Raw genomic sequence first — 54581 nt, 5'->3', positions numbered from 1 at the left:
GCGAACCGACGGCGTCCCCCGCGAGGTGCGCATCGAGTGCCGGGAGTTGTTCACGCGCGCGGCGTTCGTCTGGTACCGCACCGGGCAGGACGTCGACCGGATACAGGTCACGCCCGAACTGCGCCACCGTCGGTTCGGGATGGGGTACTGAGAAGCGCCGACGGCCTCGTCGCGACCCGCTCAGACGCGGTTGATGAACGTCACCGCCGCCGACCCGCAGGACTCACAGTGCGGGTCCCGGGTCCCACCTTCGACTTCGAACACCGCGTCGCAGTCGTCACAGCGGTACTTGTCGACCGAATCCGATGCGAACAGGTCGGTGATGTTGTCGAGGACGCCCATGTCTCTTCCCTCCGTGTCCCAGTTCGTGTGAACACCTAACAAATACTATGGATAGTTCACGCTTACCCCCCGAAACGGCCCTGAGAGGCTATTTAAACACGGCACGGTAGACAGTGCCACACCGGCGAGAGCGGGAGACAGTACGGCGATACATCGTCCGCCACAACAAGCTTTATATAGAATCACATTCAATCATCGTCTGACTATGGCTCAACAGCAGATGGGCAATCAGCCCATGATCGTACTCTCCGAGGAGTCCCAGCGAACCTCCGGGAAGGACGCACAGTCCATGAACATCACGGCCGGGACGGCCGTGGCGGAGGCCGTTCGGACCACACTCGGTCCGAAGGGCATGGACAAGATGCTCGTCGACAACTCCGGGTCGGTCGTCGTCACGAACGACGGCGTCACCATCTTAGACGAGATGGACATCGAGCACCCGGCGGCCAACATGATCGTCGAAGTCGCCCAGACCCAGGAGGACGAGGTCGGGGACGGCACGACGACGGCCGTCGTCATCGCCGGTGAACTGCTGTCGAAGGCCGAGGAACTCCTCGACCAGGACATCCACGCCACCATCCTGGCTCAGGGGTACCGTCAGGCCGCCGAGAAGGCCAAAGAGATTCTCGAAGAGAACGCCATCGACGTCGAGGCCGACGACACCGAGACTCTCGAGAAGGTCGCCGGCACCGCGATGACCGGCAAGGGCGCCGAGTCCTCGAAGGACGTCCTCGCCGAACTCGTCGTCCGCGCGGTCCAGTCCGTCGCCGACGACGACGGCACGGTCGACACCGACAACATCCAGATCGAGACGGTCGTGGGTGGCTCCACCGACGAGTCCGAACTCGTCGAAGGCGTCATCGTCGACAAGGAGCGCGTCCACGACAACATGCCCTTCGCCGTCGAGGACGCCGACGTCGCGCTCCTCGATACGGCCATCGAGGTCCCCGAGACGGAACTGGACACCGAGGTCAACGTCACCGACCCCGACCAGCTCCAGCAGTTCCTCGACCAGGAAGAGAAACAGCTCAAGGAGATGGTCGACAAGCTGAAAGAAGCCGGCGCCGACGTCGTCTTCTGCCAGAAGGGCATCGACGACATGGCCCAGCACTACCTCGCTCAGGAGGGCATCCTCGCGGTCCGACGCGCGAAGAAGTCCGACATCGAGGCCCTCTCGCGCTCGACGGGCGCCCGCATCGTCTCGAACATCGACGACATCGAGGCCGACGACCTCGGCTTCGCCGGCTCCGTCGCCCAGAAGGACATCGCCGGCGACGAGCGCATCTTCGTCGAGGACGTCGAGGACGCCAAAGCGGTCACGATGATCCTCCGCGGCGGCACCGAACACGTCGTCGACGAAGTCGAGCGCGCCATCGAGGACTCGCTCGGCGTCGTCGCCGCCACGCTGGAGGACGGCAAGGTCCTGCCCGGCGGCGGTGCCCCCGAGACGCAGCTCGCGCTGGGTCTGCGTGACTACGCCGACTCCGTCGGTGGGCGCGAACAGCTCGCCGTCGAGGCGTTCGCCGACGCCATCGACGTCATCCCGCGCACCCTCGCCGAGAACGCGGGTCACGACCCCATCGACTCGCTCGTGGACCTCCGCAGCAAGCACGACGGCGGTGCCGTCACCTCCGGCCTCGACGCCTACTCCGGCGAAGTCGTCGACATGGAGGAAGACGGTGTCGTCGAACCGCTCCGCGTCAAGACCCAGGCCATCGAGTCCGCCACCGAGGCGGCCGTGATGATCCTGCGCATCGACGACGTCATCGCCGCTGGCGACCTCAAGGGTGGCCAGGGCGACGACGACGACGAGGAAGGCGGGCCCGGCGGCCCCGGTGGCGCCCCCGGCGGTATGGGCGGCGGCATGGGCGGCATGGGCGGCGGCATGGGCGGCATGATGTGAAGTCGGCCTAAGGCCACTCACACCACCCACTCCGTCTAACGCACCGTTCGCGAACCGAATCTTCTCTCATCTCTCCGCGACGCCGTAGCCGGTGGCTCGTCGGACGGCGACCCGCCACGGACCGCGCCGTCAGACTCGCTCGACGAGCGTCGCGATACCCTGTCCAAAGCCGATACACATCGTACACAGGCCGTAGCGGCCGTCACAGTCGGCCAGTTGGTACGGCAGTTTCCCCAGTAGTGCGGCTCCCGTCGCCCCCAGCGGATGGCCGTGAGCGATGGCGCCGCCCCAGACGTTCGTCTTCGACCAGTCGGCGCCCGTCTCTTCGAGCCACGCCGCGACGACGGGGGCGAAGGCCTCGTTGACTTCGAAGCGGTCGACGTCGTCGATAGCGAGGTCGTTGCGAGCGAGTAGCTGCTCGGTGGCCGGAATCGGCCCGGTGAGCATCGTCGTCGGGTCGACGCCGACGACGACGCTGTCGACGACGCGGGCGAGCGGGTCCCAGCCGTACGACTCGCAGGCCGCGCCCGAGGCGACCAACGTCGCGGCGGCACCGTCGACGATGCCCGACGCGTTGCCGGGGTGGACGACGCCCTCGCCTTCCTCGCGGAAGGCCAGCGGCAGGCCCGCGAGCGTCTCGACGTCCGTCCCGGGGCGGGGGTGTTCGTCCTCCGTGACTTCGATTGCCTCGCCGTCGAGCGTCGTCTCGACGGGGACGACCTGTTCGGCGTATCTGTCCTCGGCGACGGCCTCGCCCCACCGGCGCTGGGAGTCGACGGCGAGTTCGTCGAGTTCCGTCCGCGAGAACCGCCACTGCTCGGCGATTCGTTCCGCCCCCTCGCCCTGTGTGGTCAGTTCGTCGAAGTGCTCGAAGTAGGTATCCGTCACGCCGCCCGGGTCGGCGTAGCTGTGACCCTCGCCCGGCGTGTCGCTACCCATCGGGACGCGAGTCATGTGTTCGACGCCGCCGGCGACCAGCAGATCCGCCATCCGGCCGCGGACCTGCCCGGCGGCGAAGGTCACCGCCTGCTGACCGGAGCCACACATTCGGTTGAGTTGGACGCCGGGAACGGAGTCGCCCCACCCGGCGACCATCGGCGCGATGCGCCCGACGTTCAGCCCCTGTTCGCCGACGGGGACGACACAGCCGTAGACGACGTCCTCGATAGCAGGTCCGTCGAAGCCGTTGCGGGCTTCGAGCGCCGCGAGCGGTTCGGCCGCGAGGTCCTGTGGGTGCGTATCACGGAACGACCCCTCGCGCGCGCCGAAGGGCGTCCGGACCGCGTCGACGACGTAGGCTTCCTGCATGCCACCAGTGAGTCCGGCGAGGAACATCACTGTTCGGCCGGCGAACGGCAGTGTGACGGGACGCGACACAGCGCCACACGGTAGTCTCGTGTGTCGAGATGGTGACTAGACCTGACGCATCGACGCGTTGTCAGCAGCTACGTCGTACGTACTCAGAATACAGATATAATAGAAAAACAGCTAACAGAACTATAGTCAACTATCAGTTAGTAATAAAATATCTATAGCTGGCCAGCAACGGTGAGCGACCGGTACATACAGTTTTTTGTCCGGGCTGGTTGGCTCCGCCATGGTCGGGTCAACAGTCGCCGAGGGACGGAGCGAAACACGATGTCGGTGGTGAAGTGGGTCAAACGAGCGTTGCACGGTGCACAGTCCTGTATCCTGTACGAGTGTCGCATCTGCGGGGTGACGATGGACCAGCGACTCGACGCCTGTCGGCAGTGTGGGTCGCGGGAGATAGCACGGTACGAACTCTGCTGAGGGGTGGCGGCGCGAAGTCGAAAGGGTTCTTGGCGTCGCTCCGAGAGTGGAAGCGTGTCACTGCTGGGCATCTTCGCGTCCGCTATCCTCCCGGTCGTCGGCGTCGCGGCCGTCGGCTTCCTGCTGGGCCGCTACGAGGGCGTCGAGGCAGACGCGCTCACCACGGTCACGGTGTACGTCCTCGCGCCGGCGCTCGTGGTCCACAGTCTGACCACCTCCGAACTGTCCGGTGGAACCATCGTACAGGTGGTCGTCGCCGTCCTCGGGTTCACCGCGGCGATGCTGGTCGTCGCCGAACTCGTCGGCCGCCTCTCGGGCCACACCGAACCGCTGTTGGGGGCGTTCGTCCTCGTCACCGTCTTCCCGAACACGGGTAACTACGGCATCCCGCTCGCGGACTTCGCGTTCGGCGCGACGGGGCGGAGCGTGGCGGTGCTGGTGACGGCGTTACAGGGCGTCATGCTGTACACGCTCGGCATCTACGTCGCCGCACGGGGGAGCGAGAGCAACCCGCTGTCGGACATGCGCCGGGTGTTCGGCGTCCCGCTGGTGTACGCCGTCGTCGTCGCGCTGGCGGTCCGCTGGCTGGGCGTCGTCCCGCCCGAGTCGTCGACGCTGATGGCGACGCTGGAACTGCTCGGGAACGCCTCCATCCCCGTGATGTTGCTCATCCTCGGTATCCAGCTCTCGAACGTCGACGGGACCGACACGCTCCGCCCGGTCGGGACGGCGAGCGGCCTGCGACTCCTGCTCGCCCCCGTCGTCGGCACCGGCGTCGTCCTGCTGGTCGGCTTCGCGAACCCGACCGTCGCCCGCGTCGTCGTCCTCCTGCTGGCGACACCGACCAGCGTCACGTCGCTCATCCTCGTCGGCGCGTTCAGCCGCGACGGGGACGGCGTCGCCTCCGGCGAGTTCACCAGCGCGACGGTGCTGGTGACGACGCTCGCGAGCGTCCTGACCGTGACGCTACTGGTCGCGGCGTTGCAGTCGGGTCTCGTCCTGTGAGCGGCCGAGTTACTCCGCTTCGTCGTCCTCGTCCATCTCTTCGTCCGCCTCGTCCGTCTCGTCGCCCTCGAACTCGACTTCGGCTTCCAGTTCGATCTCCACGCCGTCGGCGTCGAGTGCCGCCTCGAACTCGGTGGCGTCCTCGACTTCGGCTTCCAGTTCCTCGGTGTCTATCTCCACTTCGACTTCGACGTCGACGGTGACGTTCTCGGAGTCCATGTGGGTGGGTTACACCGTCGGCGGTAACTCAGTTGCGGACCGTTCCCGACACGGTTATCCCCGACACGCTCCGACGGGCCGGACATGACCGACGACGTGCGGGTGACCGTCGAACACGACGACGACGCCGAGGTCGTCGAGGTCCGCGACGGGACCGGCGAGGTCGAGGCCGGCGACGCGACCGTACAGTTCGAGTTCGGCACGTCCGACACAGACGACCGGGCGGAGCGCGAAGCCGGGACGACCGACGCGGCCGACGACGACGAGCCACGGCGCATCGTCGATTTGGACGCGGTCCCGCGCGATAGCACGCTCCGGTTCCGGGCCGTCGACGGGCGGCGGAGCGTCGACTGCATCCTCCACCGCTCGGGCGACGCCGTCGTCGCGTGGCGGAACTCCTGTCCACATCGCCCCGAAGTGCCGCTTGACACGGGCACGGGTGCTATCGTCTCGGGCGACCAGCTAGTGTGTCACAAGCACGGGGCGCGGTTCGAGCGCGACGAGGGTATCTGTACCGCGGGCCCGTGTGCCGGCGACGCACTCGACAGCGTCTCGGTGACGGTGCGTGACGGAGCGGTGTACCTCGTCGACGAGCGCTTCGAGCGAGCCCAGCGGTAGGCGACTCAGCCGAGTGTCTGTACGAGCCGCCAGCAGTCGCGGCGCACCGCCGCGGCCGTCTCGTAGCGTGTGAGTTTGTCCTTCGCCGTCGCCTTCGCGACGACGTCGTCGACGGCGTCCGGGAGTCGCGGGTTCACCTCGGTCGGGGCCGGCGGTCGCTCCTCGAGGACGCCGCGGCGAATCTCGTCGTAGTCACCCGCGAACGGCGGGTGACCGGTCAGCAGGCGGTAACACACCGTCCCCAGCGCGTAGACGTCCGTGGCGGCGTCGATGCTCCCGTACTCCCGCGAGAAGTACTCCGGGGCGGCGTAGCGGGGGTCGAGGTACGACGACGGCTCGAAGTGGGCGCGCACGGCGTCCATCAGGCCGACGTTGTCCAGCCGCGGGGCCGGCAACCCCTCCAGCGACGACGTGGGGTAGACGACGGCCTCGGGGTCGATACCACCGTGGACGAGGCCGTTGCGGTGGCAGGTCGCGAGCGCACCGGCGAGGTGCGCTATCTCGCGGAGCGCGCGTTCCGCGCTCGGGCGGCCACGGTCGGCCAGCGACCCGTCGAGGTACGGCGTCGCCACCCACGGCCGCGGGTGGTCGCCCCAGTCGTGGACGGTCACCAGTCCGTCGTGGTCGGCGACGCCGTCCCAGCGAGCCAGCGACTCGGCGACGCTGGCCGCGAACTCGGTGCGGGCGTCGGCCTCGTCGGGCAGGTCGAACAGACGCAGGGCGACGCCGCGCTCCTCGCCGTCGAGGGTCGCGCGCGTCCGCAGGACGGAGCCGTACCGGACCGCCTGCTCGGGTTCGACGACGGTGAGGTCGTCGAACTCGCCGAACAGGCTGATGGCCCGGAACGCGCGGGACTGTTCGGCGCGGGCCAGTCGGTCGCGTCGGTCCACGGCCGCCGGGTCCCCGCGGTGTTCCCGTTCGGCCGCGCGGTCCGGGTCGGCGGCCGGACCGTCGTCGGTGCCCCCGCGCTGTGCGACGCCCGGTCCGGGGTCCCGCGTGTCGTCGGTCTCGACGACCTGCCGAACCGCCTCGGTGACGCTGCCGCCGTCGGCCCGCTGGGCGAACGACCAGCCCTCGGTCGCCTCGACGGCGGTCCGAAGGCGACGGGTCGCACCGGCGTCGGCCAGCGCCGTCTCGACCGCGTCGCCGTGGTCCGCGGCGAGCGTCGCCAGCGTCCGGAGGAAGGGGCGGCGGTCGTCGGCGTCCGCGAGGTGGTCGAGGAGCCGCGTCGCGAGCGGCCGCGAGAGCGACTCGTCGGCGTCGGCGAGCAGACAGAGCGCGCAGGCGGCCTCGCGCGGGGCGTCGCCGTCGAGCGCCGCGAACAGGGGGCGACCGAACACCGCGAGCAGTCGCTCGCCGTCCCCCGCCCCCGACTGCGCGCCGGTACTCATTGGTACGCGGTTGTCGGTACACCCCCATCAACGTACGTCAGACGGCCGTCACACGGCCGGACGCGTCAGTCGTCGGCGATAGCGGCACCCTCGGTCCGTGGGTCGGCCTCGCGCCACGTCCCGCGGAGGAACCACGCGACGGCGATGCCGGCCGCCAGCACGTTCGAGACGCCGAAGGCCAGCCAGATGCCCCGCTCGGCCAGCGAGAACGCGAAGAGGTCGACCACCGTCGGGCCGAGCCACGCCGGCACCGCCACCGGTCGGGAGGCGACCCACGCGACGGGCAGGCGGATGACGCCGAGCATCGTCACCGCGAGCGCCGCCGAAGTGAGCGTCTTCCCCGACCCGCGGAACCCGCCGGAGTACGAGCGGACGATGCCGATGAAGCCGAACGTGGGCGCGACCCACTGGAGGAACTCCGCGCCGATACGGACCACGTCCGGGTCGTCGCTGAACACGCTGACCACCGTGGGCGCGGCGAAGATGGTGACCGCCCCGAGCGCCGTGAGGACGACGAAGGAGAACTTCGCGGCGAAGTGGTTGGCCTTCGCGGCGCGGTCGGGTCGCTCGGCGCCGAGGTTCTGGCCGGTCATCGTCTCGACGCCGCGGTCCATCGCGATGGCGGGCATGAACACGAGCGAGAACACGCGGATGCCGACGCCGAAGGCGGCGACGACGGTGACCGAGAACGTCCCGACGATGAACAGCATGGCGTTGACCGACAGCGCCCGTCCGGTCCCCTCGACGGAGGCCGGGATACCGAGTTCCAGCAGTTTGCGGAGGTAGGAGAGGTCGGGCACCATGTCGCGGGGGTTGACGCGGATGCCGCGGTTCCCGCGGAGCATGATGGCGACGCCGACGGCGAACGCGAGTCCACGAGAGAAGACGGTGGCGACGGCCGCCCCGACGACGCCCAGTTCCGGGAACAGCCAGACCCCGAAGATGAGGAAGGGGTCCAGTACGATGTTGAGGACGACGGTGCCGAACATCACGAGCATCGGGGTGACGGTGTCGCCGGCCCCCCGCATCAGCGAGATGAACACGAAGAAGCCGAACATCGTCGAGAGGCCCAGCGAGACGACCTGCAGGTAGCCGGTCGCACCCGGCAAGACCTGCTGTGAGGCCCCGAGCAACGAGAGGAAGTCCTCGACGAAGAAGAAGCCGACGGCACCGAGGACGACGGAGGCACCGACGGCGAAGGTGAGCGTCTGCGAGGCGGCGTACTCGGCTTCCTCGGGTTCCTCAGCGCCGGTGTGCTGGGCGACGAGGACGCTCCCGGCCACCGAGAGGCCCATCCCCAGCGAGATGAGCAGGAATATCATCGGGAACGCGAAGGAGATGGCCGCCAGCGCCGTCGTGGAGTACTGCCCCAGCCAGAACGTGTCCGCGAGGTTGTACGCCACCTGCAGGAGGTTCGTGACGACGATGGGAAAGGAGAGGAACAGCAGGGGCTTGCCGATGGGGCCGCTGGTGAGGTTCAGGTCCTCCTGTCCTTTGAACAGGCCGCCCAGTCGCTCGCCGAGGGCGGTCACCCGGTCACGGACCGTCACGCCTCGACCTCCCGGTCGGCCGCCAGCACGTGGGTCTCGACGTACTCGGCGAGCATCCGCCGCGTACACTCGACGGACTGCCCGGCCGTGACCCGTTCGGTGGCGGCACCGGTCAGCACCGTCACGAGGAAGCGCGCGGTGTCGTCGGGGTCCATCTCCGGGTCGAAGGTGCCGTCCGCGACGCCGGCTTCGAGGATGTCCGTCAGTTCGTCCGCGAGGTACTCGTCGAACCGCGTCAGCCGTTCACGGAAGCGGGGTTCGTAGGGTGCCTGCGCGCGTATCTCGAGGATGGCCGTCCCGAACTCCTCGCTGTCGTCGTCGGGCTTGTCCAGCACCGCGTCGACGAGTGCGAGGAGCGTCTCGTGGGGGGCCTCGCCCTCGACGTCGGACGTCCGCTCGACGAACCCGTCGTAGAGGTAGTCGAGAAACGCACACAGGAGGTCGTGCTTGCTGTCGTAGTGGTAGTGGAGGGCTGCTTTGCTCTTCTCTGACTCGTCTGCGATGTCCTGCATCGTCAGGTCGGCGTACCCGTGGGCACACAGCGCGCGGTACGTCGCGCCCATGATTTCTTCGGAGGTGTCGCCGTCGCTCATTACCTGTAACTAACTGACCAGTCAGTCAAGAACCCATCGGTCCCCGCGGCTCCCCGGGGAGAACGAACGGCAGAAGCGGTTACTCGTGGAGGTCCAGTTCGAACTGCTCGTGTTCGGTCGCGGTGTTGAGCACGACCGACGTGTTGGACTCGTTGATTTCGGGGTCGGTGAGCAGTTCCTTTATCTGGGCGTTCATCCCGTCGGTGTCCATGAACTTCCCGACGGCGATGATGTCGTAGTCGCCGGTGACCTCGTACACCGATATCATCTGCTTGTGCTCTTTGAGGCTCTCGGTTACGTCGGGGAGCGAGGACCCCTCTACCTTGAGTTGGATGATGGCCGTGACGTCGTAGCCAAGCGCGTCGTAGTCGACTTTCGGTGTGTAGCCGTTGATGATGCCGTCCTCTTCGAGCGCGGAGAGGTGGTTCGAGACGGTCGTCACCGAGACGTCGAGGTCCTCACCGAGACTTCGAAGACTCGCCCGTCCGTCCCCCAGAAGCGCATTCACCAACTTGCGGTCGAGATTTTCGTACGTCATTACACCCACACACGTCCTCCGGGGATTAGAATTTTACGAATGTCCAACTGCGAGCGGTACCCTCGGAATCCTTGCGTAAAACGGCAGTATTTTAGTGGTAGCAATGTTCCTACCCGGTGTCCAAAGATGACAAGCGAACTCTCGGCTGAGGCACAGGAGGTACTCGACGAAATCGAAGAAGAGAACGTCGACTTCCTGCGACTTCAGTTCACAGACATCCTCGGTACCGTCAAGAACGTCTCCATCACGGCCGACCAGGCCGAGAAAGCCTTCACGGAGGGCATCTACTTCGACGGGTCGTCCATCGACGGCTTCGTCCGCATCCAGGAGTCCGACATGCGTCTGGACCCCGACCCGTCGACCTTCTCGGTCCTGCCGTGGCGCGAGAGCGTCGAGGGCGGCTCCAGCGCTCGACTCATCTGTGACGTTATCAACACGTCGACCGGCGAGCCCTTCTCGGGTGACCCGCGTGGTGTCCTGAAGGACGCCATCAAGCGCGCCAGCGACCTCGGCTTCGAAGTCAACGCCGCCCCCGAACCGGAGTTCTTCCTGTTCGAGGAAGACGAAGACGGTCGCGCGACGACGAAGACCAACGACGCCGGTGGCTACTTCGACCTCGCGCCGAAGGACCTCGCGTCCGACGTCCGTCGTGACATCATCTACGGCCTCGAGGACATGGGCTTCAACATCGAAGCGTCCCACCACGAGGTCGCACAGGGCCAGCACGAGATCAACTTCACGTACGACGACGCCCTGACCACGGCCGACAACGTCGCCACGTTCCGGTCCGTCGTTCGCGCCATCGCGGCCGAACACGACCTGCACGCGACGTTCATGCCCAAGCCCATCCCGAAGATCAACGGCTCCGGGATGCACACCCACATCTCGCTGTTCACCGAGGACGGCGAGAACGCGTTCCACGACGAGGACGACGAGTTCAACCTCAGCGACACGGCCAAGAGCTTCGTCGCCGGTATCCTCGAGCACGCACCCGCGCTCGCGGCGGTCACGAACCCGACCGTGAACTCCTACAAGCGACTCGTCCCCGGCTACGAGGCACCCGTCTACGTCGCGTGGTCCGACCGCAACCGCTCGGCACTCATCCGCAAGCCGGCCGCCCGCACGCCGGCCGCCTCGCGTATCGAGGCCCGCTTCCCCGACCCGTCGTGTAACCCGTACCTCGCCTTTGCCGCGCTCATCCACGCCGGTCTCGACGGCATCGAGAAGGACCTCGAGTGCGACGACCCCGTCCGCGAGAACATCTACGAGTTCGACGAGGAGAAGCGCGAGGAGTACGGCATCACCACGCTGCCGGAGAACCTCGGCGAGGCCGTCGACGCCCTCGAAGAGGACGAAGTCGTCAGCGACGCGCTGGGCGAGCACGTCTTCGAGAACTTCGTCGAAGCCAAGCGTCAGGAACACAAGGAGTACCTCGTCGACGTCTCCCAGTGGGAACTCGACCGGTACCTCGAGAAGTTCTAAGCCGGACCCGACCTCAGATTTTTTCCGCGACGCGCTCGCCGACCAGCGGCAGCGCCAGCGTCAGCGCCATCCCGGTCCCCGCGAGCAGTCCGACCACCGGCGGCATCGACTCGGCGGCACCGATACCGACCGCGAGGACCGCTATCGAGAGCGCCCCCAGCACGACCGTCACCGTCGCGCCCCGCCGGGTCGGTTCGGGGACGGTCGGCAGGAGCGGCCACGCGAGCGCCCCGCCCGCCGCGAGTCCGAGGCCGGCCGCCACGTCACGGGTCAGTCCGCCGGCCGCGACGCCGACGAGCGCGGCCGCCGCGGCGAGCGCGAACACCCGTTCGGGGCGACGGAGGCGGGTCAGCGCCACCCACAGAACCGTCAGGGCGATAGCGGCGCCGGCCACCACGTCCACCAGATAGTGGACGCCGATGACGAGACGCGAGAGGGCTATCAGCGTCGCGACGGTGGCGGCCACGGCGTAGCGAGCGCGGCGGGTGCCGACCCGGAGCGTCGCGGCGAACCCGCCCCAGACCAGCACGCCCGTCGTCGCGTGGCCGCTCGGGAAGCCGTAGCCGTCGCCGGTGGCCATCGCCTCGTAGACCCCGCGGAGGGCGGTCGGGACGAGTTGGGCGTTCGGCGCCGTTCCCGCGCCCGGCGGTCGGGGGAGGGCGAACACCAGTTTCAGTCCGACGGCGAGCGCGACGGCACAGGAGAGCAGTCCGAGGAGGCGTGCCGCTCGGTCCCGGGTCAACCCCCGCCCGAGGCGCGGCGTCTGCGCGCCGACCCAGTAGGCGAGCAGACAGGCCGAGGCGACGAACCAGAAGTCCCCGAGTTGCGTGACCAGCGCGAAGGCGACGACGACCACGCCCGGGAGCGCCGAGAGGAGGTCCGTGAGGCCGACAGCGCGGCTCATTTGCGCCAGTCGCGGACCTTGTCGATGGCGACGCCCGGCAGTCCGGTCACGCGGAACGTGACGCCGACCAGCAACATGAGGACGTACAGGCCGAGCGTCGAGAGCCAGACGACGAGCATCGCCGCCACGGCCCACATCGCCTGGTCCTGCAGGTAGTAGAACGCGCCGAGCGTCATGAGCGTCCCGTAGAGGAGGACGACGTAGGGGCCCCACCCGCGGGCGTGGCCCCGTCGCATCCGCCGGCGGACGTACCGCTGCAGGTCGTCCTTGACCTCGTCGCGGTGGAGCGTTCGGTCCTCGACGTCGTCGCGGAACGACTCGAACTCCTCGCGCAACTGTTCGAGTTCCTCGTCGGTCAGGTCGTCGCCGGCACCGGTAGCGTCCGGCGGGGGCGTCTCACCCGACGGCCTGTCGGCGTCCTCACTCATCGCTTTGCTGGACCGTCGGAGCGGTTCCTGTTGTAGTTGCCGGTCCATATCGCCCAGCAGGACCTTGTTGAACGCCGCCCCGACCAGCAGAATCTGGCCGGCGAAGTAGAACCACGTCACGAGCAGGAGCGCCCCGCCGATGACGCCGTACAACTGGAAGTTCCCGGCCTGTGAGGCGTAGATGCTGAACGCCGTCCCGAACACCGTCCACGCGACGGCGGCGAGCAACGCCCCGGGCAGGGCCTCCCGGAGCGAGAGGTCGGCGTCCGGGAAGAGGTAGTACAGCGGGAGGAAGGCGACGGTGAGGACGGGGACCAGCGCCAGTCCGCCGAGGGCGACCTCGACGCCGAAGAACGCGCCGAGCGACCCGAGGGCGAACAGGCCCGCGAGCGCCAGTCCGATGCCGGCCAGCGCCGCCACCGCGTCGACGACGGTGTCGAGGAACGAGTCCACGTCGGTGGTACCGTAGATACTGGAGAAGGCCATGTCGATGCCGCGGAACACCTTCAGTGCGCCCCAGAGAGTCACGGCGAGGCCGAGTATCGTCGCGCCGCTTCGGCCGGTCGCACTCGTCAAGGCGTCCTCGAGGAGGTCGGCGGCGGCGGGCGACAGCGCCGACCCGACGGCCCCGACGACGCTGTTCGCGAAGGCCTCGCCGCCGAGTATCGATCCGACGACCAGCGCCAACAAGAGGAGCGGGAAGACGGAGACGAACAGGTAGTAGGCGATGCTGGCCGCCAGAAACGATATCTGGTCCTCGCGGACGGTCGTGACGAGTTCGCGGACGACGGCGACGACGCGATTGCGGTCCACGTCGATGTCTCGGGCGGCCGGTACAAATATGTCCGCGCCCCGCACGCGGCGGCCCGCTAGTCGTCCAGCGCGGCGTCGGGCCGGTAGGACCGACTCACCACCCGCCACGTCCCGGAGTCGAACCGGTAGTACGTGATGGCGGCGGGGACGGCCGTCTCGACGAGCAGGGAGGCGTACAGCGCGAACACGCCGATAGCCGGGACGAGCACACCCACGTAGGCGACGGGGAGCGCGAACAGGTACATCCCGGCGAGTTGGGAGTACAGCGGCCACCGGGTGTCGCCGCTGGCCCGGAGCGGCCCCGTCGCGCCGCCGTCGACGCCACGGAAGACGACGCTGACGCAGGCGACGGCGACGAACACCGTCACCACGCCCAGCGCGGCCGGTTCGTCGACGAACAGGCGGCTAATCTGTCGGGAGAGAGGAGTGAGCGCGGCGGCGACGAGCAGATAGACGGCGATGCCGAGGCGGAGGACGGTCCGTGCCCACTCGGTGGCCTCGCGTTCGTCGTCCTCGCCGAGTGCCTGCCCGACGAGGCTACTGGAGGCCAGACTCAGGCCCCAGTTCGGCGTGTCGAGCAGCATCCGGACCCGCAGGGCGACGACGTACGCCGAGACGACGGTCGGCCCGAACAGGCCGACGATGAACAGGCGGGGAAACTGCGCGCCCGTGCGAGCGAGGTTCGTCCCGACCAGCGGCGCCCCCATCTCGGCGAGGTCACGGGCCAGCGACGCGTCGAGGAACGGTCGCGAGAGCGGAATCTGGACCGGAAAGTCGACGCCGGGGAGGCCGCCACGGGCGAGGCCGACGGCGAACGCGGCGGTGACGAGGACGTTCGCGACGACGGTGCCGATGGCGGCCCCGACGACGCCCATCCCGAGGCCGAAGATGAGGACGGCGTTGAGGACGACGTTGATTACGGCCCCGCCGCCACGGACGAGCATGGGCGCGTAGGCGTCGTCGGCCCCGACGAGGGTGCGACTGCCGACGAGGTTCAGCGCGGCGAACGGAACGCCGATGGAGACGACCTCGAGATAGCGCTCGCCGTACCCCACAGGAACCGCCCCGGAGCCGACGAGGTCCACCAGAAACCCGGGATAGAGCCAGTAGGCCGCCGCCACCGGGAGCGTGATGGCGAGGACGACGGCGGCGCTCGTCGTGACCGTCAGTCCCAGTTCCTCGTGGGCGTCGGCGCCGAAGCGCTGGGACACCATCCCGATGGTTCCGCCGGCGACGCCGCCGCCGAGCGCGAACGCCAGCCCCCAGAACGGCGAGGCGAACCCGACGCCGGCGATGGCCGTCGGCCCGATCGCCAGCCCCACCATCGCCACGTCGGCCGTCGACTTCGACATCCGGGCCAGTCCCGTGACGATACGGGGCCAGGAGAGGTCCGTCGCCCGTGCGATTCGCTCACGGTCGACGAGGCCGGCGCGAGCGAGGAGGCCGCCGACCAACAGCAGGACGGCACGGACGGGATTGTAGCGGGACGACACGCACACGCCCTTGTCGGTGCCCCCTCAAATGGGTTACCACCCGACCGGCGCGCACAGGGTTTATAGCCGGCCCGAGCGAGCACCGAGACATGGAGACGGAGATGGCAATCCGGTCGGCGACGATGCAGGTGACGGTGCTGTTGCTCGTCGCGGCCGGCCTGTTGCTCGCGCTGGGGGTGGCCGGCGTCCCGGCCTCACTGCCGCTGGTCGTCGTGTTGCTCGCGCTGGGCGGTGGCCTGTACCTCACGCGCCCCGACGAGGGCGAGGTCGGGTTCGTCCTCGGCGTCGACGCCGACAGCCTGCTGGACTCGCTGTGGCTGGCGCCGGTCCTCGCCGCCGCCCCCCTCGTCCTCGAACTCGGCGCGACCCCCGAGGAAGTGCAGGCGCTGGGTGGGTTGCTCGGACTGGCCGGGATGTTGAACTACTTCCTGCGACCGGTGTACCTGCTGGCGTACGGCCTCGTTCGGTCGGTCGGTGGCGGGAACAAGCAGGTCAACGGCCGATAGGCCGGCGGCGCTACTCCGCCGTCGCGTCCCGAATCTCGACCACGTCGGCGTCAGTCTTGAACGTCGTTCCGCCGTAGTGCGAGCGAGAGGCCTCGTAGCCCGCGTCCCGGAGTTTCTCGATGAAGGTGTCCATCGCCTCGGCACCGCGACCCCACCGCTTGCAGAGGCGGTGCTGGTCGTAGTGGGTCGGCGTGTCGAGTTCGGCCCCGAGTGTCGCCAGCAGTTCCGCCGCTTTCTCGGCGGTGCCCATGTCCTCGGTGAGGTGGTCGGCGACGGACGCGGCGAACTCGGGGTCGCAGGTCTGGCCCAGCCAGATGGGGCCGGCGGTCTGGAGGTGTTCCTCGCAGACCGGACAGGCGTCGGGCGCGTCGGCGATGAGGCCGTAGTCGTGCGTTCGCCAGAGGCAGTGCTGGCAGTGGTGGACGTAGCCCAGTTCGTCGATGCAGTCGTTTGCGACGCGGGCACCGTGCTCGAAGTCGAGGTACGTACGGGCGTAGTGTTTGGTGGCGTGGCTCAGGATGGGACGGGCCGCGATGTCGTAGCGGGCGGCGGTCCGCACCATCGCCGAGAGGAGCACGCGCATCCCCATCTCGGCGTGGAACTCGGTGTTGCGCGGGACGGCCCCGTAACTCCGGACGCCGCTCTCGAAGTGAGCGCCACACAGCGGTGCGGTGTCGGTGGCGGTGACACAGAGCAGGTGTTTGGTCCCCTGCACGGCGGCGTCGGCGAAGGGGATGGGCGTGCCGAACGGGTCGACGTCGACCACGTCGAAGGCCTCCGAGTGCATGAGGACGTTGGCGTTCTGGTGGCGGACCTCGGCCGCGAGGTCGTTCCGTTCCAGATTCGCCTCACAGAGCGCTACGGCGTCGTCGTCGACGTCACACAGCGTCGTCTCCCACCCGTCGGCGGCCGCCCGGACCCCGCGGATGCCGCTGGCGGCGGTGGCGTCCAGATAGCTCTCGACGCGGTCGTCACGCTCCCGGTAGGCCCGCAGCGCCGCCACGGTGAGGTCTCGGTTCAGTTCCTGCACGGGGTTGAAGAACACGTCCGCTCCCTTGCCGGCGTCCGGTTGTTCGGGGACCGAGACGGTGACCTGCCCCTCGCTGACGCGCATACCCGACTCTCCGTGCGGGCGCCGTTAAGTCGTTCGAAGGTGGGTCAGGCCGCCGCGGGGTCGCTGGCGACGGCGCGGTCGCGTGGGAGTCGGACCGTCACCGTCGTCCCGTCGCTCGTGTCGAAGTCGAGGTCCCCCTCCAGCGTCTGCACCGCCCAGTGGACCAGCCACAGGCCGATACCGCTCCCGTGGTCCAGGTCCGTCTCTCGGCCGCGGGCCAGCACCGACAGTTCGTGGTCGGGGACGCCCGGTCCGTCGTCGGCGACCGTGAGCACCACGTCGTCGCCGTCGGCGTGGGCCGAGACGGAGACGGCGGCGCCGGGGACGTGTTGGAGTGCGTTCTCGACGAGGTTGGTCACGACGACGCCGAGCAGGACCGGCTGGGTCCGGAGTGTGAGGGCGGCCGGAACGTCGACGTCGACGGTCCCCCCGTACTCCTCGGCGAGCGCCGACGTGACGTCCGCGACGCGTTCGCGAAGGTCGACCGGTTCGACGTCGTCGGCGTCGACGCTGGCCTCCGAGAGGGTGCGGGCCTTGTCGCCGGACTCCACGAGTCGGTCGACGGCCCGCTCGATAGTCGCGGCGTGGTCTGCCTCGTCGCCGTCGAGTTCGGCGGCCAGCAACTCCGCGCGGGCCTGAATGACGACGCTCTCGTTGCGGACGTTGTGCCGCAGGAAGCGGTTGAGCACCTCCAACCGACGTTCGCGCTGTATCTCGTCGGTGATGTCCTGAAAGACCACGGTGTACCCCAGATGGGTGTCGCTCTCGTCGCGCAACTCCGTCTGCTGGACCTTGTAGACGTCCCGCCGGCCGCCGTTCTCCACGGCGAACCGGTCGTAGGCCTCGCCGACGGCGAACGCCTCGCCGACCAGGAGGCCGTCCAGCGGGTCGGTCAGCACCGACCGCTTCTCGACGGCCAGCATCCGCTCGGCGGCCGGGTTGAGGTTCACGATGCGGCCGTCGACGTCGACGATGGCCACCGGCGTCGCGATGTCGTCGATGGCCGCTCGCTCGCCCGCCCGCCGGGTCGCCGGATGGAACTCGAACATGTCGCTCCGGACGAAGGCGTAGGCGTCCAGCGCGATGTGCGGGAGGAACGCCAGCGTCGTCAGGTTCGCCGTCGGGCCGATGCCCAGCGCCCACACCAGCACCGCGAGGCCGGGCGGGACCGGGCTCAGCCCGACGGCGATGGCCTCGCGGCGGTACAGCGGGCCGTAGCTGATGACGGTGTCGAACACCAGCACCGTCCCGAACACGACGAACAGCATGGCGACGAAGACGACGACGTACCCCAGCGGCTGGAACGTGTACTGGACGAGCGAGGCCCCGTCGACCGTCGTCAGGCGGACGCCGTCCCACAGCAACGCGTGCAGCGGGTTCGTCAACGCCAGCAGGGATGCCACGGCCGGGACGGCCGCCAGCCCGCGGAACAGCCGACTCTCCAGTATCGTCGTCCGACCGGTGTACCCCAGCGCGAACGCGAGGAAGAAGAACCCTATCCACACCAGACACACCCACGTCACCGCCTCCAGTCCCCGGCGGACGAGCGGCGTCGAGACGAGCACGGCGACGCCGTAGGTCCCACACCAGACCGTGATGGTCGCGATGGTGGCGACGAACCACTTCGCGCCGGGCTTGTCCCAGTGGTCGCGGAGTTGGGCCAACAGGTACAGCGACCCCACCCCCGAGGCGAACGACCCCAGCGCGAGCCAGGGGACAGCGCCGACCATGACGTGTCGTGGGCCCGCTCCCTGTTTATGGTTCCGGGGCGCTCGCCGACCGAGAGAGACGACGCTGTTTTGTCACACCTCTGCCTAGCCATCGTGTGACCGCCGTCGACGAGTGGGTGTCGCTGCTGGAATCGGAGGGGGGACTCACCCCCGAGGCAGTGACAGCTATCGTCGACGCCCACGGCGACCGGGGCCAGCGCGCCATCGAGGCCGTCGGCGAGAGTCGCGTGAAAGGCTATCGCGACTTCACCGTCGTCGTCGGCTACGAGGACGAGTACATCGTCGAGGACGGCGGCTGTCACTGCGCCGACGCCGAGTACAACCTCGACAGCGACGACCCCGACGACCTGTGCTGGCACGCCATCGCCGTCCGTATCGCCGAGGCCATCGACGCCGTCGACGACCACGACATGTGGTACTCGGACGTCCGGGACTTCCTGTAGTACCTTTTTGCTTCGGCGGGTGTCCTCGCGCCGCTACGCGGCGCTGTGGGCACCCACCTCGCAAAAATCTACGCTAAAAAAGCCGGAATCGCCCACGGCGATTCCGGTGAAACCGCGCCTCCGGCGCGGTATGCTTTCGGTGGTGTTCCTGCCCTCCCCCGTCGTCGCGCGACGGAGCGCGCTCCCGGCCACCGCGACCGTACGCGACCCGCTACCGCTGGTCGACGCAGTAGTCGACGTAGTTCCGCAGGATACGCAGGCCCGTCTCGCCCGACTTCTCCGGGTGGAACTGGGTGCCGAAGACGTTGCCGGCCTCGTTGGCGACGATGGAGGCGAAGTCGACGCCGTAGTCGGTGGTGGCGACGACGCTCTCCTCGTCGTCGGGGACGGCGTAGTACGAGTGGACGAAGTAGGCGTGTTCGCCGTCGACGCCCTCGACGAGGGGGTGGTCGCGTTCGACGTGCAGTTCGTTCCAGCCCATGTGGGGCACCGTCTGGTCGCGGCTGAAGCGGACGTTCTTCCCGGGGACGAGGTCCAGTCCCTCGGCGTCGCCCTGCCCGGCGTGGTCGGCCTCTTCGCTGGTGGTCAGGAGCATCTGCATCCCGAGACAGATACCGAACAGCGGTTTGCCCGCCTCGGCCTGTTCGACGAGTGCGTCGCGGAACGGCCCGGCGTTGTCCATGCCCTCCGAGAAGGCCCCGACGCCGGGGAGGACGATGCCGTCGGCGGCGTCGAAGTCGGCCGGGTCCTCCGAGAGCGTGACGCTCGCGCCGGCACGTTCGAGGCCGCGCGTGACGCTCCGGAGGTTCCCCAACCCGTAGTCGACGACGACCACGTCGGCGGCCGTCTGTCTCACGTTCATGTGCGCGAGTAGGCCGAGGCGGGCTAAGTGCGTTCCCCTTCGGACAGGTTTCGCCGGCGGGTGCAAAGCGATGTCACCGAACCCGTCCGACGCGCGGCGTCCCTAGAAGTCCCCGAGCCGTCGCTGTCCGCTCTCGCCGTCCGTGAAGTCGGCCGCCTTCGCTAACGTCGACGCGAACGTCTCCTTCTGACTCGGGTCGTACAGCGTCGCCGCCGGGTGGACACAGACCATCACGCGCCGGGGCTGGCCCTCGATAGCCACGTCGACCACGTCGCCGGCCTCGCCGGTGACAGCGACGTCCCGGCCCAGTAGGTGCTCGGCAGGGACTTTCCCGAGCGTAATCACGAGTTCCGGGTCGACGCGGTCGATTTCGGTCTCCAGATACTCGCGGCAGTTCGCCAGTTCTCCCTTCCTCGGGTCGCGGTTCTCCGGCGGGCGACAGCGCACGCAGTTGGTGATGCGTACGTCGCCGCGGTCCAGCCCCACCTCGCGCAGGCCGTCGTCCAACACGTCGCCGCTGCGGCCGACGAACGGTTCGCCCCGTTCGTCCTCGTTGGCGCCCGGCGCCTCGCCGACGAACAGGAGGTCCGCGTCGGCCGGGCCGACGCCGTTGACGATGCGCGACCGGGACGCACAGAGCTCTTCGCAGCGCTCGCAGGCGACCACGTCCAGCCCGTCCATCTGCTCCATACCCGTCGTTCGGCCCGGGTCGTATCAAGGCCGGCGGTCGCCGCTCACTCCCTGTCGACCAGTCCCCGGGCGGCGAGTCTGGCGACCCGGAGCGGTTCCGGGCGGCCGCCCTCGGGCGTGAACGCGCGGACCACGTCGGCGGCCGCGTCGTCCTCGATACCGACCGCGCGGACGTACACCGTCTCGTCGTTGACCGTGACCGGGCGGCGGTCTGGCTGGGCGCGGTATGTGTCGAGGCGGCCCCTGACAATGTCGGGGTCGTCGAACGCCTCGCGGATGGCCCCCTCGAGCCCCGGCGAGGACTCGAACGTGACCGAGATAGTCGGCAGTCCCGTCCAGTCGTGTATCGCGTGCAAATCGAGGACGTTGAACCACGCGGGAGCGATGCCGGCGAGCAAGAGATAGCGGACGTCCTCGCGGTCCAGTCGGTCGACCATCGCACAGACAGTCTCGGTGGCGTCGCGCCCGCCGACGGTACAGGTGTCGAAGACGAACCCGTCGACGACGCGGCTGGCACGGACGACAGTTCCCGCGAGGTGACTAGTCGACTCGCGATACGATTCGGCGACGCCGAGCGCGCGAACGCCGGCTTTCACGTGTTCTGGCTCTCGTCCTCCTTGATGTCTTTCAGCCGGTCGAGTAGTTCGTCGTTCGACGCGGTGAACTCGTATTCGACGTCACCCTCGTGGGCGTTCTCCTCGGCGTCGAGTCCATCCTCGTCGTCGAACTCTGTGTCGTACTCCTGATTGTCTTGTTCCGACTCGTCGTAGCTCCCGAACCCCATGGTACGTGTACAACTATGCAGTTCACAGTGAAAAATCACTCGCCGGTCCCACCCCGCTCTGTTCCGCTTCATGCGCGTGGGCGCGTGAACCGGCCGTTTACGACCAGTTGACGAGGACGGATTACAGCGACTCGCGCGCGTCGACGTTCCGGTTGCCGGCGTGAGCGTCGGCCCCCTCGTTCGGCGTGGCCCACCGGACGGCGTTGTCCAGTACCTGCTGGACGTCCTCGCGGTGGTAGATGGGGTACGTCTCGTGGCCCGGCCGGAAGTAGAAGATGTTCCCGCGACCCCGGTGGTAACAACACCCGCTTCGGAACACCTCGCCGCCCTCGAACCACGAGGTGAACACGAGCCTGTCGGGCTCCGGGACGCCGAACGGTTCGCCGTACATCTCGGCCTCCTCGATGACCAGCGAGTCGTCCAGTCCGTCGGTGATGGGGTGGCCGGGGTCGACGACCCAGCACCGTTCGCGCTCGCCGACCTCGCGCCACGTCAGGTCACAGGGTGTCCCGAGCAGTCGCTTGAACGGCTTGGAGGCGTGTGCCGAGTGGAGGACGAGCAGCCCCATCCCGTCGTAGACGCGGTCGGCGACTCGCTCGACCACGTCGTCGTCGACCTCGTCGTGGGCGACGTGGCCCCACCACAGCAACACGTCCGTCTCGTCGAGTACCGACTCGGTGAGGCCGTGCTCCGGCTCGTCGAGCGTCGCCGTCCGAGTGTCGTGACCGCGTTCGGAGAGCGCGTCTGCGATAGCCGTGTGGATGCCGTCGGGGTACACCTCGGCGGCGTCCCCGCCCTCGCGTTCGTGGACGTACTCGTTCCAGACCGTAACGGATGCCATGTGCAGGACCTCCGCCGCTCGACGTATAGCTTCGGCGACTGACACGGACAGACGCGACGCCACCGCCTCGTCAGTACACTCAAGCGAGTAGCGCCACACGACACGGACATGGAGGTCCACAACGTCACCGCCGACGCCGAGACGTTCACCTGTAACGCCTACCTCGCCATCGGCGAGCGGACCACGCTCGTCGACGCGGGCGCGATGGAGGGCGTGGTCGACGTGATTCGCGAGCACACCGACACGCTGGACGCCGTCGTCCTGACCCACCAGCACGGCGACCACGTCGAGCGACTGGACGCGGTGCTCGACGCGTTCGACGCGCCGCTGTACGCCTACGGCGACCACGCACGCCGGGACAACGCGCTCGTGGACGGCGAGGAGATACTGGTCGGCGACGAGGCCTGCGACGTGGTGTACACGCCCGGCCACGCCGAGGACCACGTCTCGCTGGTCTCGGCGAACTCGCTGTTCTCGGGCGACGTGGTGGTCCACGACGACGGCGCGTTCGACGACGGGTCGTTCGGCCGCACGGACTACCCCGGTCAGTCCCGCGAGCGACTCATCGAGAGCATCAGGACGCTGTTAGAACGGATGCCCGACGGCGTCGAACACATGTACTCGGGCCACGGGAGCGTCTTCCACGGCGACGTGCGCGCGGTGGTCGAGCGAGCGCTCGAACGGGCCGAGCGCCGCGAACCGAAGTACCCCGACGAGTGAGACCGACACGATAGCCGCCGCTGGTCGACTCGCGGCGAGTGCCGACCCGAGACGGGCGGCGAGTGAGAAGTGAGACTGTCTCAGGCGCTGCGCGTCTCCTTCGCCTTCGGGCGAAGGTTGCCGTAGCCGCACTTCCGGCACTGCTGTGCGCGCTGGGGGTTGCGAGCGTTACAGCGCATGCAAATCTGCTTGTTCAGGATTCGGTCTGACGCTTCCTCGAAGCTAGCCATGCGAGTCGGTTGCCAGTGTGGCCGTTTAAGCTTTGAGTTTCCGACCGGCGCGGTTTTGAGGCCGGCGCCCGACGTCGGGGTATGTACGACCGGGTCGCGGACCTCCCGCTACACGTCGAGGACTGTGCGTTCGAGTCGCGCGAGCGAGCCACCTCCAGCGGCTTCGACCGGGCGACGACCACGGTCGCGCTGTCCGGCGGCGGCGAGACGGGACGGGGCGAAGACGTCACCTACACCAACGAGGCCCACTACGCACTGGCCGACCACGCGGTCGACCTCGCCGGCGAGTACACCGTCGAGTCGTTCTCGACGGCGCTCGACGACGCCGACCTCTGGCCGGCCCCGCCCGACGAGGACCGGTTCTACCACTACCGCCGCTGGGCGTTCGAGAGCGCGGCGCTCGATTTGGCGCTGAAGCAGGCCGACACCAGCCTCGGGGCCGCGCTCGGCCGCGAGTACGACCCCGTCTCGTTCGTCGTCTCGACGCGCCTCGCCGGGGCGGACGACGAGGACCCGCCGACGACCGACCGACTAGACGCGCTCTTAGACGTTCACGACGACCTCGCGTTCAAACTCGACCCGACGCCCGACTGGAGCGACGACCTGCTCACGGCGCTGGCGGACTACGACGTGCGCGTCCTCGACCTGAAGGGACTGTACGAGACGGAGGGCGTCGAGGTGACCGTCGACGCCGGCTTCTACCGCCGCGTGGTCGACGCCCTGCCCGACGCGCTAATCGAGGACCCGAACCTGACCGACGAGACGCGCCCCGTCTTCGACGGCCGGGAAGAGCGGGTGACGTGGGACGTGCCCATCACCGGTGTCGAGAGCATCGAGAACCTGCCGTTCGAACCCGAGTGGCTCAACATGAAACCGTCGCGGTGTGGCACCGTCGAGTCTGTGCTGGAGACCATCGCGTACTGCGAGGCCCACGACGTCCGCCTGTACGGCGGCGGCCAGTTCGAACTCGGCGTCGGCCGCGACCACGTGCAGGCGCTGGCCTCGCTGTGTTACCCCGACGCCCCGAACGACGTGGCGCCGGGCGGCTACAACGACCCGGACCCGTCGCCGGACGTGCCGGCCAGCCCACTCGCCCCGCCGTCTGACCCGTCGGGCATCGGCGTCGGGTTCGGCGACCCTGATAACTGATGGTCAAACTACAAGACGCGTGGCGTGGTAGCTATACACATGCGCTGTCCGAACTGCGGCGAACGAATCACCGACGTCGTCGAAGCAGAGGTCCGCAAGACGTGTCCGCACTGCGACGCGTCGCTTCGCGACCCGGTCATCAGTTGACTCACTCCGCGGCCAGATAGTCGTCCTGCACGGCGACGACGTCGCTCGAGTCCTCGCAGTCCGCGTACCGCCGGAGCGGTTCCTCGTTCAGTTCGAGGAACGTGTGGCCCCACGAGAACTTCGAGAGAATCTCCTCGGCGTGGTCGCGTTCGCCGAGGATACACAGTGCGCCGGCGAAGGCCTCGACGGTGTTCAACTGGAAGGCCGTCCCGTAGTTGACGGGGTTGCCGGCGACCAGAAAGGGGAGCGAGCGGTGGACGCCCTGTAGGTCGAAGGCCTCGCGTTCGGCCGTCTCCCACGAGCAGTCCAGCGCGACCAGTCGCTCGTGACGGGCGCCGTCGCCGACCGTCGGGGCGTCGGCGGGCGAGAGCGCTTGCTCGGCGAAGGGGTTGAGGACGATGCCCGGCGGCGTCGACCGCGTCGCCCGGTGCAACTCGGCGAGGTCGAAGCGCGCGAGTTTCCGGGCGCTACACTTGTCGGGGTCGTCGTCGCCCTCGTAGCGAACGTGCAGTTCCACACCGTCAGTTCCACCTCAGCCGTCAAAAACGGCTCGCTCGGCGGGCCGATGTCAATCACCCTTAAGTATCGGTAGGTATAGATGCAACTGTGATTGGGGAGGGGACGGTGGCGCCGACGTTCGAGTTACCGGCGCTCGTCGACGGCGAGCGCAGGCGAGTCGCCCTCGATGAGTACGTCGGCGACGACGTCGTCATCCTCGCGTTCTACCCGGCCGATTTCAATCAGGCCTGCGACGAGGCGTCGTGTGACCTCGACGAACTCGACCTCTTCACCATGCAGAAGGACGTCACCATCCTCGGTATCAGTCCGGACTCGGTGTACAGCCACCGGGCGTTCGCCGACCGGTACGACCTGAAGGTGCCGTTGCTCGCCGACACCGCCGGCGACGTCGCCGAGCAGTACGACCTGACGATGGTCGACGACATCGGTCAGCGACTGGTCGAACGGGCCGTCGCCGTCGTCGACCACGACGGCGTCGTCCGGTACGCGTGGCACACCGACGACCCGACGGAACTCCCTCGCGTCGACGAACTCAAAGACGCCATCGCCGACACCGGCGGCGACGACACCGCCTTCGCCCGCTACCGCATCGGCCACGCTCACTACACCGAGGGACGACGGGCGTTCACCGCGGCGATGAACGAGTTCGGCGACTCCGAGTGGATGCTGGCCCAGTCGGACTTCCAGCGCGCCCGCGAGGAGTTCGAGGAAGCGGAAGCCCAGTTCGACACTGCGGTCCGGTTCGGCGACGACGCGTCGCTGGCCCCCATCTACGACGGGGCGCGGACGAAGGCCAGTTCGCTGTGGCAGGCCGCCGACTGGCTGACACAGGCCGCGAGCGCCTACTCCAGCGGGAGCGGTGCGGAGGGGCAGGACCTGCGGGACGACGCCGAGCGACCGCTCGAGACCGCTCGCGGCTACGAGGAACCGCCGGACCCGGACGGCGAGTGGCCGCCGGCGGAGGACGATTTGGAGAAGGCGCCGGACGAACTGTCGACCATCCTCCCGACGGACCCGGACCCCGACGACGTGGCACTGGGCGTGGACATCGACGACGAGATGGCCGAGGCGGACGACACGGAGGCCGAAACCACGGCGTCCGCGGACACCACCGACGACGCCACGGCGACGAGCGACCCCGGTACGGCGGCGTCTGCGGACGGTGACGACGAGGGCGACGACGAAATCGGCGACGACGAACTGGCCGAGATACAGGCCGAACTGGCGGCGAGTAACCCCGATACCGAACCGCCGACGGAGGCGGTGACCGAAGAACCGACCACGATGGTCGAGACACTGCCGGGAGAGGCCGAGGCCGAGGCCGACGCCGAGGACGGAGAGGACGCGCCGGGCGACGACGCCGCGGCCGTCGACGGGGACCTGGACCTGACCGACCCCGTGGCCGGCGAGCGAGAGGCCGACGGTGACGACGATGACTGACGCCGACGAGACGCCGGCCGACCACGCCCGCGCGTACTACCTGGCGCTGGACGAGGGCGACTACGACCTGTTGACGCGACTGCTCGCGCCGGAGTTCGTCCACGACCGGCCCGACCGGACCATCGAGGGTCGCGAGCGGTTCGTCCGGTTCATGCGCGAGGAGCGGCCCCAGACGGACACGAGCCACCCCATCGACGGCCTCTTCCGACGGCCGGACGGCGACGGCGTGGCGGTGCGCGGGCGGTTGCTCGACGCCGACGGCGACCCCATCGCCCGCTTCGTCGACGTGTTCCAGTTCGACGACGGACGTATCGAGCGTATCGAGACGTACACGGGCTGAGCGGTCGACGCCGTGATCGCGTGCCACGGCGACGGCGCCCGAACTGGGGTCGACCGCCAGTACCCGGTGGCCTCGGGCCTCGTGAGAAGTGGCGCCTTTCCGATGTTTGCCACCAGTTAACGAGTATCTATATCCCAGTACGAGCGCTACACTGTCGTCCGTCGAAGCCACCGTGCGGTCCGACGCGCGAGGGATTAGGAGGTGTTTATTTATGCCCCTCAGACCGGTTTACGTAACGCATGGCAGGACGGTCGAGTCCCCGACTGGAACCAGAGACGGCCCTGCGGGCCGGCCCCTTCCGCCTCAGAGACGGGGCGAAGGGGCTGGTGACGTCGGCGTCGAAGGTGCTGCTGGTCAGAGAGCGCCACGCGGACGGCACGCCGTTCTGGACCCTCCCCGGCGGCGGCGTCCACCGGAGCGAGTGTCCGACGGAGGGACTACGCCGCGAACTGGCCGAGGAACTCAACTGTCGGGCCCACATCGGCCGGCCCGTGACGACGTTCTGGTACGCCCACGACAGCCTCGACGACACCGTCTCGGCGTACACGGTGTTCGACTGCGCGTTGCTCTCGGAACCGGACGCCGACCAGCGAGAGGGCGTCTTCGAGTGTCGCTGGGTCGACCCCGAGACGCTCCCGGCGTCGACGCTCCCGCAGGTCCGTCACGTCTGTCGGCACGTCGCCGACCTGTCGTCGCCGTCGGCGGCGTCCGACGACTGACCGTTACTCCTTCTCGCCGGCGCCGAGGGCGCTCTCGCCAACCGGTTCGGAGCCCTCGATGACTTCCTGCCCACCCATGTACGGCCGGAGCGGTTCGGGCACGGTGACGGTGCCGTCCTCGTTCTGGTAGTACTCGAGGATGGCGACCATCACGCGCGGCACCGCGAGGCCAGAGCCGTTGAGCGTGTGGAGGTAGTCGGCGGACTCGTGGCGCTCGGGCCGGTAGCGCAGGCCGGCACGCCGGGCCTGGAAGTCCTCGAAGTTCGAGACGGAGGAGACCTCCAGCCAGCGGCCGCCGATATCGGGGCCGTCCTCCATGTCGTCGCCGGGCGACCACACCTCGATGTCGTACTTCTTGGCCTGCGTAAAGCCCATGTCGCCGGTGCACATGTCCAGCACGCGGTAGGGGAGTTCGAGGCGGTCGAGCACCTCGGCGGCCTCCTCCAGCAGGGCTTCGAGGCGGTCGTAGCTGTCCTCCGGGCGGACGAAGTTGACGAGTTCGACCTTGTGGAACTGGTGGACGCGGACGTACCCACGCGTCTCAGTGCCGTGTTCGCCGGCCTCCCGCCGGAAGTTCGGCGAGAACGCCTGATGCTTGACCGGCAGGTCGTCGTCGAGCAGAATCTCGTCGCGGTACATGTTGGTGACCGGCACCTCCGCCGTGGGCAGGAGCCACAGGTCGTCCTCGTCGTAGTCGTCGCCCTGTCGCGCGCCGACGCGGTAGGCGTCGTCGTCGAACTTCGGCAACTGGCCGGTGCCCTCCATCGACGCGGAGTTGACCGGAATCGGTGGGAGGATGTCCGAGTACCCCTGCTCGCGGTGGACCTCCAGCATGAACTGGATGAGCGCGTGTTCGAGGCGCGCGCCCTCGCCCTTGACGAACTGGTAGCCGCCGCCGGTGACCTTCGCGCCCCGCTCGAAGTCTAAGATGTCCAGTTCCTCGCCGAGGTCGTAGTGGGGAATCACCTCCTCGGGGAGGTCACGCAGGTCGTCGAACCCCTCGCGGTAGGCCTCGACGTTGTCGCTCTCGTCCTCCCCGGTCGGCACCGACTCGTGGGGGACGTTCGGCAGTTCCAGCAGGGCCGCCTCTAACTGGGACTCCAGTTCGTCGGCGCGGTCCTCGACGTCCTGCAGTTCGTCTTTCAACTCCTGCGAGCGCTCGATGGCCTCCTGAGCTTTCTCCTCCTCGCCCGCCTGCTTGTACTCGCCTATCTTGCTGGATATCTCGTTGCGCTCCTGTCGCAGGCCGTCGCCTCTCGCCTTCAGTTCGCGCCACTCCTCGTCGATAGCCAGAATCTCGTCGAGGTCGACGCCCGTGACGCCCTTGCGTTCGATGGCGTCCCGGACCGTCTCGGGGTTCTCCCGGACGAACTGTCTCGATAACATGGGCGACGGTTCTCGACGGCGGAAATTAGGCGTGTCGGTCCTAGCAGGAGTGAGGCCCCGCGTAGGTGACGTCGCTGGGCCCGGCCAGAACGACCGGAGAGCCCCGGCGGGCGACGCTCCCGCGGCAACCGAGCGGCCCGGAGCGTTCCCGCCGTTCGGCGTCGTGTCGTCGGGACGGTGACTGGAGCCACCCGTTCCCAGCGAACACAACCGTTTTGCCGCCACCAGTCGCCAGCCTACCTATGGCAATCGGTGACGTGTACGAGGCCGAGAGGTGCGAGGACGTCTACTACGTCGATACGGGCGCGTACGCCGTCCCGGAGTACGGGACGGTGTACGTCGTCGACAGCGAGCGCCCGGCGCTGGTCGACGCCGGACTCGGCACCAACCACGAACGCGTCCTCGACGCGATGGCCGAGGCCGGCGTCGAACCAGAGGACCTCGAAGTAATCGCGCTCACGCACATCCATCTGGACCACGCGGGCGGCACGGGACTGCTGGTCGACGCGTGTCCGAACGCGACGGTGTACGTCCACGAGATGGGGTCGCGCCACCTCGTCGACCCCGAGCGAATCTGGGAGGGGACGAAGGGCGCCGTCGGCGACCAGATACGGCACTACACCGAACCGAAACCGGTGCCCGAGGAGCGCATCGTCGAGGTAACCGACGGCGACGAGATCGACCTCGGCGACCACACCTTCGAGGTGGTCCACGCGCCCGGTCACGCCCCGCATCAGGTGGTCTTCTACGACCCGACGATAGACGGCGTGTTCACGGCCGACGCCGCGGGTATCTACACCCCCTCGACCGACGAGATGCACGTCACGACGCCGCCGGTGAACTTCGACCTCGAACAGGCGCTTGCGGACGTCGAGACCATCGCCGAACTGGACCCCGAGACGCTGTTGTTCGGCCACTTCGGCCCGGCACCGACCGGCGACAAACTCGACGTCTACGCCGAGATACTCACCGACTGGGTGGCCGCCGTCGACGAGAAGCGGTCGGAACTGGGCGACGACGACGCGGTGATCGACCACTTCGTCGAGACGGTCGAGACGCCCGACGTCTGGGGCGAGAGCAAGGCCAGCGCGGAAGTAGCGATGAACGTCCGCGGGGTCCTCGTCGCACTGGACCGAGACGAGTAGCGTTTCGGGTGACAATTCGGGCAGCAGTTATTTGTGATATGTTACTAAACGGCATATAATGCCAGACCAAGGGGTAGAAACGTACGGGGAAATCGGGAACCAAACACTGGGTGAACTGTTCGAGTCGACCGTCGAGACACACGGCGACCGGCCCGCACAGCGGTACAAGGGTGGGGTGTACGACCGCTCGCTCGCGGGGGTCGCCGTAGACCCGGCGCCGGACGGCGACTTCGCCGTGCTGTCCTACGACGAGATGGCGGGCGTCGTCCGCAGACTCGCCGCGGGGTTCCGCGACATCGGTATCGGTCCGGACGACCGGGTCGGGTTGTTCGCCGACACTCGCATGGAGTGGGCGCAGTGTGACTTCGCCCTGCTGGCGGCCGGGGCCGTCGTCACCACCGTCTACGAGAGTTCCTCGCCGGAGCAGGCACGACACCTGCTCGCCGACCCAGAGGCGACGGCCGTCGTCGTCGAGAACGACGACCTGCTAGAGCGGGTGTTCGCCGTCGAGGACGACGTCCCCGTCGAGCAGTACGTCGTGATGGACGAGACCGAGAGCGACCGCGAGGACGTCTACGGCCTCGCGGAGGTGTACGAGCGCGGCGACGAGGTGTTCGACGAGCCCCGGTATCGGACGTGGATAGCCGAGCGCGACCCCGACGACCTCGCGAGTCTCGTCTACACGTCGGGGACCACCGGGAAGCCGAAGGGCGTCCAGTTGACCCACCGGAACTTCGCCGCCAACGCCGCCCAGTGCGAGGCGGGGTACGGCCCGTCGGCCGACCTCCCGCCGGGCGAGCCACGAATCGACGCCAGCACGCAGACGGTGTCGTACCTCCCATTGGCACACGTCTTCGAGCGATTGACCGGCCACTTCTTCATCTTCTCGCTCGGGGGCTGTGTCGCCTACGCCGAGAGCGTCGACACGCTCAAAGAGGACTTCCAGTCGGTCGAGCCGACCGTGGCCACGAGCGTCCCGCGGGTGTACGAGAAGATATACGACGCTATCCGCGAGGACGCCGAGGAGTCCGCCGTCGGCGAGCGGGTCTTCGAGTGGGCGGTGGACGTCGGCCGGCGCTATCACCGCGAGGAGTTGCCCGGCGTCCCACTGCGAGCGAAGTACGCCGTCGCCGACCGACTGGTGTTCTCGAAGGTCCGGAACGCGCTCGGGGGCAACGTCGAGATGCTGGTCAGCGGCGGCGGCACGCTCTCGAAGGAACTGGCGGAACTGTACCACGGGATGGGACTGCCTATCTACGAGGGCTACGGGTTGACCGAGGCCGCGCCGGTGGTCACGACGAACCCGATCGAGCAGCCGAAAGTGGGCACCATCGGCACGCCAGTCCCACACATCGACTTCGAACTGGACACCCACGTCCTCCCCGAGGAGAACCTCGGCGGCGTGATGGGGGAGACGGGCGAACTGCTCGTGAAGGGACCGAACGTCACGGACGGCTACTGGGACATGCCACAGGCCACAGCGGACGCGTTCACCGACGACGGCTACTTCCGGACCGGCGACATCGTCACCCAGCGTCCGGACGGCTACGTCGTCTTCCGCGAACGGGCAAAACAGTTGCTCGTCCTCTCGACGGGGAAGAACGTCGCCCCCCAGCACGTAGAGGAGGCGATGGAGAACCGACCCGAGATAGACCAGGCGATGGCGCTCGGCGACGGCGAGAAGTTCGTCGGGGCGCTGGTCGTCCCCGACGTCGACAGACTGGCCGAGCGAGCGGCCGACGAGGGCGTGTCGATACCCGGCGACCCCGAGCGTCTCGCGGCCGACGACACCGCACACGGCCTCGTCGAGCAGGCGGTCGAGCGAGCCAACGAGTCGCTGGAGTCCCACGAGACGGTCAAGCGGTTCGAACTCCTCGCCGAGGGGTTCACCGAGGACAACGACCTGCTGACGCCGACGATGAAGAAGGTGCGCCCGGCCATCAAGGAGCGGTACGCCGACCGCATCGGCCGTATCTACGACGAGCAAGCGTTCGTCGGCGAGGGGCGGGTCGGCGGACAGACCGCCGACGACGACTGACCGCCACCGGCGGCGTGTCGGCCTGCTCAGGATAACCAGACGGCGGCACGCCCGTCTGGAGTGAGTGCGTTTATACAGGGGGGTACCGTTGTGCGGGCTAGATGGAGGACAGCAGTGGCTGGTAGCTCGACACTCCTGATTCCGTTGGTCGCCGGTATCATCGGACTGGGTGTTCTCGCACAGGTACTCGCCGCCCGGTTGCAGGTCCCGAGTATCATCTTCTACCTGCTGGTCGGTGTCGTCATCGGCCAACCGGGACTCGGCCTCGTCGGGAGCGAGACGTTCGGTGGGGCGCTGTCGGCTATCGTCGGCCTCGCCGTCGCCATCATCGTCTTCGAGGGGGCGTACCACCTCCGGTTCGAGCGCATCCGCGAAGCGCCGACAGCGACGTTCCGACTGGTGACGCTGGGGGCCGCCATCGCGCTGGTCGGGACGGCCGTCGCCGTGAAGTTCGCGTTCGCCGACGAGGCCGTCTCGTGGAACCTCGCGTTCCTCGTCGGGGCCTTGCTGGTCGCGACGGGGCCGACGGTCATCACGCCCATCCTGAACGTCGTGCCGGTCCGGGACCGGGTCGCGACGGCGCTGGAGACGGAGGGCATCGTCAACGACGTGACGGCGGCCATCATCGCCGTCGTCGTCTTCGAGACGGTCAACCCCGGCGCGAGCAGTAACGGCCTGTTGCAGGCGTTCGCGCTCCGACTCGGCACCGGCCTGCTCGTCGGCCTCGTCGTCGCCGGCCTGCTGTACTACCTCCTGCAGTACATCGACCTCTCGCCGGGCGACGCCCCGCGGAACTCCCGCCTGCTGGTGCTCGCCGGCGCGCTGGTGGCGTACGCCGCCGCCAACACCATCGCGACGGAGGCGGGCGTCGCCGCCGTCGCCACCGCCGGGATAGCGCTGGGCAACGTCGACCACCCCTACGAGGAGGACATCGAGGCGTTCAAGGGCGACATCACGCTGCTCGTCCTCTCGTTCGTCTTCATCGCACTGGCGGCCCAACTGAGCCTCGGCGCGCTCATCGACGTGGGACTGGCCGGTATCGTCGTGGTGCTGGCCGTCGCACTGGTCATCCGGCCGCTACTGGTGTTCATCTCGACGGTCGGCGACCGCTTCACGCGCGCCGAGAAGTTGTTCGTCAGTTTCGTCGGCCCGCGCGGCATCATCCCGGCCTCCGTCGCGACGCTCTTTGCGGTGGAACTGAACAGCGTCGCCGAAGAACTGCGGACGGAGGCGGCCGAGGTGAGCGGACAGGAGGCGACCGAACTGCTGGCGCAGGCGGACCTGCTGACCACGCAGGCCGAGATTCTGCTCGGCACGGTGTTTCTGGTCATCTTCGCGACGGCCCTGCTGGAAGGCGGGTCGGCGCGATACATCGCGGAAAAACTGGACGTGATACCAATGCGAGTCATCATCGTCGGCGGCGGACAGGTGGGCCGAGCGCTCGCCAAGCGCCTCGAAGACCGGGGCGAGAACGTCGTCATCATCGAGGAGGACGAACAGATAGTCGAACGAGGGCGCAACGAGGGGTACACCGTCGAAATCGGCGACGGGACCGACACGGACGTGTTGCGCTCTGCAGGCGCGGACAACGCCAAAACCGTCGTCGCCGCGACCGGGGACGACGACGCGAACCTGCTGGTCTCACAGCTAGCGAGTTCGAAGTTCGACATCGACCACGTCATCGCCCGGGCGAACAACCCGGACAACGTCGAGGCGTTCGAGGACCTCGGGGTCCGCACCATCTCCTCGGCGATGGCGACGGCGTGGGCCATCGACAACCAGATAGAGCGGCCGGCCATCGCCCACTGGATGACCGACGTGGGCCGGACCGGCGACGTACAAGAGGTCGAAGTGCGCAACCCCGAACTCGTCGGCAAAGCGGTGCGTGACGTCGGGCCGATGCTCCCGGAGGCCTGTCTCATCGCCCTCGTCAGCGGCGGCGAACACACGGAGTCGCAGGTGCCGACCGCCGACTACGTCCTGCGAGAGGGCGACATGGTGACGCTACTGGGTCGCCGCGAGTCGGTGCGCGACGGGATGAAACTCGTCGGCGACGGCTAGTCAGAGAGCTTTTCCACGGTGTCGGCGTCGACACCTTCGGTCCAGGGCGACTGCCCGCCGTCGCCGTCGGTCTTGTACGTCCCGCGAGCGCTGGCGACGTGGTGGTCGTCGGCGTCGTACACCTCGACGTCGACGACGGCGACGCTCCCGCCGTTCCTGACGACGTCGGCCGTCGCTCGCAGGTCGTCCGTCGCGGGCGCCAGATAGTCGATGCGCATGTCCACCGTCGGGGAGATGGTCCCCGACACGGAGACGACGGCCGCCCCGCCGACGGTGTCGACCAGCGAGTAGGTGACCCCGCCGTGGGCGATGCGCGCGTTCGGGTTCGAGGAGTGTTCCGCTCGTAAGGGGAGACGGGCCTCGGCGTGTCCGTCGCCGACGTCCGTGAGCGATATCCCGAGTTCCTCGACGAACGGGATGTCGTTGAACAGTGCCTGCAGGCTCATACCGTGGAGTGTGTCGCCGCCGGTATAAGTCACAGCGAACGGGAGACAACCGAAGAGACGTGGTCGGTGGGAGTGGCCACCGACGGCACCATGCCTCGTCGTCCGCCGCCGTCGTGGACGGCGACGGACCTCTGACAGCCCAGTACCCGGCACTCGTATGTGACAGCCAGTAACTGTGAACGTTTCTATTGTTCCGCTCGTGAGACATGCGACGACCCTCTCGAAAAGGTACGCCTACGGAGCAATCGGTGACTTGCGGGCACGAGGTGTGGTCGGCGTACTCGGCCGTCGGTGTTGCCATCACCGAACAGTTTCCGAATGGGGGTTGAAAACGCTACTATGACCGATATATAGCCCTACGACGACCGACCGAGTGCGAGCCGACTGTCGTCGGCCCGTCGGTCGCGACGGCGACGGGGCGCGGCCGGTCGCGACTCGGTGAGCGCCGCCGACCTGCCGGAGAGAGCGCGTGAGCGGTGCAGTAAAGAGGGTCGCTGTCCTCGGACGGGGTAAATGGATTCGACAGTCGACCGACTGACGCAGTTCGGCCTCTCCGAGACGGAGGCAGAGACCTATCTCGCGGTTCTCGAACGGGGGTCTGCGACCGTCGCAGACGTGGGTTCTGCGACCGACATCTCGACGGGGTACGTCTACGATTTGGTCGAGAGTCTCGCCGACCGCGGCCTCGTCGTCGTCGACGACCACCGGACGCCGACGCAGGTTCGCGCCGTCGACCCCGAGTCGGCCATCGAGTCGATGACCGAGGAACTGACCGACCTCGAGTCGGACCTCTCGGAGCGGTTCACCGACACGGAACGTGACTACCCGGCCATCGAACTCGTCCGGGCGAGACAGACGCTGTACCAGCGACTGGAGACGCTCATCGACGACGCCGAAGCGGAGATATTCATGATGGTTCCGGCTCCCGTCGCCGACCGCCTCACCGGACCGCTGGAGCGGGCCCGCGACCGCGGGGTGTTCGTCGCCCTCTTGCTCGGTGGCGGGGACAGCGAGGCCGTCGAACGGGCGACCGACGTCGCGAGCGTCGTCAGGACGTGGGAACCACCGGTCGAGAGTCTCGTGGTGATAGACGACGAGGCCGCGGTCACCAGCGACTCCTCGCTGTTGCGTGGCGAGCACCGCGACGGCGACTACGGCCTCGTCCTCGAACAGAGTCCGAAGACCGCCGGGGCCATCGGGTCCCAGTGGTTCAACTTCTGGGCCGCCGGCGAGGAAGTCGCCAGCGCGGACCCACGCCCCCTGCCGGCCGAGGGCCTCTCGTTCCGCCACGGCGTCTTCGTCGCGACGAAACACGCGGCGGAGACGGACATCGAAGTGACGGCCGACCTCTTCCCGGGGCAGGACCACGCGACGCTCACCGGGACTGTCGTCGAAATCAAACAGGGCCTGCTGGAACCGACCACCTACGACTTCCCGGTCCAGAACACGCTCGTCCTCGACGTCGACGGGGAACGCGTCACCGTCGGCGGGCCCGGGGCCTTCGTCGAAGACTACTCGGTGAAGTCGCTGACGATTCGAGAGCAGAGCGACTGAGCCGGCCGCTACCCCACGTTACGGCCGGTGGAACTCGATGGCCGCACCCTGCCCGAACCCGACACACTCCGTGGCGAGGCCGAGGTCGGCGTCGCGTTTCTGCATCTCGTGGACGAGCGTCACCGGGAGGCGCGCGCCCGACGCGCCGAGGGGGTGGCCGATGGCGATGGCGCCGCCGTTGACGTTGTAGACGTCGTCGTCGAAGCCGAGTTCGCGCTGGCAGTACAGACACTGTGAGGCGAACGCCTCGTTCAGTTCCACGAGGTCGTAGGCGTCGGTGTCACGGCCGGTTCGCTCGGCCAGTTGGCGCACCGCGGGCACCGGGCCGATACCCATCACCGTCGGGTCGACGCCGGCCACCTCGTGGGCGCCGATTTCGGCCATCACGTCGAGGCCCCGGTCCTCGGCGAACTCGCGGGAGGTGACCAGCAGGCCGGCCGCACCGTCGGAGACCTGCGAGGCGTTGCCCGGCGTGACCGTCCCGTCGGACTTGAACACCGTCGGGAGACCGGCGAGGGTCTCGACGTCGGTGTCCCGGCGGATGCCCTCGTCCTCCTCGACGCGGCCTTCGTCCGTGTCGACGGGGACGAGTTCGTCGTCGAACCGGCCGGAGTCGGTCGCCTCGGCGGCCCGCTGGTGGCTTCGGACGGCGTACTCGTCCTGTTCGCGCCGGGCGACCTCCTTCTCCTCGGCGACCTTCTCGGCGGTCATCCCCATCTGGAGCTCGCCGATGTTGTAGAGTTCGGCGAGTCGCGGGTGGACGTTGTGGGTGTTCTCGCCCATCTTGACGCGGGACATCGACTCGACGCCGCCGGCGACGAGCACGTCACGCTGGCCCGCCGCGACGGCGTCCGCGGCCCGCATCAGCGCCTCCGCGGAGGAGGCACACCAGCGGTTGATGGTCGACCCCGGGACGCCCTCGCCGAGGTCCGACAGCAGAGCGACGACCCTGGCCATGTTGTTGCCCTGTTCGCCGCGCTGTTGGGCACACCCCCACAGCAGGTCGTCGACCTCGTCGCTCTCGACGCCGGTGCTCGCGAGCAACTGGTTGACCAGCGGCACCGAGAGGTCTTCGCTGCGCACGCCTGCGAGTGCGCCGTCCTCTTTGCCCTGTGGCGTCCGAACTGCGTCTACGATGACCGGTGTCGGCATGGACGCGACAACGCCACCGTTCGTGTTAAAAGCTCACAAACTCGGAACCGCGGGACCCGAGTTGTCCCTCGGTCAGGCCGGGGACTGGTCGGGGTCGAACCCCGGCGGCAGGCCCGTGTGTTTGATGCCCGCCCAGTCGTCGACGGCGAACCGGTAGACCGTCACCGCTTCGGACTCGCGGGCGGCCTCGAACACGTCCGGCCGCCACGCCGTCTCGAGGACCGCCGCCAACTCGTCCCACTCGGACTCCGGGACGCGCTCGGCAGTTCCCGTCAGGAGGACGCTCTCCCAGTTGAACGGGGACTGGGCGGCGTAGGTGAGAAACCTGACCGCCTCCGCTCGCTCCATCAGGGCCCGCTTGCGGCTATCGGGCCCGCCGACGAACGTGAAGTACAGCGTCGACGCGCCGTCGTAACCGAACGACATCGGCACGACGTACGGCGCGTCGGCGGCGGGGAGCGCCAGGACGCCCATCCGCTGGTTCGTGACGAAGTCCCGCATCTCCGTGTCGCTCATCTGCGTGAGACCGTACTGTTCCATGTCCTCAACTGTCATGCAAGTGTAACTTCGTCGCTCCGGAGCATAAGCGTTCGCCGAACGGAGCGTGGCTGGGTTACGCTTCCTGCTGGTCTGCACCCGGCGCGTGGCGCTTGACCCGTTCGATGGCCGCGACCGCCCCGCTTCGCTTGGGGTAGCCCTCGCCGCTGTCGGCGATAATCTCGCCGTTACGGTGGCGGAGTCGCCAGCGCCACTCCTCGGCGCGGTCCTCGTATATCTCGAAGGCCGCGCTCCCGATCGTCAGCAGGTCGGCCTCGGCGGCGTAGGACTGGACGCGTTCGACCGCGCGGACCGCCTTGTTGCGTTCGGTGTAGCCCTCGCCGCTGTCGGCGATGATGTCCTCGCCGTCGAACAGGCGCCAGCGGAACTCGCCGGCGTTGTCCTCGTACACCTCGAACTCCGCGCCCACCTCGGCGTTGGGGGCGACGAACTGGACCTGTTCGGCGGCTCTGTGGGCCTTCGCCCGGGTCGGGTACCCCTCGCCGCTGTCGCCCAGAATCTCGCCGTTCTTGTGGAGGAGTCGCCAGCGGTACTGCCCGGCCCGGTCGGCGTACACCTCGAAGGCGACGGGGTCGACTCTGAGGTAGGCCGCACCGGGGACGTACGTCCGGACGCTCTCGAGCGCCCGGCGGACGTTGGACTTCGAGACGTACCCCTCGCCGCTGTCGGCCAGGACGTTCCCGTTGTCGTGACGGAGCCGCCAGCGGAACTCGCCGCCCTTGTCCTCGAACAGTTCGAACGTCCCCTGACTCTCGGGGGCCGGGACTTCGGGCACGTCTTCGGCCGTGTCGTCCTCGGTGGCCGACTCGAAGAACACGACGGCGCCGCCGGCGGCGTTCGTCTGGACGCTGCGGAGCCCCTGCATGGCCTTCTGTCTGCTGGAGTACCCCTGTGCGCTGTCGGCGACGACGTTGCCGTTGCGGTGGCGGAGTCGCCAGCGGTACTTGCCGGCCTTGTCCTCGTACATCTCGAAGGTGGCCTTGCTGTCCATCGCCGCGGCGATGGTCGCCTGCGCGGCGGCCAGTTCTCCCTCGGTGGCGTCGAGCGCCGTCGAGAGGGCGTCGCGGGTGGACTCGCTCGTCACCAGTTCGTCGGCCAGCGAGTCGCGCTCGGTGGCCGTCCGTTCGGCCGTCTCGGTCGCCCGTTCGGCCGTCTCGGTGGCGGCCGCCGCCTCCTCGGTGACCCGCTCGTACTCCTCCTGTCGCCCGGTCAACAGCGGTGCGAACACCGCGCCGATGGCCGCCAGCGCGAGGCCGACGACGTACAGCGTGACCGCCGGGTTCCCCTCGGGACCGTTCCACCCTGCCGGGTAGATGGTCGTGAACCATATCGTCGCGACGAGGCAGACGACCGCGCCAGCGTACGAGGCGAACAGCGCGCGTCGTGAGAGCGGGAGCCGGAGCGTCGGGCCGACGAACAGCGACGCGAACCCGAGGGCGCCGAGGACGTAGCCGACCTCACGAAGCCCCGAGCGCGGGGCGGCGGCGTAGAACAGCGCCAGTCCGAGCGTCCCGAGAACCAACCCGACCACGAACAGCCAGTACCCGTACACTTCGTCGTCCGTGGTCGGCGTGCCGATACGACCGCGATACCACCGCGTGAGAACACCATCCGATGTCATGAAATATATACACACATGCTATACATATAAATCCAGACCTGTCTGTTTAAATACGAGCGTGTCGGCGGGGAAGTAGCCGAAGGGGTCCGAGCCCCCTCGACGCCGGCGCTTCGAGTCACTTATCCCAATCGCGTGGCAACCTAAGTGGGAATGAGCAACCCGGAACTGGACGTCGTCGAGTTCCTGTTGACGACAGCCGTCTACAGCGACCGACGGGACCTCGACCCGGACGACCTACCCCCTGCCTACCGAGAGGTGTTCTGGAGCGACGGCGACATCGAGCGACCGTTGTCGGCGACCAACACGACGGCGAGCGAAGCGACCGGCGTCGAACGGCCGTGGAGCGCCGTCTCGGGCCTGATGTTCACCGACCGCGACGACTTCTCCGGCAGTATCTCCTTCACCGATCAGGAGATGGCCGAGGAGTGGTACCTCGAGCGGGTCGACGCGGACCGACTCGCACGCAACCCCGTCCTCGCGGCGGCCTACGGCGACGAACTCGACGTGGACTACGAGAAGGCACGGGCCACGAACCGACCGGCGCGGGCCGACCGTGCGTTCATCGACGCGATGCTGGAGGAGGCGTTCGACAGCGACGACGAGGACGACGAGGAGATGCTGGACCTCGTCGACGTGCGCGCCCCCGCCGAAGTCGAGACGACGCTGAACGACCTCGTGTTGACGCCCGACCAGGAGGGCGAGATTCAGAAGATAGTGAAGGCCATCGAACACCGGGACTACCTCGCCCAGATAGGCCTGCGCGAGATCGGGAAACTGCTGTTCGTCGGCCCGCCGGGCACCGGGAAGACCAGCGTCGCGCGGGCGCTGGCCCACGACCTCGACCTCCCGTTCGTCGAGGTGAAACTCTCCATGATTACGAGCCAGTACCTCGGCGAGACGGCCAAGAACGTCGAGAAGGTGTTCGAGGTGGCCAAACGACTCTCGCCGTGTATCCTCTTCATGGACGAGTTCGACTTCGTCGCGAAGACGCGCTCCTCGGACGAACACGCCGCCATCAAGCGCGCCGTCAACACCCTGCTGAAGAGCATCGACGAGATCTCGCTGATTCAGGACGAGGTGTTGCTCATCGGCGCGACCAACCACCCCGACCAACTCGACGCGGCGGCGTGGCGGCGCTTCGACGAAATCGTCAACTTCCCCAAGCCCGACCACAGCATGCGCGCGGACATCCTCCGCATCGTCACCCGGGAGATGGACATCACCGACTTCGACCCGGAGACGCTGGCGGAACTCACCGAGGGCCTCACCGGGAGCGACCTCCGGATGGTGCTCCGCGAGGCCGTCCTCGAAGCGTTGACCGAGGAGCGGACCACGCTCACCCAGCAGGACCTCGAAGACGCCATCAAGGACTTCGAGGAGCGTGACAACCTGAAGAACATGGACATGATAGACGGGGACCACGACGCCCTCGTGGCCGGTGGCGACTTCTCGGAAGGGGCCGACGCGGCGAGCGACGGCGGCCACAGCCACGACCACGACCACTGACCGGCTAGCGCTCTGGCAGGCGGCGGACGACGACCACCATCTCGGCGTCGTCGCGCGGTCGTATCGCCCGGTAGTCGCCACAGCGCGGCGGTACCGACGCGATACGTTTCCGAGTCGATACTTATAGGCCTCGGTACCGTCAGGTACGGGTATGGCAAGTGACGTGTTCACAGACACCGACGAGTCCGACGACGACTGGGTCGACGTCCGCATGACCGACCCCGAAGAGGGCGAGTGGGACATCGACGTGGTCGTCGCCGAGGGGCAGGTGGAGTTCGTCGACCTGCGCATCCGCCCGGCCCTGCTCTCGGGGTTCATCGAGTGTCTGGTCGACGACGTGGCCGAGGAGCGAGCGAAGGAGATAATCGCCGACACCGCCACGCGGCACGGGTTGGACTCCGAGGACCTCGTCACCGAGGAGTGAGGCCGGGAAAGCGCGGGACTTACCCACGTCGCCGTCCGAGGGCCAAGCGATGGAGGTCACGCTGCTGGGCACTGGCGACACGACGGGGACGCCCACGGTCGACTGCGACTGTGACACCTGCGAGCGCGCCCGCGACCCCGACGCGGCACTGCGCGAACGGATGCGCGACCGGGGCGTCGACCCGAGCGACGGCGTCGAGCGCTCCCGGTTCTCGGTCTTCGTCCGGAACGAGGAGACCGGCGAGTCCCTCCTCGTGGACGCCAGTCCGGACTTCCGCCACCAGTTTCTGACACAGGACGTGGGCCTCCCCGACGCGGCCATCGTCACGCACGTCCACTTCGACCACCTCGACGGGTTGGGCAACGCCTACCGCCTGTTCGACGACCTGCCGGTCCACGCGGCCGACGAGACGGACCCGGTGACCGGCGAGAGCGTCGCCGAGGGGATACGGAGCCGATACGACTACCTCGACACCGTCTCCGTCCACGCCCAGACGCCCTACGAGACGTTCACGGTCGCCGGGTTCGACGTGACGCTGGTCCCCGTCGAACACCCGCCGCTGCTGTGTTACGGCCTCCGCATCGAGGAGCCATCGAGCGGCGCAGTCCTCGCTATTTCCGGCGACACCTGCTACGAGATTCCCGAGCGCTCGAAGGCCGCGCTCTCGGGCGCGGACCTCGCACTCGTCGAGGGCATCGTCCACGAGGAGGCCTGCGAGTTCCACCCGAAGGGCGGGGCTCACCACGACGAGAATGGCGTCCCGCGCACCTTCGGCACGAAGCACATGACCCTCCCCGGGGCCCGGGACTTCGCGGACGACGTCGACGCCGACGCCTACCGCATCGTCCACACTGCCCACTACGTCCCCGCCGACCGAGCGTTCGCCGACGACATCGCCGTCGACGGCGAGCGGTTCTCGCTGTGAGCGCGGCCGGTTCGGCTACGTGAAAGCGTCCGCACACTTTTGTGAGAGTACACCACACACGGAGGCATGGACAGACGTGGCGTCGCGGAGACCGTCGGCGGGGCACTGGTGAGCGCGGGCCTCGCCGTCGCCGGGTTGTGGCTGTTCGCCGGCTACGTCGACTGGGTGCTCGTCGTCGGCCTCGCGGCCGGCGTCGCCATCGCCACGGCCGCCAACTACCGCGCCCGGACGGGCCACGCCGAGAACGTCGCGACCGAGGCACCAGACGCCACCGCCGACACCTACGAGGACCACACGCAAGCCGCGGGCGACGGCGGAACCCTCGCGGACGACCGGACCGACGCCGAGCGCGACCGCATCTCGTAAGTGAGTACGACGCTATCGGCCACCGTGAACCGTTCGTGGCCGTACCCGCTGGTGGCCGGGATGGTGGCGTTGCTCGTCTCCGTGAGCGGTGACCTCGTCGCCACCGGCGAGGTGTCGTGGACACTGGACGTGGCTATCGCGTTCGCGCTGGCACTGGCAGTCGACCGCCAGTTCCGGACCGCGGGACGCGCCGGGTGAGTCAGAGGAACCGGTCGAGGCCGGACTGCCGCCGGCGACGGCCGTCGGGGTCGGGGTCCCACGGCGTGCGCTCGGCGCGACGGGCCTCGCCGTCGACGGTGGGCGGGGTCGCGTCCTCGTACCCGTCGCAGTCGGCCCCGCACTCCTCGGTCGCCCGGACCGGCCGACCCTTCCACGCACAGTGGGGGAGGCCGTCGTCGTCGGGCGAACAGCGCGCACACGCCGGGTACTCGAAGCTCCGCCACCCCTTCGCGTAGGCCCGTTCGGCCAGACGGGTCCGGGCGCGGGCCTTCTCGGCGGCCGTCACCACCCGCACGTCCGTTCGCGCGGGCGACTGTTCCAGCAGTTCGACGCCGCCCCCGTCGGTGGGCAGGTCGGTCGCCTCGCGGACGACCTCGCGGTCGCCGCTCTCGGGGTCGAACCGCCAGACGCCGACCTCCGCGGGGATGCGGTTGAGGTGGGCCCGCGTCACGTAGTCGGCGGTCGCCAACACCACCCGGTCGACCAGCGCCAGCGAGACGTCGGTACGTAACTGCGCGTGGAGGTCGCCCGGCCGGTCGAGGTCCGGTTTGTTCTCGATGGCAGTGATGCCCGCGACCCAGTCGGGGTAGCGGGCGGTCTGGCGGACGTAGGTTCGCCCGCCGCGTCGCTCGCGCTCGAAGAAGCCCCGTTCGACGGCCAGTTCGGTCGCTCGCTCGGCGTGGTCGGGGTGACAGTCGAAGGCGTCCTTCCAGTAGCGGGCCCGGCCCGGCCCGACGTCTGACTCGATGGCCGCCGTCGGGATGCGATCGGGCGTGATGGCCGCTCGGTCGGCGACGGCCTCGGTCGGGTGGACGACGACGGTGTCGAGGACGCGGCGGCCGTGGACGTGGCCGCCGAGCTGGCGGCTCACGAGGTGGCCCTCGCGTTCGAGGGCCGCACACAGCGCCAGTTCGAAGCCGAACTCCCGCACGGCCCTAGACAGGGGCGACGGCGACAAAAGGGGTGCGCCCGGTCGAAATTTTATACTGCTGGTCTGTGAACTGTCTGATACGTGTGTCAGGATGACACGATACGGCAACCACGCGCTCCGAGCGGAGGGTGACGCGTGAGTCACGCCGGCGACCGCTCGCCGGCGGCGACGCTGACGTTGCTGGACGCGACGATGGTCGGCATCGGCGCGATGATAGGCGCGGGCATCTTCGTGTTGACGGGGTTGGCCGTCGAGACGGCCGGCCCGGCGGCCATCCTCGTGTTCGCCCTGAACGGCGGCGTGACGACCTTTACCGCGCTTTCGTACGCCGAACTGGCCTCGGCGATTCCGCGTAACGGCGGCGGCTACGCCTACGTCCGAGAGGTATTCTCGGCCCCCATCGCGTTCGTCATGGGGTGGACCCGGTGGTTCACGTACATGATTGCGGGGGCGCTCTATGCCCTGGGATTCGCCTCGAACTTCATCGAGTTCGGCCACATCTTCGGGGTCGACCTGCCGGGGAACGTGCTGTTCTGGGCGGCGACGGTGGTCGTCGTCTTCGTGACGCTGAACGCCGTCTCGACGGCCGCCAGCGGGAGCGCCGAGACGCTCATCACGCTGGTGAAGATACTCATCCTCGTGGTGTTCGTCGCCTTCGGCCTCCAGTTCGTCGACGTCGGCGAGTTCTCCCCGTTCTTCCAGCGCGGGAACCCCATCACCGTGTTGCCGGCGATGGGACTGACGTTCATCGCGTTTCAGGGATACGACCTCATCGCGACGGTGACCGAGGAAGTCGAGGACCCCGAGAAGAACATCCCGCGGGCCATCCTGCTGTCGGTGGCGACCACCGTCGTCGTCTACCTCTTCGTGGTGTTCGTCGCACTCGGGACGCTGGGCGCGGAGGGACTGGCCGGCGCCGGCGAGACGGCCATCGCGGAGGCCGCCGAGGGGTTCATGCCGTCGTTCCCGCTCCTCGGTAGCGGGGCGGCGCTCATCGCCTTCGGCGCGGTGTTCTCGACGATAAGCGCGCTCAACGCGGTCATCATCGGGTCGAGTCGGGTGGCCTTCGCGATGGGGCGGGAGGCCCAACTCCCGGCCCGGTTGGGTCGCCTGCACCACCGCTTCGGGACGCCGCTGGTCGCCATCGCCGCCTCCGCCGTCGTGATGTTGGTCGCCGTCGCCGTCGTCCCCATCCGACTCGTCGGCAACCTCGCCAGCCTCTTCTCCCTGCTCGGGTTCGTCATCGTGAACCTGAGCGTCGTCCGCCTGCGCCGCCAGCAACCGGATCTCCGCCGGCCGTTCGAGGTACCGTTCTACCCGGCGACCCCCGTCCTCGGTATCGTCCTCAACCTCCTGCTCGGGGCGTTCATCAGTTTCCAGACGTGGGCGCTGGCGGTCGGGTGGCTGGTCGTCGGCGCCGTCGTCTACCTGTTGCTCTCCCGTCGCCGGGGCGAACCGGGCGTTCCGACGCGGGAGCCGGAACCCGAGATAAGCGAGCCGGAAGTCACCGTGTCGACGGAGGATTGACCCATGCCAGAATCACTACGCGTCATCGTCGCCGGCGGCGGCACCGTCGGCCTCAGAACCGCAGAACTGCTCCACGACCGGGGCCACGACGTGGTCCTCATCGAACGCGACCCCGACCAGAGCGAACGGGTCGCCGCCGAGTACGTCGCCAGCATCATCGAGGGCGACGCCGCCCGCCCGGCCGTGTTGCGGCAGGCTCAGCCGGACCGCTGTGACGCCATCGCGGCGCTGACCGACAGCGAGTCGACCAACTTCGCCATCTGCATGGCCGCCCAGCGGATGGGCGAACTCCACACCGTCATGCGCATCGACGGCGACCCGGACGAGCTGTACCCGCAGTACGTCGACGGCATCGTCTCGACGGCGAGTCTGACGGCCCGCGTCGCCGTCAACGAAGTCGTCGGCGGCGGCGTCCGGAGCATCGAGGAGGTGGGTGGCAAAGTCGAGATTCTGGACGTCGAAATCGCCGAGGACGCGCCCGCCGCCGGCAAGACGCTCGCGGAGGTCAGGCTGCCGCGTGGCAGTCTCATCATCGTCGACGCCGAGGGCGAGCGAATCGGCGGCCCCGAGACGGAACTCACGCCGGGCGAGCGGTTCCTCGTCGCCGTCGAGGGGGCCGTCACCGACGAGGTGATGAACCTCCTGCGCGGTTAGCACTGCCGGCGGGCCGTCTCGACGACCTGCAGGTCGCCGTCGAGCGTGACGTGCAGCGCCTCGTCCGCGACAGGGATGCGGACCCGGACCCGCCACGGGTCGGTCGACTCGACGGTGGTGTACTCGTCGTCGACGCACCACGGGAGCGTCCAGTACGGGCGGGCCGCGAGGTCGACGCCGTGGTCCGCGTAGAACGCCGCGACCGTCGAGTCGTCCAGCAGGGAGAGACCGACCGGCGAACACAGTTCGTGGCGACACCGCTCACAGACGAACTCCGCCCGCACCGAGACGTCGAGACAGCAGTCGCCGTCCCGTGAGATGACCGTCCGAACCCGACCGGCACACTCGGAACACACCCCGTCGGCGGCCAGACAGTGGAGGTGGCGTACCCGTTCGGCGAACGCCGTGGCGATTTCGGCCTCGCTCCGGTCAACCAGTCCACCCGGCGGGAACGGGTACTCGCCGTGGGCCTTCCCGCAGTCGGCGCAGTCGATGGCGAACTGCTCGTCCGCGTAACGGGCCAGTAGCGACCCGCCACAGCGAGTGCAGGCCCCGTCGACGGCGAACGGGTCGACGTCGGGCCGGTGAGTGAACGTGCCGGCGCGGAGCGCGCGGATGACCTGCGCGCCGGCGTGTCGGAGGCGGTAGCCGCCCTCGACGTCGGCGACGAACTGGCCGGTGAGTTGCTGGAGGTGGTAATTGAACTGGCCGCTGTCGGTCAGCGACACCGCGTCGAACAGCGTCGAGAACGCCACGGGCGTCGCGTCCGCCCGCCACAGGGCTTCGAGGATGTCGAGGCGCGTCTCGCTGGCGACGACGCCGAACGCCGTCGCCGGGTCGACGTCGCCCTCGTCGCCCGGTCTGTCGTCTGCGCGAGCCATGTGTGAGACGTCTGACCACTCGGACAAAAGAGTTCGCAGAAACGAGTTCCTGTAAGCGACCTCATGCTTTTCGCGCCGGTCGTGCCAGCGACCCACGCGGTCGCTGGGCGTCGGCCGGGACCACATCGGCGCGTACGGGCGCCCTCGCAGGCCGTGGCGAGGCCCCCGCCAGACCCGTCGCCGCCCTCAGCGGCCAGTGACGCCCGGACAGCGGGGGCGTCCGCGGAGAATCCGGAGGACGAGAAACCGGACCGCCCCACCGCCCACGACCCGCAAACAGTAGGTTTATCAGTCGCACGCGGCGAATCTCCACCAAGATTACTCTCGAAATGACATCGAACAAACAACCGGAGGTGAACATCGGACTCGTCGGCCACGTCGACCACGGGAAGACCACCTTGGTACAGGCGCTGTCCGGCGAATGGACCGACCAGCACTCCGAGGAGATGAAGCGCGGTATCTCTATCCGGCTCGGCTACGCCGACGCCACGTTCCGGCGCTGTCCCGAGGAGGACGAACCGGACGCCTTCACCGTCGACGAACGCTGCGAGGACCACGACGCCGACACCGACTACCTCCGGACGGTGTCGTTCGTCGACGCCCCCGGCCACGAGACGCTGATGGCGACGATGCTCTCGGGCGCGGCCATCATGGACGGCGCCGTCCTCGTCGTCTCGGCCACCGAACCCGTCCCGCAGGCCCAGACCGAAGAGCACCTCTCGGCGCTCGACATCATCGGCATCGACAACATCGTCATCGCCCAGAACAAGGTCGACCTCGTCGACGAGGAGCGGGCGATGCAGAACTACGAACAGATTCAGGAGTTCGTCGAGGGGACCGTCGCCGAGGACGCCCCCATCGTCCCCATCAGCGCCCAGCAGGAGGCCAACATCGACCTGCTCATCGACGCCGTCGAACGCGAGATTCCGACCCCCGAACGGGACCCCGACGCGGACGCCCGCATGATGGTCGCCCGCTCGTTCGACATCAACCGCCCCGGCACCACGTGGGAGGACCTGCTGGGCGGCGTGCTGGGCGGGTCGCTCGTCCAGGGGAAACTCGAGGACGACGACGAGATAGAACTCCGCCCCGGCCGCGAGGTAGAGGAGGGCGGCAAGACCGAGTGGCGGCCCGTCACCACGGACGTCCGCTCGCTGCAGGCCGGCGGCGACTTCGTCGACGAGGTCACGCCGGGTGGCCTGCTGGGCGTCGGGACGGGACTCGACCCCGCGATTACGAAGGGCGACGCGCTGGCCGGGCAGGTCGCCGGCCCGCCCGGCAGTCTCCCGCCGACCCACGAGCAGTTCACGATGGACGTGGACCTGCTCGAACGTATCGTCGGCGACGACGGCGGCGAGGTCGAGGAGATTTCGACCGGCGAACCGCTGATGCTCACCATCGGCACCGCCACCACCGTCGGGTCGGTCACGAGCGCCCGCGACGGCGAGTGTGAACTCGCCCTCAAACGGCCGGTGTGTGCCGAAGCCGGTGCGAAGATAGCTATCAACCGCCGTGTCGGTGCCCGATGGCGACTCATCGGCGTCGGCACGCTGCGTGGATGATAGTCCTGGACACGAACGCGCTCATGATGCCGGTCGAATGTAACGTCCGCGTGTTCGAGGAACTCGACAGGGTGCTGTCGGGCGTAGTCGACGCGGGCCGCGACTACGTCGTCCCCGAGGCAGTCCGCGACGAACTGGAGAAACTGGCCGACGGCGCCGGTGCGGAGGCGACGGCCGCCGCGGTCGGACGGGACCTGCTCGAACGGTGTTCGGTCGTCGATACCGAGGCCGACTACGCCGACGACGCCGTCCTCGAACTCGCGACACGACCGGACGCGACACACGCGGTGACGAACGACAAACCCCTCAAACGCCGCCTGCTCGACGCAGGCGTTCCAGTAATTAGTTTAAGGGGCCGGAACAAACTCGGTATCACTCAACCATAATATGTACAAACGGGTACGCCTACGCGATACGGTCGAAGTGCCGCCACGCCACCTCGCGGACGTCAGTCCGGGGATGGTCAAGAAGCTCCTGCAGGACAAACTGGAGGGCCGGATGGACGAGGACGTCGGGAGCGTCGTCTCCGTCATCGAGGTCCACGACATCGGCGACGGGGCCGTCCTGCCGAACAAGCCCGGCGTCTACTACGAGGCCGAGTTCGACGCGCTGACCTTCGACCCGCAGATGCAGGAAGTGGTCGACGGGGAAGTCGTCGAAGTCGTCAACTTCGGTGCCTTCGTCGGCATCGGTCCGGTGGACGGCCTGCTGCACGTCTCCCAGATTTCCGACGAGTATCTGGCCTACGACGAGGAGAACCAGCAACTCGCCTCCCGGGAGTCCAACCGGACGCTCACCGTCGGCGACGCCGTCCGGGCCCGCATCGTCACGAAGAGCATCGACGAGCGCAACCCCCGCGACTCGAAGATCGGCCTCACGGCCAAACAGGTCGGCCTCGGCAAGCACGGCTGGCTCCAGGAGGAGCGCGAGAAACGGGAAGGCACGGCGGAAGTCGGTGATAGCTGATGGCGGACCGACTCGTCTGCCGCGACTGTCACCGGGTGCAGGGCGCCGAGATCGAGAGTCAGTGCGAGGCCTGCGGTGGGACCTCGCTCACCGAGGACTGGGCGGGCTACGTCGTCATCGCCCACCCCGAGCAGTCCGAAATCGCCCGCGAGATGGAAGTGACCGAACCGGGCCAGTACGCGCTGAAAGTCCGCTAACGTGTCCGACGTCGTTCTCGAACTGCCCGACGGGTTGCGCGCCGATCTCAAAGAGCCGATGGGACGGCTGTACACCGACCCAGCGGCGCTGCTGGCCGACGCGGGCGACCCTATCGTCGCCGTCGGCGACATCGTCACCTACCACCTGTTAGAAGCGGGCCGCGTCCCGGACGTGGCACTCGTCGACGAGCGCACCAAACGCTCGGCCGTCGACGCCGAAGTCGCCGCCGCTATCGAGGGGTTCGACCGCCGCGTAGACGTCGCCAACCCGGCGGCGACGCTCACTCGGGCGTTGCTCACGGCACTGCGCGAGGGACTCGACAGCGGCGCGACGACCCTGCTAGACGTCGACGGCGAGGAGGACCTGGCGGCGCTCCCGGCAGTACTGGCGGTACCCGAGAGCGGGAGCGTCGTCTACGGCCAGCCGGACGAGGGGATGGTGCTGGTCACGCCGGACGAGGCGACCCGTGAGCGAGTCCGGTCGCTACTCGACCGGATGGACGGCGACACAGAAGCGGCGCTCGACGTGGTGCGGTAGCTACTCGGGTCGCGGGACGCTGAGGTTCTGCATCTGTTCGTCACATCGGTCACAGGTGACTGTCGAGAGGTCACTGCAGAGCCGTTTCCCGCAGGACGGGCACTCGAACAGTTGTTCGTCGTCGTCACAGGGTGCTGGGTCTGACCATCGAGGCATCCGTGTGGCTGTATGGTCAGTCTGCTCGCTTAAACCTTGTTACCACGTCACAAAGGTGGACGTACGTCCAAGAAAACTGGACGTTCGGTCACTCCAGCACGTGGACGTGGCGGACGAGCGACCGGTGGACCCGTCGCTCGAACCGTTCGACGACGGTCCAGCCAGCGTCGCGGGCGGCGTCGCCCCAGTCGCGGTCGGCGACCAGCACACAGCGCGGTGCGACGCGGCGGGCCTCGGCGAGCGCACCGGAAACGAGGGGGCGCAGTTCGCCTTCGATGCGTGACTGTCGGCCGTAGGGCGCGTCGAAGACGACGGCGTCTGCCGCGTCGTCTGCCAGCGGGAGTCGGGCTGCGTCCGACCGACAGACGTCCCAGCGGCCGGCCTCGGGGTAGGCCGCCCTGTCCGGGTGGCCGTCGCCGTCCAGCGCGTACGTGAGGTTCTCGCGGGTGCCCTGCACCATCTTATCCTGTGCGTCGCCGCCGACCGAGCGCGCGCCGACCAGTCCCGCCTCCAGCAGGATGCCGCCGGTGCCACACATCGGGTCGACGACGGTGGCGCCGGGCCGCGCGCCGGCGATGTTGACCAGCGCACGGGCCTCCAGTGGGTCCATGCTCCCGGGCTGGAAGAACGGCCGTTTCGTGGGCTGTCGATCGCCGAAGTCACGGACGCTGGCGAGGTGGTCCCACCCCAGCGCACAGCAGGCCTCGCCCGCGCCCGCCTCCTCGTCGCCGGCCGGGTCGGCGAAGTACGCGTACAGCGTGTTGTCGGGCGAGTCGAGGTCGACGCCGAAGCCACGGTCGGTGAGGACGCCGCCCAGCACCCGCTCCGCACGCTGGGTATCGATACCCGTACTCGCTCGCACGTCGACGGCCCGCACCGCGACGCTCCCCTCGCGGTCGATACTCGCGGCGTCGAGTAGCGCGTGCGCGCTCTCGACCGTCGGGTCGCCCGTCCCGACCAGTTCGCAGACCCGATGGGTGAACGCGAGATGGCGCGCGCGCTCCGAGACACCGCGCGCGGTGGCCAGTCCCGGCGCGAGCGTGGTGACGTCGCTCGCCGCGCTCGCGGCCTCCGTGCGCGCGAAGGCGTCGTCCTGTCCGCCTAGTTCGAGGACGTACACGCCGATATCGTACGTCCGTGCCGGTAATAGCGTGCCGGTCGATGGCCACTACGCGTCCCTATTTACGCCGAATAAATCAGCTCAGCGACGTTTTAGCTGTGCGACCTGTCAGTCGATGCCATGAACCTTTATAAGCCTTAAATACGTGATTTAAATCGAGACATGGTTGACCCCAAGGAGACCATCAACATCGAAAACGTCGTCGCCTCGACCGGTATCGGCCAGGAGCTCGACCTTCAGAGCGTGGCGATGGACCTCGAGGGTGCCGACTACGACCCCGAGCAGTTCCCCGGACTCGTCTACCGCACACAGGACCCGAAGTCCGCGGCGCTCATCTTCCGTTCCGGGAAGATAGTCTGTACCGGTGCGAAGTCGACCGACGACGTCCACCAGAGCCTGCGTATCGTCTTCGACAAACTCCGCGACCTGAACATACAGGTCGACGACGACCCCGAAATCGTCGTCCAGAACATCGTCACGTCCGCGGACCTCGGTCGGAATCTCAACCTCAACGCCATCGCCATCGGCCTCGGGTTGGAGAACATCGAGTACGAACCGGAGCAGTTCCCCGGCCTCGTCTATCGGCTCGACGAACCCGACGTCGTCGCGCTCCTCTTTGGCTCCGGGAAACTCGTCATCACCGGCGGCAAGAAGCCCGAAGACGCCGAAGAGGCCGTCGACAAGATCGTCTCCCGCCTCGAGGAACTCGGCCTCCTCGACTAGGGACCCGGCTCGCCGCGGGACCGCCCGCGCAGTCGGGAACACAACGCATTAGCGCCGCCACGACCAACCACAGGTATGCTCCAGGCCGGTACGCCGAGTCTGACTGGCGGTGGCGTCCTCGCCGTCGTCGTCACCCTGTTGCTCACCTGGCTGTTCTACGCCATCACACTCCATCTGGCGGCGACGTTCTTCATCGGAGAGACGCCGAGCCAACTGGCCGCGAAGGCCGCCATCGTTCCCACCGTCGTCTCGCTGTTGCTCCAGCGGTGGGGCGTCGAGTCTGGCCTCGTCTCGCCCAGTCTCGGCGTCCTCGTCGTCGTCGCCGCGACGTTGCTGGCCGACGGCATCGCCATCAGTTCGGTGTATCGGCTGTCGACCCGGTCGACCGCGCCGCTCGTGGCTCTGCACTTCGCGTTCGCGACAGTGCTTGGAATTACTTTGTTCAACATCTTCGGACCCGTATAGATGCGAGATAACGACCGCGCCATCGTGACGTTCACCGGACTGGCACACGGACTGGTCCACACGTACGAACTCTCTATCCCCATCTTCGTCGTCGTCTGGCTCACCGAGTTCCCGGTGACGACGGCGCTTCTCGGAACCGTCGTCGCCGTCGGCTACGGCCTGTTCGGCGCGGGCGCCCTGCCCGGCGGCGTCCTCGCGGACCGCTACGGCTCGAACCTGCTCGTGACCGCCTGTCTGGTCGGGATGGGGGCCTCCTTCCTCCTGTTGAGCGTCGCGCCGGGCGTCCTCACCATCGCCATCGCGCTGGGGCTCTGGGGACTGGCGGCCAGCGTCTACCACCCGGCTGGCCTCGCGCTCATCTCCACCGGCGTCGAGGAGCGCGGTACCGGGTTCGCCTACCACGGGATGGCCGGCAACGCCGGCATCGCGCTGGGACCGCTCCTGACCGCGCTCCTCTTGCTCGCGTTCGACTGGCGCGTCGTCGCCGCCCTGCTCGTCGTCCCGGCCGTCGGTGCGGTGGCGTACGCGCTCACTGCCGAGTTCGACGAGACGGCGGCGGTCAGCACCGACGGCGGCGAGGCGAGGGACGGCGACGACGGCCCGCCGGCCTCCGTCGGCGAGTTCCTCGCCGACAGTCGCGCGCTCTTCACCACGGGCTTCGCCCTCGCGATGCTCGTCGTGACGACGAACGGCCTGTTCTATCGCGGGACGCTGACGTTCCTGCCGGACATCCTCGGCGGCTTCCTCCCGCCCGTCACCGAGTTCGTGCGGGTGTTCGAACCCGGGAGCCCGCTGGCCGAGGAGTTCGACCTCGCCTTCTACCTGTACTCGGGCCTGTTGACCGTCGGCATCGCCGGCCAGTACGTCGGCGGGAAACTCACCGACCGCATCGAGACGACGACGGGACTCGCGGCGGTGTTCGGCGGCCTCGCCGTCGTCGCCCTGCTGTTCGTCCCGGCCGCCGAAGCGGGACTGGCGCCGCTCCTCGCGGCGAGCGTCCTGCTGGGCTTCCTGCTCTTTACGCTCCAGCCGCTGTATCAGGCCACCATCGCCGAGTACAGCCCGCCCGGCGACCGGGGGCTCTCCTACGGCTACACGTACCTGACGAACTTCGGGGTCGGCGCCGCCGGCGCGGCGGTCTCGGGCTACCTCCTCGCCGCCGTCGGCGTGAGCGGCACCTTCCTCGGACTGGCCGTGTTCCCCGCGCTGGGACTCGTGTTCGCGGTGACGCTCTGGCGGCTCGACGAGTAGGGCCGGCCAAACAGTTTTCCGGCCAAGCCACCGGGTTCGTCTATGGACAGCGAGCCGAATCTGGACCGCTTTACCTCCCGTCGGTCGACGGCCTACGGGACCCGCGGCGTCGTCGCCACGAGCCAACCGCTCGCCGCCGAGGCGGGCATCGACGTCCTGCGCGAGGGCGGCAACGCCTTCGACGCGGCCGTCGCCACCGCGGCGACGCTGAACGTCGTCGAACCGATGAGTACGGGACTGGGTGGGGACGCCTTCGCGCTGTATCGAACTGCCGACGGCGACGTGGGGGCGATGCGGGCCTGCGGCGGCGCGCCCGAGACGGCGACGCTGGAGACGGTGCGGGAGCGCGTCGCCGACCGCGAGGGCTGTGCACCGGCGGACGCCGAGATGCCCGACCGCGGCCCGCTGGCGGTGACGGTGCCCGGCGCGCCCCGTGGCTGGGAGGCCACCGTCGAGCGGTTCGGGCGCCTCTCGATGGACGCCGTCCTCGACGACGCCGTCCACTACGCGACCGAGGGGTTCCCCGTCAGCGAGGTCATCGCGTCGGCGTGGGGCCTCTGTGAACCGGAACTGCGCAACGACGCCGCCCGCGAGCAGTACCTCGTCGACGGCGAACGAGCGCCCGAGGTGGGCGAACGGGTTCGCCTGCCCGAACTCGGGTCGACGCTCGAGACGCTGGCCGAGGAGGGGGCCGACCCGTTCTACGAGGGCGACATCGCCGACGCTATCGCGGAGACGGTCCAGTCCGAGGGCGGCCTCCTCGAACGCTCGGACCTCGCCGGGTTCGAGGTGGAGTACCCGGACCCCGTCTCGACCACCTACGGCGGGAGCGAGGTGTACGAACTCCCGCCGAACAATCAGGGCCTCGTCGCGCTGGAGGCGCTGAACGTCGCCGAATCCCTCGG

General features: G+C 68.3%; 61 protein-coding genes (2 of these 61 cut by a window edge). 33 read left to right on the top strand and 28 right to left on the bottom strand.

Translation table 11 applies throughout. From position 1 onward, the window contains the following. Positions 1-151: the end of an ATP-binding protein gene (locus EGH21_RS06630; protein ID WP_220618003.1), read on the top strand. It extends 845 nt beyond the left edge of the window; only the last 151 of its 996 coding nucleotides appear in the window; its start codon lies beyond the left edge, outside the window; its stop codon occupies positions 149-151. A 29-nt stretch (positions 152-180) separates the two neighbouring features. Here EGH21_RS06630 and EGH21_RS06625 read toward each other — a convergent pair whose 3' ends face one another. After that, positions 181-342, bottom strand: coding sequence for a zinc ribbon domain-containing protein (locus tag EGH21_RS06625; RefSeq protein ID WP_220617688.1), 162 nt, complete (start codon positions 340-342; stop codon positions 181-183). A 220-nt stretch (positions 343-562) separates the two neighbouring features. Here EGH21_RS06625 and thsA point away from each other — a divergent pair, with 220 nt between their 5' ends. Beyond that, positions 563-2245: a thermosome subunit alpha gene (gene thsA / locus EGH21_RS06620; RefSeq protein WP_220618002.1), complete on the top strand. Its 1683-nt coding sequence runs from the start codon at positions 563-565 to the stop codon at positions 2243-2245. Positions 2246-2374: 129 nt separating this feature from the next. On the opposite strand, the gene EGH21_RS06615 is transcribed toward thsA, so the two are convergent. After that, a complete protein-coding gene (locus tag EGH21_RS06615; RefSeq protein WP_220617687.1) occupies positions 2375-3553 on the bottom strand; it encodes a thiolase family protein in 1179 nt (392 codons plus the stop codon). Positions 3554-3883: 330 nt separating this feature from the next. On the opposite strand from EGH21_RS06615, the gene EGH21_RS06610 reads away from it, so the two are divergent. Both EGH21_RS06610 and EGH21_RS06605 read left to right on the top strand, forming a co-directional pair. After that, positions 3884-4036, top strand: a complete 153-nt coding sequence (locus EGH21_RS06610; protein WP_220617686.1) for a hypothetical protein — start codon at positions 3884-3886, stop codon at positions 4034-4036. Positions 4037-4090: 54 nt separating this feature from the next. Continuing rightward, a complete protein-coding gene (locus EGH21_RS06605; protein ID WP_220617685.1) occupies positions 4091-5041 on the top strand; it encodes an AEC family transporter in 951 nt (316 codons plus the stop codon). 9 nt (positions 5042-5050) lie between these two features. Here EGH21_RS06605 and EGH21_RS06600 read toward each other — a convergent pair whose 3' ends face one another. Beyond that, positions 5051-5260 (bottom strand): hypothetical protein, encoded by a 210-nt coding sequence (locus EGH21_RS06600; protein WP_220617684.1) that lies wholly within the window; start codon positions 5258-5260, stop codon positions 5051-5053. 84 nt (positions 5261-5344) lie between these two features. Here EGH21_RS06600 and EGH21_RS06595 point away from each other — a divergent pair, with 84 nt between their 5' ends. After that, a complete protein-coding gene (locus EGH21_RS06595) occupies positions 5345-5878 on the top strand; it encodes a Rieske (2Fe-2S) protein (RefSeq protein WP_220617683.1) in 534 nt (177 codons plus the stop codon). Between the two features lie 5 nt (positions 5879-5883). Here the strand turns inward: EGH21_RS06595 and EGH21_RS06590 are convergent, their stop codons facing one another. The 4 genes from EGH21_RS06590 to lrp form a co-directional block, all read right to left on the bottom strand. Beyond that, complete coding sequence (locus EGH21_RS06590; RefSeq protein WP_220617682.1) at positions 5884-7269, bottom strand: protein kinase domain-containing protein; 1386 nt, start codon at positions 7267-7269, stop codon at positions 5884-5886. Positions 7270-7334: 65 nt separating this feature from the next. After that, the gene (locus EGH21_RS06585) at positions 7335-8819 is read right to left on the bottom strand and encodes an MATE family efflux transporter (RefSeq protein WP_220617681.1); all 1485 of its coding nucleotides are present in this window, start codon (positions 8817-8819) and stop codon (positions 7335-7337) included. Beyond that, entirely contained in the window at positions 8816-9412 is a 597-nt protein-coding gene (locus EGH21_RS06580; RefSeq protein ID WP_220617680.1) for a TetR/AcrR family transcriptional regulator, read from the bottom strand. The genes EGH21_RS06585 and EGH21_RS06580 overlap by 4 nt, the downstream gene beginning before the upstream one ends. 79 nt (positions 9413-9491) lie before the next feature. After that, positions 9492-9950 (bottom strand): HTH-type transcriptional regulator Lrp, encoded by a 459-nt coding sequence (gene lrp, locus EGH21_RS06575; RefSeq protein WP_220617679.1) that lies wholly within the window; start codon positions 9948-9950, stop codon positions 9492-9494. 126 nt (positions 9951-10076) lie between these two features. Here lrp and glnA point away from each other — a divergent pair, with 126 nt between their 5' ends. After that, on the top strand, positions 10077-11432 hold the full coding sequence (gene glnA / locus EGH21_RS06570) for a type I glutamate--ammonia ligase (RefSeq protein WP_220617678.1): 1356 nt from the start codon (positions 10077-10079) through the stop codon (positions 11430-11432). 13 nt (positions 11433-11445) lie between these two features. On the opposite strand, the gene EGH21_RS06565 is transcribed toward glnA, so the two are convergent. Genes EGH21_RS06565 through EGH21_RS06555 form a run of 3 tightly spaced genes read right to left on the bottom strand, consistent with a single transcriptional unit; the run spans position 11446 to position 15070 of the window. Then, positions 11446-12336 (bottom strand): phosphatase PAP2 family protein, encoded by an 891-nt coding sequence (locus EGH21_RS06565; protein ID WP_220617677.1) that lies wholly within the window; start codon positions 12334-12336, stop codon positions 11446-11448. Beyond that, entirely contained in the window at positions 12333-13577 is a 1245-nt protein-coding gene (locus tag EGH21_RS06560; protein WP_220617676.1) for a YihY/virulence factor BrkB family protein, read from the bottom strand. The genes EGH21_RS06565 and EGH21_RS06560 overlap by 4 nt, the downstream gene beginning before the upstream one ends. A 56-nt stretch (positions 13578-13633) precedes the next feature. Beyond that, positions 13634-15070 carry an MATE family efflux transporter gene (locus tag EGH21_RS06555; protein ID WP_220617675.1) on the bottom strand — a complete coding sequence of 479 codons (1437 nt, stop codon included), beginning with the start codon at positions 15068-15070 and terminating at the stop codon, positions 13634-13636. A gap of 89 nt (positions 15071-15159) precedes the next feature. Between EGH21_RS06555 and EGH21_RS06550 the strand changes: the two genes are divergently transcribed. Further along, a complete protein-coding gene (locus EGH21_RS06550; protein ID WP_220617674.1) occupies positions 15160-15576 on the top strand; it encodes a hypothetical protein in 417 nt (138 codons plus the stop codon). Positions 15577-15586: 10 nt separating this feature from the next. Here the strand turns inward: EGH21_RS06550 and EGH21_RS06545 are convergent, their stop codons facing one another. Together EGH21_RS06545 and EGH21_RS06540 are read right to left on the bottom strand one after the other, a co-directional pair. Further along, positions 15587-16690 (bottom strand): tRNA (guanine(26)-N(2))-dimethyltransferase, encoded by a 1104-nt coding sequence (locus EGH21_RS06545; RefSeq protein ID WP_220617673.1) that lies wholly within the window; start codon positions 16688-16690, stop codon positions 15587-15589. A 44-nt stretch (positions 16691-16734) separates the two neighbouring features. Continuing rightward, a complete protein-coding gene (locus EGH21_RS06540) occupies positions 16735-18420 on the bottom strand; it encodes a histidine kinase N-terminal 7TM domain-containing protein (RefSeq protein WP_220617672.1) in 1686 nt (561 codons plus the stop codon). Between the two features lie 95 nt (positions 18421-18515). On the opposite strand from EGH21_RS06540, the gene EGH21_RS06535 reads away from it, so the two are divergent. Continuing rightward, positions 18516-18863: a hypothetical protein gene (locus EGH21_RS06535; RefSeq protein ID WP_220617671.1), complete on the top strand. Its 348-nt coding sequence runs from the start codon at positions 18516-18518 to the stop codon at positions 18861-18863. Between the two features lie 211 nt (positions 18864-19074). Here EGH21_RS06535 and hisH read toward each other — a convergent pair whose 3' ends face one another. The 5 genes from hisH to EGH21_RS06510 form a co-directional block, all read right to left on the bottom strand. Continuing rightward, on the bottom strand, positions 19075-19725 hold the full coding sequence (hisH, locus tag EGH21_RS06530) for an imidazole glycerol phosphate synthase subunit HisH (RefSeq protein ID WP_220617670.1): 651 nt from the start codon (positions 19723-19725) through the stop codon (positions 19075-19077). Positions 19726-19827: 102 nt separating this feature from the next. Further along, on the bottom strand, positions 19828-20415 hold the full coding sequence (locus tag EGH21_RS06525; protein ID WP_220617669.1) for a uracil-DNA glycosylase: 588 nt from the start codon (positions 20413-20415) through the stop codon (positions 19828-19830). Positions 20416-20459: 44 nt separating this feature from the next. Continuing rightward, positions 20460-21011 (bottom strand): endonuclease dU, encoded by a 552-nt coding sequence (locus EGH21_RS06520; RefSeq protein WP_220617668.1) that lies wholly within the window; start codon positions 21009-21011, stop codon positions 20460-20462. Further along, on the bottom strand, positions 21008-21199 hold the full coding sequence (locus EGH21_RS06515) for a DUF5786 family protein (protein WP_220617667.1): 192 nt from the start codon (positions 21197-21199) through the stop codon (positions 21008-21010). The genes EGH21_RS06520 and EGH21_RS06515 overlap by 4 nt, the downstream gene beginning before the upstream one ends. A 121-nt stretch (positions 21200-21320) precedes the next feature. After that, complete coding sequence (locus EGH21_RS06510; RefSeq protein WP_220617666.1) at positions 21321-22040, bottom strand: ThuA domain-containing protein; 720 nt, start codon at positions 22038-22040, stop codon at positions 21321-21323. 108 nt (positions 22041-22148) lie between these two features. Between EGH21_RS06510 and EGH21_RS06505 the strand changes: the two genes are divergently transcribed. Continuing rightward, the gene (locus EGH21_RS06505; protein ID WP_220617665.1) at positions 22149-22760 is read left to right on the top strand and encodes an MBL fold metallo-hydrolase; all 612 of its coding nucleotides are present in this window, start codon (positions 22149-22151) and stop codon (positions 22758-22760) included. A gap of 80 nt (positions 22761-22840) precedes the next feature. Here EGH21_RS06505 and EGH21_RS06500 read toward each other — a convergent pair whose 3' ends face one another. After that, positions 22841-22990 (bottom strand): 50S ribosomal protein L40e, encoded by a 150-nt coding sequence (locus EGH21_RS06500; protein ID WP_166967608.1) that lies wholly within the window; start codon positions 22988-22990, stop codon positions 22841-22843. A gap of 81 nt (positions 22991-23071) precedes the next feature. Here EGH21_RS06500 and EGH21_RS06495 point away from each other — a divergent pair, with 81 nt between their 5' ends. Further along, positions 23072-24139 (top strand): enolase-like domain-containing protein, encoded by a 1068-nt coding sequence (locus tag EGH21_RS06495; protein WP_220617664.1) that lies wholly within the window; start codon positions 23072-23074, stop codon positions 24137-24139. A 148-nt stretch (positions 24140-24287) separates the two neighbouring features. Here the strand turns inward: EGH21_RS06495 and EGH21_RS06490 are convergent, their stop codons facing one another. Continuing rightward, positions 24288-24803 (bottom strand): DUF367 family protein, encoded by a 516-nt coding sequence (locus EGH21_RS06490; RefSeq protein ID WP_220617663.1) that lies wholly within the window; start codon positions 24801-24803, stop codon positions 24288-24290. Positions 24804-24892: 89 nt separating this feature from the next. On the opposite strand from EGH21_RS06490, the gene EGH21_RS06485 reads away from it, so the two are divergent. From EGH21_RS06485 to EGH21_RS06475, 3 genes are all read left to right on the top strand, one after another. Next, entirely contained in the window at positions 24893-26245 is a 1353-nt protein-coding gene (locus EGH21_RS06485) for a redoxin domain-containing protein (RefSeq protein ID WP_220617662.1), read from the top strand. Next, positions 26238-26585 carry a nuclear transport factor 2 family protein gene (locus EGH21_RS06480; protein WP_220617661.1) on the top strand — a complete coding sequence of 116 codons (348 nt, stop codon included), beginning with the start codon at positions 26238-26240 and terminating at the stop codon, positions 26583-26585. The genes EGH21_RS06485 and EGH21_RS06480 overlap by 8 nt, the downstream gene beginning before the upstream one ends. 239 nt (positions 26586-26824) lie before the next feature. Then, on the top strand, positions 26825-27304 hold the full coding sequence (locus tag EGH21_RS06475) for an NUDIX hydrolase (RefSeq protein ID WP_220617660.1): 480 nt from the start codon (positions 26825-26827) through the stop codon (positions 27302-27304). A gap of 3 nt (positions 27305-27307) precedes the next feature. On the opposite strand, the gene serS is transcribed toward EGH21_RS06475, so the two are convergent. Then, positions 27308-28690, bottom strand: coding sequence for a serine--tRNA ligase (serS, locus tag EGH21_RS06470; RefSeq protein WP_220617659.1), 1383 nt, complete (start codon positions 28688-28690; stop codon positions 27308-27310). A 242-nt stretch (positions 28691-28932) separates the two neighbouring features. Here serS and EGH21_RS06465 point away from each other — a divergent pair, with 242 nt between their 5' ends. The 3 genes from EGH21_RS06465 (at position 28933) to EGH21_RS06455 (ending at position 33934) form a co-directional block, all read left to right on the top strand. After that, positions 28933-29835 carry an MBL fold metallo-hydrolase gene (locus tag EGH21_RS06465; RefSeq protein WP_220617658.1) on the top strand — a complete coding sequence of 301 codons (903 nt, stop codon included), beginning with the start codon at positions 28933-28935 and terminating at the stop codon, positions 29833-29835. Positions 29836-29893: 58 nt separating this feature from the next. Beyond that, positions 29894-31873, top strand: coding sequence for an AMP-dependent synthetase/ligase (locus tag EGH21_RS06460; protein ID WP_220617657.1), 1980 nt, complete (start codon positions 29894-29896; stop codon positions 31871-31873). A gap of 114 nt (positions 31874-31987) precedes the next feature. Further along, entirely contained in the window at positions 31988-33934 is a 1947-nt protein-coding gene (locus EGH21_RS06455; RefSeq protein ID WP_220617656.1) for a cation:proton antiporter domain-containing protein, read from the top strand. Here the strand turns inward: EGH21_RS06455 and EGH21_RS06450 are convergent. Beyond that, positions 33931-34380 carry a PaaI family thioesterase gene (locus EGH21_RS06450; RefSeq protein WP_220617655.1) on the bottom strand — a complete coding sequence of 150 codons (450 nt, stop codon included), beginning with the start codon at positions 34378-34380 and terminating at the stop codon, positions 33931-33933. The genes EGH21_RS06455 and EGH21_RS06450 overlap by 4 nt on opposite strands. A 513-nt stretch (positions 34381-34893) precedes the next feature. On the opposite strand from EGH21_RS06450, the gene EGH21_RS06445 reads away from it, so the two are divergent. Further along, positions 34894-35934 (top strand): TrmB family transcriptional regulator sugar-binding domain-containing protein, encoded by a 1041-nt coding sequence (locus EGH21_RS06445; RefSeq protein WP_220617654.1) that lies wholly within the window; start codon positions 34894-34896, stop codon positions 35932-35934. Between the two features lie 18 nt (positions 35935-35952). Here the strand turns inward: EGH21_RS06445 and EGH21_RS06440 are convergent, their stop codons facing one another. The 3 genes from EGH21_RS06440 to EGH21_RS06430 all read right to left on the bottom strand — a co-directional run bounded on the left by EGH21_RS06440 (position 35953) and on the right by EGH21_RS06430 (position 39265). Then, complete coding sequence (locus EGH21_RS06440) at positions 35953-37086, bottom strand: thiolase family protein (protein WP_220617653.1); 1134 nt, start codon at positions 37084-37086, stop codon at positions 35953-35955. Positions 37087-37158: 72 nt separating this feature from the next. Next, entirely contained in the window at positions 37159-37641 is a 483-nt protein-coding gene (locus EGH21_RS06435) for a pyridoxamine 5'-phosphate oxidase family protein (protein WP_220617652.1), read from the bottom strand. Positions 37642-37699: 58 nt separating this feature from the next. Further along, positions 37700-39265, bottom strand: coding sequence for an HVO_2922 family protein (locus tag EGH21_RS06430; protein WP_220617651.1), 1566 nt, complete (start codon positions 39263-39265; stop codon positions 37700-37702). A 150-nt stretch (positions 39266-39415) separates the two neighbouring features. Between EGH21_RS06430 and EGH21_RS06425 the strand changes: the two genes are divergently transcribed. The 5 genes from EGH21_RS06425 (at position 39416) to EGH21_RS06405 (ending at position 42684) form a co-directional block, all read left to right on the top strand. After that, on the top strand, positions 39416-40771 hold the full coding sequence (locus EGH21_RS06425; protein WP_220617650.1) for an ATP-binding protein: 1356 nt from the start codon (positions 39416-39418) through the stop codon (positions 40769-40771). A 151-nt stretch (positions 40772-40922) separates the two neighbouring features. Next, complete coding sequence (locus EGH21_RS06420) at positions 40923-41195, top strand: hypothetical protein (RefSeq protein ID WP_220617649.1); 273 nt, start codon at positions 40923-40925, stop codon at positions 41193-41195. A 49-nt stretch (positions 41196-41244) separates the two neighbouring features. Continuing rightward, positions 41245-42120, top strand: a complete 876-nt coding sequence (locus EGH21_RS06415) for an MBL fold metallo-hydrolase (protein ID WP_220617648.1) — start codon at positions 41245-41247, stop codon at positions 42118-42120. Positions 42121-42186: 66 nt separating this feature from the next. Further along, the gene (locus tag EGH21_RS06410) at positions 42187-42486 is read left to right on the top strand and encodes a hypothetical protein (RefSeq protein WP_220617647.1); all 300 of its coding nucleotides are present in this window, start codon (positions 42187-42189) and stop codon (positions 42484-42486) included. Between the two features lie 24 nt (positions 42487-42510). Then, positions 42511-42684, top strand: coding sequence for a hypothetical protein (locus EGH21_RS06405; protein ID WP_220617646.1), 174 nt, complete (start codon positions 42511-42513; stop codon positions 42682-42684). 1 nt (position 42685) lies between these two features. On the opposite strand, the gene EGH21_RS06400 is transcribed toward EGH21_RS06405, so the two are convergent. Beyond that, entirely contained in the window at positions 42686-43636 is a 951-nt protein-coding gene (locus tag EGH21_RS06400; protein ID WP_220617645.1) for a DUF5787 family protein, read from the bottom strand. 135 nt (positions 43637-43771) lie between these two features. Here EGH21_RS06400 and EGH21_RS06395 point away from each other — a divergent pair, with 135 nt between their 5' ends. Both EGH21_RS06395 and EGH21_RS06390 read left to right on the top strand, forming a co-directional pair. Further along, positions 43772-45163: an APC family permease gene (locus EGH21_RS06395; RefSeq protein WP_220617644.1), complete on the top strand. Its 1392-nt coding sequence runs from the start codon at positions 43772-43774 to the stop codon at positions 45161-45163. A gap of 3 nt (positions 45164-45166) precedes the next feature. Continuing rightward, positions 45167-45817, top strand: a complete 651-nt coding sequence (locus EGH21_RS06390; protein WP_220617643.1) for a potassium channel family protein — start codon at positions 45167-45169, stop codon at positions 45815-45817. Here EGH21_RS06390 and EGH21_RS06385 read toward each other — a convergent pair. Next, on the bottom strand, positions 45814-46698 hold the full coding sequence (locus EGH21_RS06385; protein ID WP_220617642.1) for a DUF7351 domain-containing protein: 885 nt from the start codon (positions 46696-46698) through the stop codon (positions 45814-45816). The genes EGH21_RS06390 and EGH21_RS06385 overlap by 4 nt on opposite strands. Positions 46699-47027: 329 nt before the next feature. Here EGH21_RS06385 and EGH21_RS06380 point away from each other — a divergent pair, with 329 nt between their 5' ends. Genes EGH21_RS06380 through EGH21_RS06360 form a run of 5 tightly spaced genes read left to right on the top strand, consistent with a single transcriptional unit; the run spans position 47028 to position 49961 of the window. Beyond that, a complete protein-coding gene (locus EGH21_RS06380) occupies positions 47028-48260 on the top strand; it encodes a translation initiation factor IF-2 subunit gamma (RefSeq protein ID WP_220617641.1) in 1233 nt (410 codons plus the stop codon). Then, positions 48257-48646, top strand: coding sequence for a PIN domain-containing protein (locus EGH21_RS06375; RefSeq protein WP_220617640.1), 390 nt, complete (start codon positions 48257-48259; stop codon positions 48644-48646). The genes EGH21_RS06380 and EGH21_RS06375 overlap by 4 nt, the downstream gene beginning before the upstream one ends. A gap of 1 nt (position 48647) precedes the next feature. Beyond that, positions 48648-49226, top strand: a complete 579-nt coding sequence (locus EGH21_RS06370; RefSeq protein ID WP_220617639.1) for a DNA-directed RNA polymerase — start codon at positions 48648-48650, stop codon at positions 49224-49226. Further along, the gene (gene spt4 / locus EGH21_RS06365) at positions 49226-49423 is read left to right on the top strand and encodes a transcription elongation factor subunit Spt4 (protein WP_220617638.1); all 198 of its coding nucleotides are present in this window, start codon (positions 49226-49228) and stop codon (positions 49421-49423) included. The genes EGH21_RS06370 and spt4 overlap by 1 nt, the downstream gene beginning before the upstream one ends. 1 nt (position 49424) lies before the next feature. Then, entirely contained in the window at positions 49425-49961 is a 537-nt protein-coding gene (locus EGH21_RS06360) for a GTP-dependent dephospho-CoA kinase family protein (RefSeq protein WP_220617637.1), read from the top strand. Here EGH21_RS06360 and EGH21_RS06355 read toward each other — a convergent pair whose 3' ends face one another. After that, complete coding sequence (locus EGH21_RS06355; protein ID WP_220617636.1) at positions 49962-50117, bottom strand: rubrerythrin-like domain-containing protein; 156 nt, start codon at positions 50115-50117, stop codon at positions 49962-49964. 88 nt (positions 50118-50205) lie between these two features. Then, positions 50206-51237: a TIGR01177 family methyltransferase gene (locus EGH21_RS06350; RefSeq protein ID WP_220617635.1), complete on the bottom strand. Its 1032-nt coding sequence runs from the start codon at positions 51235-51237 to the stop codon at positions 50206-50208. 162 nt (positions 51238-51399) lie between these two features. Between EGH21_RS06350 and EGH21_RS06345 the strand changes: the two genes are divergently transcribed. From EGH21_RS06345 to EGH21_RS06330, 4 genes are all read left to right on the top strand, one after another. Beyond that, positions 51400-51960 carry a TATA-box-binding protein gene (locus EGH21_RS06345; RefSeq protein WP_166967082.1) on the top strand — a complete coding sequence of 187 codons (561 nt, stop codon included), beginning with the start codon at positions 51400-51402 and terminating at the stop codon, positions 51958-51960. A 75-nt stretch (positions 51961-52035) separates the two neighbouring features. Further along, positions 52036-52425, top strand: a complete 390-nt coding sequence (locus tag EGH21_RS06340) for a DUF7473 family protein (RefSeq protein WP_220617634.1) — start codon at positions 52036-52038, stop codon at positions 52423-52425. Then, complete coding sequence (locus tag EGH21_RS06335; RefSeq protein ID WP_220617633.1) at positions 52426-53676, top strand: MFS transporter; 1251 nt, start codon at positions 52426-52428, stop codon at positions 53674-53676. Between the two features lie 42 nt (positions 53677-53718). Then, positions 53719-54581, top strand: partial view of a gamma-glutamyltransferase family protein gene (locus tag EGH21_RS06330; protein WP_220617632.1) — the 5' portion only. 763 nt of this gene lie beyond the right edge of the window; the window shows 863 of its 1626 coding nt (coding positions 1-863); the start codon lies at positions 53719-53721; its stop codon lies off the right edge, out of view.

The sequence above is a fragment of the Haloarcula rubra genome, from assembly GCF_019599465.1.
In the GTDB taxonomy this organism is placed as follows: domain Archaea; phylum Halobacteriota; class Halobacteria; order Halobacteriales; family Haloarculaceae; genus Haloarcula; species Haloarcula rubra.
This window is presented reverse-complemented; position numbering and strand designations above follow the sequence as displayed.

Bases quoted from the DNA above. Each gene is read 5' to 3' on its own strand.
- EGH21_RS06525 (WP_220617669.1), bottom strand. From the start codon at position 20,415: ATGGAGCAGATGGACGGGCTGGACGTGGTCGCCTGCGAGCGCTGCGAA.
- glnA (WP_220617678.1), top strand. From the start codon at position 10,077: ATGACAAGCGAACTCTCGGCTGAGGCACAGGAGGTACTCGACGAAATC.
- EGH21_RS06440 (WP_220617653.1), bottom strand. From the start codon at position 37,086: ATGCCGACACCGGTCATCGTAGACGCAGTTCGGACGCCACAGGGCAAA.
- EGH21_RS06540 (WP_220617672.1), bottom strand. From the start codon at position 18,420: ATGGTCGGCGCTGTCCCCTGGCTCGCGCTGGGGTCGTTCGCCTCGGGG.
- EGH21_RS06450 (WP_220617655.1), bottom strand. From the start codon at position 34,380: ATGAGCCTGCAGGCACTGTTCAACGACATCCCGTTCGTCGAGGAACTC.
- EGH21_RS06355 (WP_220617636.1), bottom strand. From the start codon at position 50,117: ATGCCTCGATGGTCAGACCCAGCACCCTGTGACGACGACGAACAACTG.
- serS (WP_220617659.1), bottom strand. From the start codon at position 28,690: ATGTTATCGAGACAGTTCGTCCGGGAGAACCCCGAGACGGTCCGGGAC.
- EGH21_RS06545 (WP_220617673.1), bottom strand. From the start codon at position 16,690: ATGCGCGTCAGCGAGGGGCAGGTCACCGTCTCGGTCCCCGAACAACCG.
- EGH21_RS06420 (WP_220617649.1), top strand. From the start codon at position 40,923: ATGGCAAGTGACGTGTTCACAGACACCGACGAGTCCGACGACGACTGG.
- EGH21_RS06550 (WP_220617674.1), top strand. From the start codon at position 15,160: ATGGAGACGGAGATGGCAATCCGGTCGGCGACGATGCAGGTGACGGTG.
- EGH21_RS06335 (WP_220617633.1), top strand. From the start codon at position 52,426: ATGCGAGATAACGACCGCGCCATCGTGACGTTCACCGGACTGGCACAC.
- EGH21_RS06515 (WP_220617667.1), bottom strand. From the start codon at position 21,199: ATGGGGTTCGGGAGCTACGACGAGTCGGAACAAGACAATCAGGAGTAC.
- EGH21_RS06475 (WP_220617660.1), top strand. From the start codon at position 26,825: ATGGCAGGACGGTCGAGTCCCCGACTGGAACCAGAGACGGCCCTGCGG.
- EGH21_RS06430 (WP_220617651.1), bottom strand. From the start codon at position 39,265: ATGACATCGGATGGTGTTCTCACGCGGTGGTATCGCGGTCGTATCGGC.
- thsA (WP_220618002.1), top strand. From the start codon at position 563: ATGGGCAATCAGCCCATGATCGTACTCTCCGAGGAGTCCCAGCGAACC.
- EGH21_RS06425 (WP_220617650.1), top strand. From the start codon at position 39,416: ATGAGCAACCCGGAACTGGACGTCGTCGAGTTCCTGTTGACGACAGCC.
- EGH21_RS06375 (WP_220617640.1), top strand. From the start codon at position 48,257: ATGATAGTCCTGGACACGAACGCGCTCATGATGCCGGTCGAATGTAAC.
- EGH21_RS06610 (WP_220617686.1), top strand. From the start codon at position 3,884: ATGTCGGTGGTGAAGTGGGTCAAACGAGCGTTGCACGGTGCACAGTCC.
- EGH21_RS06465 (WP_220617658.1), top strand. From the start codon at position 28,933: ATGGCAATCGGTGACGTGTACGAGGCCGAGAGGTGCGAGGACGTCTAC.
- EGH21_RS06500 (WP_166967608.1), bottom strand. From the start codon at position 22,990: ATGGCTAGCTTCGAGGAAGCGTCAGACCGAATCCTGAACAAGCAGATT.
- EGH21_RS06510 (WP_220617666.1), bottom strand. From the start codon at position 22,040: ATGGCATCCGTTACGGTCTGGAACGAGTACGTCCACGAACGCGAGGGC.
- EGH21_RS06340 (WP_220617634.1), top strand. From the start codon at position 52,036: ATGCTCCAGGCCGGTACGCCGAGTCTGACTGGCGGTGGCGTCCTCGCC.
- EGH21_RS06590 (WP_220617682.1), bottom strand. From the start codon at position 7,269: ATGAGTACCGGCGCGCAGTCGGGGGCGGGGGACGGCGAGCGACTGCTC.
- EGH21_RS06615 (WP_220617687.1), bottom strand. From the start codon at position 3,553: ATGCAGGAAGCCTACGTCGTCGACGCGGTCCGGACGCCCTTCGGCGCG.
- EGH21_RS06390 (WP_220617643.1), top strand. From the start codon at position 45,167: ATGCCAGAATCACTACGCGTCATCGTCGCCGGCGGCGGCACCGTCGGC.
- EGH21_RS06625 (WP_220617688.1), bottom strand. From the start codon at position 342: ATGGGCGTCCTCGACAACATCACCGACCTGTTCGCATCGGATTCGGTC.
- EGH21_RS06380 (WP_220617641.1), top strand. From the start codon at position 47,028: ATGACATCGAACAAACAACCGGAGGTGAACATCGGACTCGTCGGCCAC.
- EGH21_RS06480 (WP_220617661.1), top strand. From the start codon at position 26,238: ATGACTGACGCCGACGAGACGCCGGCCGACCACGCCCGCGCGTACTAC.
- EGH21_RS06595 (WP_220617683.1), top strand. From the start codon at position 5,345: ATGACCGACGACGTGCGGGTGACCGTCGAACACGACGACGACGCCGAG.
- EGH21_RS06580 (WP_220617680.1), bottom strand. From the start codon at position 9,412: ATGAGCGACGGCGACACCTCCGAAGAAATCATGGGCGCGACGTACCGC.
- EGH21_RS06445 (WP_220617654.1), top strand. From the start codon at position 34,894: ATGGATTCGACAGTCGACCGACTGACGCAGTTCGGCCTCTCCGAGACG.
- EGH21_RS06410 (WP_220617647.1), top strand. From the start codon at position 42,187: ATGGACAGACGTGGCGTCGCGGAGACCGTCGGCGGGGCACTGGTGAGC.
- EGH21_RS06435 (WP_220617652.1), bottom strand. From the start codon at position 37,641: ATGACAGTTGAGGACATGGAACAGTACGGTCTCACGCAGATGAGCGAC.
- EGH21_RS06600 (WP_220617684.1), bottom strand. From the start codon at position 5,260: ATGGACTCCGAGAACGTCACCGTCGACGTCGAAGTCGAAGTGGAGATA.
- EGH21_RS06370 (WP_220617639.1), top strand. From the start codon at position 48,648: ATGTACAAACGGGTACGCCTACGCGATACGGTCGAAGTGCCGCCACGC.
- lrp (WP_220617679.1), bottom strand. From the start codon at position 9,950: ATGACGTACGAAAATCTCGACCGCAAGTTGGTGAATGCGCTTCTGGGG.
- EGH21_RS06345 (WP_166967082.1), top strand. From the start codon at position 51,400: ATGGTTGACCCCAAGGAGACCATCAACATCGAAAACGTCGTCGCCTCG.
- EGH21_RS06495 (WP_220617664.1), top strand. From the start codon at position 23,072: ATGTACGACCGGGTCGCGGACCTCCCGCTACACGTCGAGGACTGTGCG.
- EGH21_RS06415 (WP_220617648.1), top strand. From the start codon at position 41,245: ATGGAGGTCACGCTGCTGGGCACTGGCGACACGACGGGGACGCCCACG.
- spt4 (WP_220617638.1), top strand. From the start codon at position 49,226: ATGGCGGACCGACTCGTCTGCCGCGACTGTCACCGGGTGCAGGGCGCC.
- EGH21_RS06385 (WP_220617642.1), bottom strand. From the start codon at position 46,698: ATGGCTCGCGCAGACGACAGACCGGGCGACGAGGGCGACGTCGACCCG.
- EGH21_RS06565 (WP_220617677.1), bottom strand. From the start codon at position 12,336: ATGAGCCGCGCTGTCGGCCTCACGGACCTCCTCTCGGCGCTCCCGGGC.
- EGH21_RS06460 (WP_220617657.1), top strand. From the start codon at position 29,894: ATGCCAGACCAAGGGGTAGAAACGTACGGGGAAATCGGGAACCAAACA.
- hisH (WP_220617670.1), bottom strand. From the start codon at position 19,725: ATGAACGTGAGACAGACGGCCGCCGACGTGGTCGTCGTCGACTACGGG.
- EGH21_RS06505 (WP_220617665.1), top strand. From the start codon at position 22,149: ATGGAGGTCCACAACGTCACCGCCGACGCCGAGACGTTCACCTGTAAC.